Origin of the sequence: Mycetocola tolaasinivorans, assembly GCF_003667565.1 — a bacterium.
Lineage (GTDB): Bacteria > Actinomycetota > Actinomycetes > Actinomycetales > Microbacteriaceae > Mycetocola > Mycetocola tolaasinivorans.
The window spans coordinates 172794-230464 of sequence record NZ_RCUX01000004.1; the positions used below are offsets into that span (position 1 = coordinate 172794).

Here is a 57671-nt window from a genome sequence, read left to right on the forward strand (position 1 = left end):
GGGCGGGGGACTCCACCACCTCACTCTGCAGTTGGTGACGGAGCCCAAAGCGGGGAAGAACCGCGCCCACCTCGATGTTTTCACCGACGATCTCGATGCTGAAATTACTCGCCTTGTGAGCCTCGGAGCCTCGGTGTCTGCACGGCACGATGATGAGGGTGGATACCGCACCGCCGTGATGCTCGACCCCCTGGGCAATGAGTTCTGCATCGTGCAGGGGTGAGCCGGTGTGCGGGAGGAGTGAGTTCACTGCCGCGAGTACGAGAAGGCCGCTGTGAAGCCTGTGTGAAGTCGGAGCTGGTCCTTGCTGCCGAGTGGCGCTCGGCATATTCTTGAGACTATGTACGTGATGTACACACTGTACATATCGGAAGATTTGGAGTGCATCCCATGTCGATTGCTGCGGACTACCCCACCGTCTCCCAGGCACGCGCCCATCTCAAGGACGTGCTTGACTCTGTGGAAAACGGCCACACCGTCACGGTGAGCCGCGATGGCTTTATTTCCGCTGTCCTTCCCGCCGAGCGGCTGCGTGAGTATCTCTTCCGCATGGTGCAACCGAGGGTTCTCGTGACGAGCGAGGACGGCGTTGTCCTGGCATTGATGGAGGGTCGCCCATTTGTGTCAGATGGAGCGAGTGTTGACGAGGCTCTGAAAGACCTCATTCTCTCCCTTCGCGAATATGCCGAAGACTGGGAGGATCACCTCCAGGGGGCACCAAACCACGCCCAGAGTTGGGACCTTGTGCAGCTCACCAAGTTATCCACCGATGAGCAGCTTCGTGATTGGTTTGCACATGGCGGCGAATAGCGCGCACCCGCCTGCCGAGCGCCGCGACCACGCGCGATTTTGTGAGACCGAGGGGTGGGCGAAAACTCGCTCTGCCACGGGCAAACCCACTGGTCATCACGCCACCTTTGAGCTGGCGCTCTGGGACACCCGGATTCTGCGGACCCGGATATCGAGACCGGTCAATTCACAGCAGTACGCCCGCAGCATGTGGGCGCACATTCTGACCTCGCAACTTGACGTCACGGCGGCCGTGTTCTGGCGCTGTGTGCGAGAGGGGAAGCTCCCTGATCGCGGCGGTCCGTCGCCCGTGCTCGTGAAAAAAGCGGTCCCTCTCCACCTCGTTATCGCGCTGCGCGAGTTCGGTGTCGATGAAAACGACATCCTGGAACGTGACGCCGTGGGGGCCGCGGCACTCCTTGCCGCGAAATACCGCGAGCTGCACAACGAGTGAACTCCGTGCCCACGCCGAGCACCGTCGGGAGAGCCTCCCGCGCCGCGGCAATGTGTCCGCACACAAAGGCGGGGCGGGGATCACAACGTGATCCCCGCCCCTTCCTGTTGTGTATGAAACCTAGCCGACGAAACCGATGCGGCGGGTTTCCTCGGTGCCGAGCTCGACGTAGGCAACCGATGCGGTGGCGATGATGTAGCGCTTGCCCTTTTCGTCGGTCAGGGTGAAGTGCGGGGTGCCCGAGGCGATCGCGTCGCCGACGATCTTTTCGACGTCTGCGGCGGACTGGCCGGCCTCGAAGCCGAGCTCGCGGGGGCTGTTGATGATGCCGATACGGATATCCACGTTGGTGCCTTTCGGTTGCCGGGGAACGAATCCTGAAGTGATTCCAGCGTACGACACCGCCGGGCTCCGAATGCCTCATCCGCGCGTGCCCAGAGCGAACACGGTGCGGAAGCCCATGGGTGCACGGCCACGGGGTGAAACCGCGGGTGAGGATCGCGCGGGAGTACTCGTTCCGCGCGGTGTCTTCCCGGCACCATCGGTGGTTCGCGCTAGTTTGAGGGGGTGAGCGAAACCGAATCGGACCCCCGTGCCACCTCCGCCCGGCTGACCGCCGGGCTGGACGCCAGTCAGCGCGCAGTGCGCGACCTCGCCGATGGCGTGCACGGTGCCGTGCGCGGAGCCCCCGGCTCGGGTAAGACCCACACCCTCATCGAGGTGGTTGCCGATCGCATTCTCGAACGCGGCTACTCACCCGAAGACGTTGCCGTGCTGGCCTCCGATCGCCGCTCCGCGACCGCACTGCGCGACGTACTGGCACTGCGCATCGACCGCCCCACGCGGGGTCCGCTCGCCCGGACGCTCGGCTCGCTCGCATTCAGCATCGTGACCGAGGCGGCCGTGCTCGCCGGTGCCACCGTTCCGCGCCTGCTCACCGGTGCCGATCAGGACACCATCCTCGCCGACCTCCTTGCGGGCGAGATCGAAGACCCCGAATCCGCGGTCGGATGGCCCGAGAGCCTCACCCCCGATGTGCGGGCGCTCAGCGGCTTCCGCACCGAGCTACGCGAGCTGATGATGCGCCTTGTCGAGACCCGTACTCGGCCCGAGGAGCTCGCCCGGCTCGGTGAACAACACGGCCGCCCGGAGTGGGGCGCCGCGGCCACGTTCATCGCCCGATACGAGTACGTGATGGACCAGTACACCCAGCCCCGGCTGGATTCCGCCGAGGTTATCGCCGAGGCCACCACGCTGCTGCGTGAGGGGCGGGCGCGCGTACCTCGCCTCCTCATCGTTGATAACTTCCAGGAGCAGGGGCCCGGCACCCTCGGATTTCTTGCCGCCGCGGCCGCCGCAGGCAGCACCATCCTGGTGTTTGGCGACCCGGATGTCGCGAGCGCCACGTTCCGCGGATCGGATCCCGGCGCGATCTCCGCGCTGAGCACCGTGCTGGGTGCCCCGGTCGAGAGCTTCCGGCTCGACTACGTGCACCGGCACGGGCCCGAGCTGCGGGCGGTCATCGCCGAGCTGAGCGACCGCGTGGGAGCGGCCGGCCCCGTGGATCACCGTCGCGCGCGCTCCGTTCTCGCGGCGGCGAATGCGGCAAACGCCGACGGCGATACCGCTGACGCTGACGCCGGGCCCGCTGCCGATACCGGCTGGAGCATCCCGAGCACCGTGCCCGTGCTGCAGATCCGTGCCTCCTCGCCGGCGGCCGAACAGCAGGCGATCGCCCGGGTGCTGCGTGAGCGTCACGTGTATCACGGCGTCCCGTGGTCGCAGATGGCGATCGTGGTGCGCTCCTCCGCGTCGATTCCGGTGCTGGCGCGTGCCCTCGCGATGGCCGATGTTCCGACCTCCGCCGACACCGCGGGCGAGGCCCTGCGGGAGCGCTATGCGGCCCGCGCGATCATCCTGGCGCTGGCCGTGGCCCTCGGCCGGATCCCCATTACCGCCGCCCGCTACACCGAGCTTCTACTGGGCCCGCTCGGCGGATTCGACGGTATTGGCCTGCGCCGGCTGCGCCGCGCCCTGCGGCATGAAGAGCTCGTGGGTGGCGGCCACCGCGGCTCCGACGATCTGCTGATCGAGGCGCTCGCGGCACCGGGCCGCTTCGCGACCCTCGATACGCCGGGTGCACGTCGCGCCGATCGCTTCGCCGAAACCCTCGAACTGGTGCGGGTCGGCTACGCCGCCGGAAACAGCGCCGAGGAACTCGCCTGGATCGTCTGGGAACGCAGCCGCCTCGAGGCCATTTGGACCGAACAGCTCGGCAAGGGTGGCCTGCTCGCCGAGGAGGCCAACACCAACCTCGATGCCGCGGTCGCCCTCTTCACCGCCGCAAAGCGCGCCTCCGAGCGCGACCCCGACGCCGACGCGGGCGTCTTCATCGACACCCTGCTCGAGGCCGACCTCGGTGAAGACTCCCTCGCTCCGCGGGCCCGTGGAGAGGCCGTCTGGATCGGCACCCCCAGCGCCGTGGTGGGCCGCGAGTTCGACGTCGTGGTGGCCGCCCGGGTGCAGGGCGGTGCCTGGCCGAACCTCCAGCTGCGCGGCGCGCTGCTCTACCCACAGCTGTTCAGCCAGGTGGTTGCCGGGCTTCCCACCCAGCACCTGGACGCCCGGGCCGAGCTGCTCTCCGATGAGCTGCGCCTCTTTGTACTCGCCTGCTCACGGGCGCGCACCCAGCTGGTTATCTCGACCACCGACAGCGATGATGAGCAGCCCTCGCCGTTCCTGCGATTCCCCACCATCGATTCCGCCCCGCGTCGCTCCGGCACGGGCGAGTACCCGCTCACCCTGCGCGGCATGGTGGGGGACCTCCGCCGCCGCCTGGTGCGGGCGCACACGGCCGGCGATCCGACTGCCGCAGCCGAGGCCGCCGCCCTGCTCTCGCGGCTCTCCTCCGAGTGCATCTCGGGGGCAAACCCCGACACCTGGTACGGTCTTGCCGAGCCCTCGACCACCGCCCCGCTGGTAGACCTCTCCAACCCGGATGCTCGGGTTCGAGTCTCTCCCTCACGCATGGAGACCTTCGAAAAGTCGCCGCTGAACTGGTTCATTGAGGACGTCGCCCGGCCGCCGAGCACCGTCGCCGCGGGCATCGGCACGATCATTCACAAGGCGTTTGAACGTGCGGGAAAGATCCCGCACGACGATCTCACCGCGGCCGATATTACGCCGGAACGACTCTGGGAGCACGTGTCCGAACGCTGGGGAGAGCTGCGCTTTGAGGCACCCTGGCTCGGCGAACGTGAACGCGCCGGGGTAGACGAGGCGCTCACCGGTGTGGCCGCATACCTCGGCGATGCCCTCAGGTCGGGCAGCATCGTGCTTACCGCCGAGGGCGGCTTCAGCCTTGAAACCGGTCAGATCGTGATCGGCGGCTCGATCGACCGCATTGAACGCCGGCCGGCCCTCGGAGACGATCCCGAACCCTCGATCGTGATCATCGACCTCAAAACCGGGCGGACCATCCCCACCCAGAAGTCGATGCTCACCCACGCTCAGCTCTCCGCCTATCAGCTCGCGCTCTCCCGTGGCGCGGTGTTCACAAAGGTGTCGGATAGCGCGGAGTCGGGCACGGCGATTCCCGAGTCTGAACCGGCCACGGCCACGACCCCGACTGCCACAACCCCGGCCGAGCCCGCGGTGCGTCGGCACCCGATCACCGGGAAATCCGGCGGCGCGATGCTCCTCTACGTGCGCACCCCCACGGTGAAGGCCTACGTCGAACGCACCCAGGAGCCCGCGACCGAGGAGGAACTGGCGGCCTTCGAGGAGCGCGTCGAAACCGTGGGCACCGGCATGGCCGCGGCCACCTTCGTGGGCATCTTCGGTGAGGGCGACCACGACCCCCTCACCCGCCTGACCTACCGTATCCACCTCATCGCGGCAGTATCGGAGTAAGCGCAGATGACAGCATTCAGCACCCCTGCCACGTTCAGCGCGCTGGAGATCGCCGCGATCCTGGACCTGCCCACGCCCACCGCCGAGCAGATCGCCGTGATCGAGGCCCCGCTGGAGCCCGCGCTCGTGGTGGCCGGCGCCGGCAGTGGCAAGACCGAGACGATGGCGAACCGCATCGTCTGGTTGCTCGCCAATTCGCACGTGCGGGTCTCGGAGATTCTCGGCCTCACCTTCACCCGCAAGGCAGCCGGTGAGCTCGCCGAGCGCGTGCACGAGCGCATCACCGAGCTGCGTCAGGCCCTCGCCGAGCGCGGCGTGCAGGGCGTCGACATCGACGTCCTGGAGGCCCCCACCATCTCGACCTACAACGCCTTCGCGAGCGGCATCTTCCGCGAGTATGCGGCCCTGATCGGACGCGAGGCCGATGCCACCGTGATCGGTGAGGCTTCGGCCTGGGCGCTCGCCCGGCGGGTGCTGATCGAGAGCTCCGACCCCCGGCTGATCGAGTCCTCCCGCAGCCTGCCCGCCCTCGTCCAGGGTGTGCTGCGCATCTCGCGCGGCATGAGCGACAACGATGCCCGCGAGCATGCCGATCGCATCGTGAACCTCGCCCGCGACTTCGAAAAGCTCACCGAGCTGCCCATCAACGATGCGGCGATGGGCACCCGCAAGCGAGGCCCGAACAAGGACCTGGTGGCCGCGGCCACCGATATCGGCGAGCTGCCGATGCTGGTCGAGCTCGCCGAGGAGTATGCGGCGCGTAAGCGCAGCCGCGGCTTCATCGAGTTTTCCGATCAGGTGGCCCTCGCCCTCGAAATCGTGCGCACGCTGGAGCGCGTTCCCACCGAGTACTGCGCCCGCTACCGGGTCGTGATCCTCGATGAGTATCAGGACACCTCGGTGGTCCAGACCGAGCTGCTGTCGCGCCTGTTTGGTGGCCACGGGGTCATGGCGGTCGGCGATCCCAACCAGTCGATCTACGGTTGGCGCGGGGCCTCCGCGGCCAACCTCGCACGCTTCTCCCGAGACTTCTCGGTGGCGCGCACCGCGGGGTACAGGCCGGCCGATACTGCGGCCCGATACACGCTGTCTACCAGCTGGCGAAACCCGGGCCTGGTGCTCAAAGCCGCAAACACCCTGGTTGGCAAGCTGCCGGCTGCCGAGGGCGTCCCGGTGAAGACCCTCGTCCCGGCCTCCTTCGCCGGTGATGGTGCGGTCTCGATTGCGTTCGAGCAGACGGTGGAGGATGAGGCCGAACGGGTCGCCGAGTGGTTCGTCGCCGAGCTCGAGCGTCCGCGCGGCGATAAGCAGCGCTCGGCCGCGCTGCTCTGCCGCTCGCTTAAGAAGGTCGATCCGTTCCTGCGGGCCCTCGAGGCACGCGGGGTGCCGTACCACGTGCTGGGTCTCGCTGGCCTGCTGGATCAGCCCGTCATCGTGGACCTCGTGTGCGCCCTGCGGGTGCTGCACGATCCGAGCGCCGGATCCGAGCTGATCCGTCTCCTCGCCGGCGGGAGGTTCCGGATCGGGCCGCGCGACCTGCGCGCCCTCGGAAACCTCGCGAGCTGGCTGGGGGAGCGCGATCACCGCCTGAAGCGGGTCTCCAAGGAGGTACGCGAAAAGCGTTTCGGATCGGCCGATGCCGAGGACAACCCCTCGCTGGTCGACGCCCTCGACTTCCTCGACATCGCGGCGGATGATCACCCCGCCCTCGCGGACATCACCCCCGAGGGCCGTGCGCGAATGCGCAAGGCCGCACGCCTGTTCACGAGTCTGCGCCGCCGTGCGGGGCTCGGGCTGCACGAGTATGTGGGGCTCGTCTCGCGCGAGCTGGATCTCGATCTTGAGTCCGCCGCCAATGAGCATCAGGTGCTCGCCGGCCCGAGCCTCGAGGCTTTCGCCGAGCAGATCACCTCGTTCCTGCAGGTGGACGAAACCGGCACGATCGGCGCGTTCCTCGAGTGGCTCGAACAGGCCGAGCAGCACGAAAACCTCAGCCCCCGCGGTGAGGAGCCCGAACCGGGCACCGTGCAGGTCCTCACCATTCACGGTGCCAAGGGCCTCGAGTGGGACAGCGTGGCCGTGCCGCGCATGGTAGCCGGTGAGATGCCCGGCACCCCGCGGAGCCGGCGCGGCTGGACGGCCTTCGGCGAGCTGCCCTATGAGTTCCGTGGAGACTACGCCGAGCTGCCCGATCTTGCCTGGCGCGGGCTCGAAAGCCAGCCCGAGTTCGAAACCGCCTATGCGGCGTTCGGCGAGCAGATTGATACCCAGCACTCCGAGGAGCAGCGCCGCCTCGCCTACGTCGCCGTGACCCGTTCGAAAGACGCCCTGCTGCTCTCGGGCTCATTCTGGGCGGCCGCGGTCAAACCGCGCGAACCCGGGGTGTACCTGCGGGAGATCGCCGGCAAAGTAGACACCGCGTGGAGCGGCGACGACCGCTACTCGGAACCCGACCTCCCGACCGAACCACTCGAGAAAGAGAATCCGCGTACCGACCAGATCCGCAGCCTGGTCTGGCCACGAGACCCGCTGGGTACCCGGCGTACCGCGGTGACCGCCGCGGCCGCCGCCGTGCGCGCGGCCAGCCCCGTGCGGATCTCCCGCGCGAGCGAAAACGGTTCCGAACCCCTCAGCGAGGATGCCCGCAACGTCGATCTCCTCCTCGCCGAACGTGAACGTCTCCTGCGCGGCGAGGACTCCCGGGTGGAGCTGCCCGCGCGCATCCCCGCATCCCGGTTTAAGGACTTCGTGATCGACCCCATCGCGGTGGCCGGACGCATTGCCCGCCCCGTGCCTGAACGCCCCTACCGCCAGACCCGGCTGGGCACGCTGTTCCACGACTGGGTTGAACATCGCGCGGGTATCGTCGGATCGCAGGAGACGATCGACGCCGCCGCCTGGGAGCGCGATGATGAGGAGCTCGGCGGAACCCTCGCCCCGGTGGCCGAGGCCGAGCGCGAGCACCTGGAGCGCCTGCAGGAGACCTTCCTGCGCTCGGAGTGGGCAGACCTGGCACCGATCGCGGTCGAAATCGAGATCAACTATCGGCTCCGCGACAAACTCATCATCTGTAAGCTGGACGCCGTGTATGAGCGCGAGGGCCGCATTCAGATCGTCGACTGGAAAACCGGCAAGGCACCGCGATCGAACGACGAGCTGCGCGAGCGGCAGTATCAGCTCGCGCTCTACCGCGAGGGATACGCTCGTTTCACCGGTACCGACCCCCGACTGATCGACGCCGTGTTCTACTACGTGGCCGACGACCGTGTGATCCGGCCGGAATCCCTCTCGGACGCCATCGAACTGGAGTCCGCCTGGGAGAACGCGGTGGCCATCCACGAGGCAGCCGGACGCCCCTGATCCGCGGCGCGAGAGGGGCGACCCCTGCGTGGGTGACGTAGGTATGGCGACGATTCGTGACGGCTGGCCCCCGAATGGGGCTCTATCACCGGGCAGAGCGCGACCCTACCCTGATACCAGATGACCGGCGTGTCAGACGCTGGTCGCTAGGCAGTCCGGGGGGACACCGATGAATGAACAGCGTCGAGAAACAATAATAATATCCGCCAGTAAGATGATCGCAGCGTCGGGGCTTGCGGGAGTGAGTATCGCCGGGGTTGCCCGGGAAGCGGGGTTCGGGCCCGCTACCGTGTATGCCCTGTTCCCGGCCAAGAACAACCTGATCGCGGCCGTGGTCGAGCACGCATACGCGGGGCTCGCCCGGCGATTGCGGGAGGCCGTGGACGATGGCGATCCGCAGCGTCTGTCACGCTCCGCCGCCGAACGGTTGGACACCCTCGTACGGGTGTTCGCCGAGACGGTGCTGCGAAAGCGTGCGCTGGCCACCGCACTGCTGCAGGAGCTCGCCGGGCCCGAGGTGGTGATGCAGCGCGTGCAGTGCCGGCGTGACGCGGTGGGAATCGTGGAGCGCATCCTGTGGGACGGCATGGACTCGGGAGAGCTCCCCGAACAGCCAGCCTCCCTCGTGGCCGGGGCCATCGTGGGTGCCCTCATCGAGGGGCTGGTGGGGGCGAGCTCGCCCACCGCCGCGGAACTCGCGATCGATCCGGACGGGCACTACCCGTGCGTGGAGGCGCTGTCTCGCTTCGTATGCGGGGCGAGCGGGCTTCCCACCGAGCAGCTGGTGGCGCACTAGACAGACGGCGAACGGTACCGGCCCCGAGTGGGGCGGTACCGTTCGCCGGTGTGTGCCGCGCGATTCGAGCCGCTCAGGCGCTAGCGCTGGGTATCCGGGTTCGAGTCGACCGGCGTGATCTCGCGGGTCTCCTCGTCCTCGGGGCGAACCGGGGCATCCGTTTCGGCACCCGCGTCACCGTCGGTCTCGGATGCGGACTCGGGGTCGCTGAGCGTCGGGACCGGTCCGGTCTCCTCGCGCACGGGCTCCTCCTCGTCGAAGTCGTAGGTGTCGGTCTCCATCCCAATCTGGGCGTCCGACGGTACGGTCTTCGGGGTGCGCGTCAGCAGGGTTTCGACGTCCGCCACCGCGAGCACCGGGTCCGTGGCCGGGTTGATCGGCTCCGACAGGTTGCCCAGCACGCTGTCCACCAGGCCATCGAGGAGTCCCACGGCATCCTCGACGATCTCCTGATTTCGGGTGTCCAGGCCGTGCAGCAACCAGCGGGCCAGCTCGAGCTCGGCGTGCAGCAGGGCGCGCTGACGGATGAAGCGGTCGGGCGTGCGCGTGCAGGCCAGGCGATACGCGGCAAACACGTCATCCGCGGCCTCGGGGGCTGCGCTCAACCAGTGCAGATCGCGTGCGGGATCGCTCACGCGCAGCCCGCTCCAGCCGATCAGGCCACTCACCACGGGCCCCACCTCGTGGTCGGTGATGAGGAACGACTCGGCGCTCAGCGTGCCGTTGACCACCACGGGCTGGAACTGCCACAGCATGTCGTCATTGGCGGCGTCGCTCCAGCGCTGCCGGATGGCCGCGGGCAGACGCCGGGTCGATGCGGCACGCTCGATCACGTTCAGCGCCTCGTTTCGGCACTGCGCGGCGGTGAGCGCGGGCAGACCGATCTCGGTCACGAACGAGGCGGGCAGGGTGTGGATCGCGGCGATCGCCCCACCGATCGAGGTTGCGACGCCGTCTCCCGGCGGAATATAGGCGGCGGGCACCTGAAAGCCGGGCAGGTAGCGGGACACCACGATGCGTCCCGGGGCGTTGGCCGCCTGGCCCACCACGGTGGGTACCTCGAATGGCAGACGGCTGCGAATACCGGCGGTCATGGCCTGCAGCGCGATCAGCTCGATGGCCTGTTCGCCGGCGGCGCGCTCGGTGTTGGGGATGCGGATCACGAGGTCCTCATCGGTGGCGGTTCGCAGCAATGCGGAGTCAAAATCCCCGGTTCCATCAAGCTGCAGCGGTCCGCTTGCTCGCACCGCGAGTCCGGGCACGGCGGCGGTCGCCAACGCGGCTAGAGTTAAATGCGATCTGACCATGTTCTCTAGGGTAGATCGCGAAGGCCCACACCCGGTGCCGCCACGCCCGTTCCGAGAGGGAGCCCATGCCCAATAACACCCAGGCTGCAGCCGATCGTCCCGACTCCTTCGGGCTCCTCGCCGACCTTCCCCTCTCGCGCAGCGGCGTGGATCGGGACTATACGACCCGCGAGATCGAAACCCTGGCCGACGACCTGCGGGCCGATCCCGATGCGCGCTACCTGCTGATGCGCGGCGGCACCACCGCGGTTGAGCACGGCCGTCTGCGACTGTTTCGAGCGAGCGAGCTGCCCGCCGATGTTGCGGCGCTGGCCCCCACCTTCCTCGGGCGGGTGCAGGATGCCGAGGCCGGTATTCCGCCGCGGGCACGCGTGTCGAGCCTCGACCTGGACGCCCTGAACCCCGAGGGTCCGGCCGCCGATCCCGCGGTGCCGACCCCCGCCGACGACGCCGCCTCAGCGGCCCATGCCGAAGGGGAGTGGGGCAGCCTGCGCGACTACGGTGCCGTGTTTGGGGCGTTGGATGCGGGCCTGTTGACCGAGGCCCTCGCGCTCGCAAACTGGCACCGCTCCAGCACCTTCTGCTCGCGCTGCGGCCACCGCACCGCGCTGCGTCAGGCCGGATGGTCGCGCCACTGCCCGAACTGTGGTGCCGAGCACTTCCCGCGGACAGACCCGGCCATCATCGTGCTCGTGACCGATGCCGAGGATCGCGTCCTGCTGGGCTCCAACGCCCTCTGGCGTGCGGGCCAGTACTCGCTACTCGCCGGATTTGTGGAGGCCGGGGAGTCCCTCGAACAGGCCGTCGTTCGCGAAATCTTCGAGGAGGCCGGCGTGCGCGTGGTAAACCCCGTGTATCGCGGATCCCAGCCGTGGCCGCTGCCGCGCTCGCTGATGCTCGGCTACACCGCACGCGTGGCCCCGGATGCCGACCCGGCATCCGCCATTCCGGACGGTGAGGAGATCCTCGACCTGCGCTGGTTCTCCCGCGAGAGCCTGCGTGCCGAGGCGACGACCCTCACCCTGCCCGGAAAGACCTCCATTGCGCGCGCCCTGCTCGATGACTGGCTGATCGCGGATGGTGGCCCGGACATTCAGCGCGTCCAGGAGGGCGGGACCGGGGCCCCCTGGGCATGAGCGTGACGCCCTCCTCCACCGATCCCGAGGCGCTCCTCGCCGGTCTGGACCCCGAGCAGCGCGTGGTCGCCGAGGCCCTCGGTGGCCCCGTGTGTGTGCTCGCCGGTGCCGGCACCGGAAAGACCCGTGCCATCACCCATCGCATCGCCTACGGTGTGGCTACCGGCGCGTTCGCGGCCAACCGCGTGCTGGCGCTGACCTTCACGACCCGTGCGGCGGCCGAGCTGCGCTCGCGCCTCCGGGTGCTCGGCGCGCACGGGGTGTCCGCGCGAACGTTCCACTCCGCGGCGCTCAGCCAGCTCAACTACTTCTGGCCGCACACCGTGGGTGGCGCGTTCCCGACGCTGATCAGCGGTAAGGGTAAGCTCCTCGGGCAGCTGGCCGAGGCTCGACGGCTGCGCCTGGATACGGCGGCGCTGCGCGATCTGGCCGCCGAGATCGAGTGGCGAAAGGTCAGCGGGCTGAGCATCGAGCAGTATGCGGCCTCGGACCGCCCGGGAATCGGATCGATCTCTCTCGAGCAGGTCGCGGTCCTCCAGCAGGGATACGAAGACCTCAAGGACGAGCGACGGCAGCTCGACTTTGAAGACGTGCTGCTCGCCTGCGTGGGCATGATCCACTCCGAGGCCTCCGTCGCGATGCAGGTGCGCGAGCAGTTCCGACACTTCGTGGTGGATGAGTACCAGGACGTTTCCCCGCTCCAGCAGCAGCTCCTCGACGCCTGGCTCGGGCCGCGCAACGACCTGTGCGTCGTGGGCGATGCCAGCCAGACGATCTACACGTTCGCCGGGGCCCGCTCCTCCTATCTGCTCGATTTTGAACGCACCCACCACAACGCCACCATGGTGCGGTTGGAGCGCAACTATCGATCCACCGCCCCGATCATTCGCGATGCGAACGCGCTGATGCGCGGACGCCCGGGCGCACTGGAGCTGCGTGCCGCCGAGCCCGATGCGGCCGGTAGCGACCCGGTCGCCACCTCCGCGGGGCGGGGTGGAGCCTCGGCTTCTCCGGCTCGACTGGCGGCTCCCGCCCCCACGGCAGCGCGCTTCCGCGACGATATTTCCGAGGCTCGCGCCATTGTTACGCGCATTTTGGAGCTGCGCGAGGGAGGCATGGATCTCGCGGATATCGCGATCCTGTTCCGCGTGAACGTGCAGTCCTCGGCGTTTGAGCAGGCACTGACCGAGGCGGAGATTCCGTTCCGCATGCACGGAGCGACCCGCTTCTTCGAGCGCCCCGAGATTCGCCAGGCACTCATGGAGCTGCGCGGGGCCTCGGTGTCGATCATCGGTGAACCGCTGTTCAAATCGGTGAGTGACGTGCTGCGTGCTCACGGCTGGACCGTGGACGCCCCCGAGCAGCCGGGTGCCATGCGGGATCGCTGGGAGGCCCTCAACACGCTGATGAACCTCGTTGATCGCGCCGCGCCGGGCACCACGCTGCGCGCCTTCACCGACGAGCTCCTGGAGCGCCAGGCTGCCGGTGCGGAACCCACCCAGCAGGCGGTGACACTCGCGACCATCCACTCGGCGAAGGGTCTGGAATGGGAGACGGTGTTCCTCGTGGGCCTCAGTGAGGGGCTGATGCCCATCACCTATGCGACCACCGACGAGATGGTCGAGGAGGAACGCCGGCTGATGTACGTGGGAATCACGCGTGCACGCACCCGCCTCATGCTCTCCTGGGCCGAGGCGGCACCGCGGGGCGGCGGGCTGCGGGCACCCTCGCGCTTCCTTACCGAGATGGGGCACCCGCCCCGGTAGGAACCCCCAGGTTCTCGGCCGATCCGAGTGCCCCGCACCCGCACTCGGGGTGGGCAAGAACGGGCTCGCGCCTCCCGCTCACCGAGCTGCCATCAACGAGCAGCGTGGCCGCGCGCAGCTCGCGGGTGTGCGCCCGCAGCCGGCTGTGGATCGCGGCCAGGATGGGGCCGATCGCGAGTGTTGCGAGTATCGAGGTGGCGCTGGCCGCCGTGCGCCGATGGGCCTGGACCGCGAGCGCCGGCCATGCGGGGTCGGCACCGGCCGCATAGCGTTGCGCGCAGCCGATGCAGGGCCCGGTGCCGGGTTCAACCAGCGGACCGATGCGGATGTGGCGATCGTGGCAGACCACGGCGAGGTGCGGGATATCCCGCGCGAGCCAGGGCGCGTAGCGGTGCGGCGGGATCACATAATTATCAACCAGCAGCACGAGTGCCGGCGCGGCTGCGCGGGTGCCGCGCGACGAGGCGTCCGTTCCAGCGCCGGTGTCCGTGCCCACGCGGGTGCGTGGCGGATCGAGCCGTGCGGCATCGGCGATGCGGGCGATACTCAGGGCGAGCGGATGGGAGCCCGCAATGGCCCAGCTTCCCTGACCGACGGTGGGGTCTGCGCCCCCGAGGCCCGCGTCATCCGCTTCTGCGGACGCACCGGATGCGCCGATGGGCTCTCCGGCGGCAAGAGCATCCGTGGCCGGCATGCCCTCGAGTGCCGGGCGCAGCGAGTGCAGGAGCGCGTGCACCCCCGCCCGGCTCAGCCCGGCCTCGCTGCCGAGGCGTTCGAGTAGCGTGAGCGAGGCACCCGCCCGGAGCGCCCCCAACAGGTGCTCGCTTGCGGGCGTCACCAAATCGAGGCGCACCACGGGTGGGTCAAACCCCAGCTGAAGCGATGTCGGGGTGCGCCAGAGGAGCGGGAGGTGTGGATTGAGTCGAAGCGTCATGACCCTAGTGTGCGCGCAGAGACTCCGCACACCCGGGGAGACCCCTGAGCTTTCAGATAAAGCTCAGGGCCTATGCGGCGCCGGGGTTGGTGTCGGTCTCGGTATCGGGCTGATCCGGGGACGTTCCGCCCGTCTCCCCGCGCAGCAGGGCGTCGAGTGCCTCATCCATCTCATCGCGCTCGGGGACCTCACCGCGGGCGAGGGCACTCAGACGGTTGATGAACGCGGCGGGGTCGTCGATATCGGCGGCGGTGGGAACCAGGTCGGGGTGTGCCCAGAGGGCGTCGCGCGCCTCGGTACCGACGGCATCCGTGACGGCCTGCCACAGTGCGGCGGCCTCACGGAGACGACGCGGACGCAGTTCGAGTCCAACCAGGGCGGCGAATGCCGATTCGGCGGGGCCACCGGTTGCGCGGCGGCGACGCACGGTTTCGGCGATCGCCTGGGCGCGCGGCAGTCGCACGGTGGCCTGGGCGGTCACGATGTCCACCCAGCCTTCGATCAGCGCAAGCGTTGTCTCGAGTGACGCGAGGGAGGCGAGCTGAGCCTCGGTCTTCGGCGGAATCAGCGAACCGTTACTGAGGGCCGAGCGCAGCTGCTCGGGGTTGCCCGGATCGAAGTCCTCGGCGAGGGATTCCATCGCCTCGATGTCGATGCTGATACCGCGGGCGAACGAGGTGATCGCGGAGATCAGGTGCAGGCGCAGCCAGCGGGCATTACGGAACAGGCGCGCGTGGGCCAGTTCGCGTACCGCGAGGTAGAGCTGTACCTGATCGGCCGGGATGTCGAGGCCCTCGCCAAAGGCCGCGATGTTCTGCGGCACGAGCACGGCGTGGTTGTCTTCCATCAGCGGGATGCCGATGTCGCCACCGGAGACCACCTCGCTGGAGAGCTGCCCCACGACCTGGCCGAGCTGCATCGCAAAGAGGGCACCGCCCACGCTGCGCAGCATCTGGCTGGCGCCGGCGATCATTCCCTGAAGCTCCTCGGGAGCCTGCTCCTGCAGAACGCGGGCAAGGGCATCGGAGATGCTGGAGGCGACCGGCTCGGCAACCTCCGTCCAGACGGGCATGCTCAGGCGGGCCCATTCGGCACGGCTGACGAGTGAGGGTGCGGCGCTCAGCTCGGAAAACGTGGTGGCGTCGGCGAGCCAGAGTGAGGCGATGTTGAGCGCCTGCTCGAGTGCGTGACGCTGTTCGGGGGTGGTCTCTACTCCCTGAGCATTGGCGATCTGGCGCGCCTGATCTCCGGCGACCGACCAGTTGATACCGCCATCGCTGGCCCCGCGCATGGCATTCTGGAGTTGACCGAGCATCGCCGCGAGGGCGGCCGGATCAGAGGGCAGTCCGGCGGCACCGGCGAGCTGCGAGGGGTCAATTCCACCCTGGCCCGAAATGAATCGGTTAAGCATCTCGCGGAACTCGTCCTCGGGGTTGCCTGCGTTTTCGTCTGGCACGTGTGCCACCTTTCCGAATGCTCCAAGTAGCCCTTTCTACGCTACAGGGCGAGCCCGAGGCCGCGGCCGGTTTCGGGCGATTTATCGTCCGCCCGCCGCGAACACTCGCACGGCACGAGCGGTCGGATGCGCGGCCCAGCGAGCAGAATCATGGTTGGATGGAGGAAACGCTTGGCCGCAGCACCGATTGGATTCTCACCATTACCCCGCAAAACTCGGACACCCCGGACACTCACGAGCCCCGCTCGTCGCGCCCGTCCGAGGAATCGAGCGAGCACCGAGACGCCGGGACGGAAGCATCGGCGGGCACCGCGGCTGCTGTGCCCGATCCCGCCCTGGCGCTGCCCAGCTTTCCCGCCCCACCTGACTGGCAGGATCCAGACCCGGAACGCGCACTCCAGCAGCTGGTCGGCGAGCCCGAGCCACAGATCGCTCGGGCAAACATCGGTCTTGCGATCACGGGCGCGGTGCTGTTCCTCCCGGTCGGTGCGTTCGGCCTGTGGCAGAGCCTCGCCGCCTCCGGCAGCATCTCACGGGGGCAAACCGAGCGTGCTTTCACCCAGGTTGGGCGCGGGAGAACGCTCTCCATCGTCGCGGTGTGCGTCGGCGCGGTGGGATGGCTCCTGCTGTTCCCGCTCGTGCTGATCCTCGCGCTGGGCGCGGGAATCAACGGTAGCGGGATCATGGCAACGCACGTGGTCTCCGTCTCTCCGGCGCCGGGTGCCTCCCACGTGAGTGTCGAGATCACTGGGACTACCGCCACCCAGGCGACCTACTCGCTCCTGCTCGCAAACGGTGAGACCCGGGTGGTGGAGTTCCAGGATGAGTTTTCGACCACGATGGAGCTTCAGCCGGGGGAGTACGCGGAGATCCAGCTGTCGAGTGATGATCCCGATGCGAGCGTGGCCTGCAGCATCCGCACCCACGAGGGCCGCGTGGTGTCCGAGCAGGGCAGCACTTTTGCACTGTGCGGTGTCAACGCGGCGGAGTGATCGCGCCGTACCGGGTAAACACAGCATTCTTGGGGTTTGTAGACTCTAGGCTGGACGTCTATGCGGCCGCGATTGCGGGACGCATGGTTTTCGTGTTGAAGAAAGGCCACCGTGTCGCTATTTGAGCAGCCCCACATCGAGCAGACCTCCGCGGATCCGCAGTCGCGCCGTCGGCGGACCGGCTGGGTGTTTCTCCTCGTCGCGATGGTGCTGCTCCTCGTACTCGCGTTTGCTCCGAGCACCTACCTGGTGCAGCAGCCCGGACCGGTAGAGAACACCCTCGGCACGACCATGGTCAATAAGAAGGAACTGCCGATCATCGAGATCAACGGTGCCGAGACGCACCCCACGACCGGTAATCTCGACCTCCTGACCGTGCAGCTCCTTGGCGACCGCGAACGCCCGGCAAACTGGCTGAACGTCATCTCCGCCTGGTTTGATCGCACCCGCACGGTGGTGCCGGTGGATGCCGTCTACCCCGCCGGCGTGACCACCGATGAGCGCAACCAGCAGAACCAGCAGCTCATGGTCGGTTCCCAGCAGGACGCCATCGCCGCCGCGCTGAAGCACCAGGGGATTCCGGTGCAGTCGCACCTTCGGGTCACGCTGATTCAGGGCGGTTCCCCTGCCGACGGCCAGCTGAAGGTGGGCGATGAGGTCGTTTCGGTCAACGGCGTTGCGATGAGCACCCTGGACAGCGTGCAGAAGGCAGTCCAGGACAACGGGGTGGACAAAGCGCTCACAATCGACGTCCTTCGCGATGGCAAGCCGATCAGCGTGAGCGTCACCCCGGCGCTCGCCACGGCGCAGGACGGCTCTACCCACGCCCGCATCGGTATCGGCACCGGTGAGGTCTTCCAGTTCCCGTTCGAGGTGAAGATTAACCTCGAGGACATCGGTGGCCCCAGCGCGGGCATGATGTTTGCCCTCGGCATCATCGACAAGCTCTCGGGTGACGATCTCACCGGTGGCGCGCACGTCGCGGGTACCGGAACGATCGACGCCAACGGGACGGTGGGGCCGATCGGCGGAATCCGGCAGAAGCTCTTCGGGGCGAAGGGTGCCGGTGCCACCTACTTCCTGGCACCCGCCGAGAACTGCAACGAGGTCGTGGGGCACGTGCCCTCGGGCCTTCGGGTATTCAAGGTGTCGAAGCTGGATGATTCGCTCACGGTGCTCAAGACCATCCGCGAAAAGGCCAACCTCGACGCGCTGCCCACCTGTTCGTAGGTCACGGGGAAGCCCATCCGCGAACGCGAGACTCGCGAGAAGAGCGCTCTTCTCGCGGGTCTCGCGTTGTGAGGGGATGCCGCGCCTAGGCGGCCGGCAGCGGTCGACGCGAGACGTGGTAGTGGTTGATCAGCCACTCATCGTCGATACGCAGAATCTGAACCGTGAGGTGGGTTTCTACGAGGGGGCGGCCCGGCGCCGCAAAGTCCACCGCGAGGAAACCGAGGATCGAGTTTTCGCTCGTCTGGCGCACATCGATCGGCGTCACCGTCGGGGTGAGCCCGGCGGGCTGGTGCCCGTAGTAGTCCGCGACACCGGCGCGATCGCGTTCGGGGGTGGGCCGTAGGCCCTGGAAGAGCGGGTCTTCCGTGTAAAGTGCGGCGATCCGGGCGGTGTCGCCCGAGGCGACGGCGTCGCTCCAGCGCGTCATGACCGCGGAGAGGGTATCGCCGGCGGGGGAGGTGTGGGTGGTCAAAACTCGTGCCTGTCTCGAGGGAATGGGGGTTAGTGTCCGGCGCTCTGTCCGCCATCGACGTGCAGGATCTCGCCGGTGGCAAAAGTCGCATCCTCGAGGTACAGCACACCGCGCACGATGTCCTCGATGTCTCCCATGCGTCCCAGCGGGTGCATGGATGCATAGGTTGCGTGATACTCCTCGGGGTGCATCGGCGTGCGAATGATGCCGGGGGACACCACGTTGACGCGGACCCCGCGGTCGGCGTACTCAATTGCCAAACCTCGGCTGGCGGCGGTAATGCCGCCCTTGGTGAGGGTCGCAAGCGCCGCGGGAACCCGGGCATCCGCATGCTCAACCAGGGTGGTCGTGATGCTCACCACGTGCCCGGAACCACCGGCGATGAGTGCGGGCATCGCGGCCTGGGTGAGGTGGAAGAATCCGCCGAGGTTGGTCCCAACGGTGGTGGCGTAGTCCTCCGCGGTGAAATCGGTGAACGGCTTGGATGCGAAGACCCCGGCATTGTTGATGACGGTGTCGATGCGACCGAAGTGCTCGAGTGCGGCGGACACCGCTCGGGCCGCGGTCTGCGGGTCGGCGATATCGCCGGCGATGGTCACGATCTCGGGGTCGGTGCTCGGCGTGATGGAGCGTGAGATAGCCACGACTCCGAAACCGCGAGCGCGGTAAGCGGCGACGAGGGCCGAGCCCATTCCCTGTGATGCGCCCGAAATGATGACGACGCGGTGCTGATTTACCATGAATTTGTCTCCTGTAGACGAACGGTCAACTATTACATTTCCATTTATAGATGACCGGTCATAAAATGGCAACATGGGAAGAACATCGGATGGCCGCGAACGGCTTCTCGCCGGGGCGGCGAGACTCTTGGGGCAGCGGCCCTATAACGCAATCGGCGTGGCCGAGATCTGCGCCGCAGCCGGCGTGCACAAGGGCAGCTTTTACTACTACTTCGACTCCAAGCAGGCCCTCGCCCTGGCGGTCATAGATGCCCACTGGGAGGTGCAGGGTGCGCAGTGGACGGAGATCCTGAACGCTCCCGTGGGGGTGCGTGAGCGCCTGCACAACCTGTTTACGCTGACCGCGGAAGTGCAGACGGATTCACTGCGCGAAACCGGTGCCATCACCGGGTGCCTGTTCGGAAATCTGGCACTCGAAATGCGTGGGCAGGACGATGAGATTCGCGACCGGTTGCAGGAGATTTTTGAGCAGCAACTCGACCTCGTCGAGGCGGCACTGCTCGAAGCAACCGCGGCGGGCGAGCTCCCCGTAACCCTGGTCCCGGCCCGGGATTCCGCGCGCGCACTCGTTGCGCAGCTCGAGGGTCTGGTGCTCTTTGCCAAGGTGTTTAACGATCCCGCTCAGCTGGATCGGCTCTGGATGACCAGTATGAACATCCTGGGAACCATCGATGCATCCTCGATGACATCCGCGCCGACTGACGGAGTGTCGGCTTCCCACTAGGCGCGTCGGTCGAGGCAACTTTGCCCGCCTCGACCCGACCCGCCGGGCGTTTCCCGCGTAGACTGGGGGGACGACCCCGAATTCCAACGAAGGCCTACTGTGACGTCAGCATCAAATACTGCATCAACTTCAGCCCCCAAAAAGAGGTCTCCCCTTGCCCTGACCGTGATCATCGTCGGCGTGCTTGTCGTCGCGTTCTTCTCGTTCTCGGGCTTCTACACAGACTTCCTCTGGTACAACCAGCTCGGTTTCACCGAGGTGCTCACCACCCAGTGGATCGGCACCATCGCGATGTTCCTGGTTGGCTTCATCGCCATGGCCGTGCCGGTCTGGCTCAGCATTCACCTGGCATACCGACTTCGCCCCGTTTACGCGAAGCTTTCGAGCCAGCTGGATCGCTATCAGGAACTGATCGAGCCGCTGCGCCGCCTCGCGACCTATGGAATCCCCGTGGTTCTGGGGCTGTTCGCCGGTCTCAGCATCGCCGGCCGCTGGCGCGAGGTTCTGCTCTGGTTCAACTCGAGCCCGACCGGAACCCTTGACCCCCAGTTCGGTCTCGACGCCTCGTTCTACATGTTCGACCTCCCGTTCTACCGCGGCGTGGTCGCGTTTGCCTCGGCCGTGATCCTGCTGAGCCTGCTGCTCACCGCCGCCGTGTGCTACCTGTACGGTTCGATCCACCTGAGCGGCCGCGAGCTGCGCATCTCCAAGCACGCGCGCATCCAGATCGCCGTGCTCGCCGGGGTGTACCTCCTGCTGCAGGCCGTGTCGATCTGGTTCGACCAGTACGCGACCCTGACGTCATCGTCCCCGCTGTTTACCGGTGTGAACTTCACCGACGCCAACGCGACGATCCCCGGCAAGATGATCCTCGCCGGCATCGCCGCCCTGGTGGCCATCCTGTTCTTCGTGACCGCATTCGTCGGGCGCTGGCGCCTGCCGATCGTCGGTACCGCGCTGCTGCTGGTATCCGCGCTCGTCGTAGGCCTCGCCTACCCGGCGCTCGTGCAGCGCTTCCAGGTTGACCCGAACGCGAAGACCCTGGAGGCCCCGTACCTCCAGCACAACATCGACCTCACCCGTGAGGCGTTTGGCCTGAGCGACGTGCGGGAGATCCCGTACGCTGCCACCACCGACGCCGAGCCGGGCGCACTGCGCAGCGACGCCGAAACCACCGCCAACATCCGGATCATTGACCCGGCCGTGGTGACGAAGTCGTTCCAGCAGCTCGAGCAGTTCAAGCAGTACTACAGCTTCCCGAAGGTCATGGACGTCGACCGCTACGAGATCGATGGCCGCAGCCAGGACGCCGTGGTCGCCGTGCGTGAGCTCAACCAGAGCGGAATTGACGCCAGCAAGTGGGTCAACACCGCCCTGGTCTACACCCACGGTTACGGCCTGGTTGCCGCCTACGGTAACAAGCGCTCCTCGGATGGCCAGCCGGTCTTCATGCAGTCCGGTATTCCCTCCACGGGAAAGCTCGGCGACTTTGAGCCGCGCATCTACTTCGGCGAGACCTCGCCGTCGTACTCGATCGTTGGCGCGAAGAAGGGTGCCGACCCCATCGAGCTCGACTACCCGGCCAGCCGCGAGGGTGATCAGCAGACCTACTACACCTTCACCGGTGATGGTGGCCCGAAGCTCGACAACGTCTTCAACAAGCTCGTTTACGCGCTGAAGTTCCAGTCCGAGCAGATCTTCCTCTCCTCGGATGTGACGAACAACTCGCAGATCCTCTACGATCGCAGCCCGCTGCAGCGCGTCAAGAAGGCCGCACCGTACCTCGACCTCGACTCCGACCCCTACCCCTCGGTGGTAGACGGCCGTATCGTCTGGATCGTTGACGGATACACCACCTCGGCGGACTTCCCGTACTCGAAGACCGTGAGCCTCTCGAACTCCATCCGTGACCAGGAGGGCCGCCCGAGCTACGCACTCGATGACATCAACTACATGCGTAACTCGGTCAAGGCCACCGTGGACGCCTATGACGGTTCGGTCAAGCTCTACGCCTGGGACACCGATGACGCGATTCTGAAGACCTGGCAGAAGGTCTACCCGAACACGCTCCACCCGATCTCCGAGATGAGCGCCGACCTCATGAGCCACGTGCGCTACCCGAACGACATGTTCAAGGTTCAGCGCAAGATCCTGGGTGACTACCACGTGACCAACGCGGGCCAGTTCTTCTCCGACTCCGACAAGTGGATCACCCCGAACGACCCGCAGTCGAAGAAGGACGATCCCCGCCTGCAGCCGCCGTACTACCTGACCATGCAGATGCCGGGTCAGGAAAAGCCGAGCTTCTCGCTGTACTCCTCCTTCATCCCGCCGGGCAAGGGTGAGGACAGCCGAAACGTGCTCACCGGCTATCTGGCGGCCGACGCGAATGCGGGCAACGAGAAGGGCAAGAAGGCCGAGGACTACGGCAAGCTTCGCCTGCTCACCCTGACCTCCGGGGACGCAATCCCCGGCCCGGGTCAGGTGCAGAACACGTTCAACGCGAACCAGGAGGTCTCGAAGGAGATCAACCTGCTGAAGCAGGGCCAGACGGAGGTTATTAACGGTAACCTGCTGACCCTGCCGGTGGGTGGCGGTCTGCTGTACGTGCAGCCGGTCTACGTGCAGTCCAGCGGAACGACCAAGTTCCCGCTGCTGCAGCGCGTGCTGGTGGCGTTCGGTGACAAGATCGCGTTCAAGTCCACGCTGGACGAGGCTCTCGATGACCTCTTCGGTGGAGACTCGGGTGCGAGTGCGGGTGATGGCGGAATCGTTCCGGATCCGGGCACCACTCCGGACCCGGGTACCACCCCGGATCCCGGTACCGAGAATCCGGGCACCGAAAACCCCGGCACCGGCACCCCGGTTGATCCCGCCCAGGCCGAGGCCCTGCGTACCGCCCTGAATGATGCCGCTCAGGCAATGAAGGACAAGCAGAAGGCTCTCGAGTCCGGTGACTGGACCGCATACGGTGCCGCCGATAAGGCACTGAGTGACGCGGTTGACCGCGCGAACGCGGCGCTCAAGTAGCCAGCCGGGTTCGCACTCGCGACGAATGGCGTCGCCCCTCGGGGCGGCGTCATTCGCCGTTTTCACGGCGGTACACCGTCCGTTCCGCCGCGCCGAGAATGGGCCCGATTCGCAGTTTGGGCAGGGGCTGGGTAAGCTAATAAACGTAACGCGGGATGGAGCAGCTCGGTAGCTCGCTGGGCTCATAACCCAGAGGTCGTAGGTTCAAATCCTGCTCCCGCAACCATGGTGCCAGGCACCAAAAACTCCCCGGATCTCAGATCTGGGGAGTTTTTTGTTTTGGTCTACCCCTTCGGGAACCCTACTTTGGTGAGCACCCTACTTCTGTGAGCGCCCTACTTTTGTGAACACAGGGTGCCGAGCGAACCCACCTCGGTTGCCAGATTGCCGGTGCCCACCGCGATGCGCTTCGATATCTCCGCGGCCTCCGCGAGAAGCGCGGGAATATCGGCCGGGTTCTTTGCGACGCCGGAATCCGGGTTAGCGAGTTCTGCGGCGCGGGCCGAATCCGTCACGAGTTCCTGACTGATGCCCTGGATCTTACCGAGCTTCTCGGTGAGTTCGGGGTTGGAGATTCGCGAGATGAGACCGGTGACCGTGGACTGCACTCGCTCGATGTAGTCCGGAGCGGACGCGCTTCCGGTGGGGGAGAGCTGCGCAAGCTCGTCGCCAATGCTGGCGCAGGCTTCGCTGAGGCTCTGCGTGTTGCCGGAGCTCGCGCCGTTCTGACCGGACGGTGGCTGAACCGCCTGCGGCTTCGAGCCACCGGGCGCAGCCGACTCGTTCCCGCCGAGGCCGGGGAGGTCGGGCAGCGCCGAACAGCCCGAGAGCGCGAGGAGAAGCGCGCCCGCGGCCACCGTGGGCCAGAGTAGGCGGCGCAGGGGTCTGGTGGGGGTCATTGTGCTCCCTGGTGTTGATCCGTCACGCCGCGAGTGCGGCCGATTCCTCAACGCTAGCAGCACCCCATGAGCGTGCCCTGGGGCGAGAGGAGGGTATACCGACGCGCCGGTCACGGTGGCCGGTTGGCACCCTTCCGGGGAGCGTGGTAAGCTAATAAACGTAACGCGGGATGGAGCAGCTCGGTAGCTCGCTGGGCTCATAACCCAGAGGTCGTAGGTTCAAATCCTGCTCCCGCAACCATCGCGACACGGTCGCAAGAAAAGGCCCTCAGATCCTGAGGGCCTTTTGCTTTTGCGGGGCAGGGGTCTGGGCGGCGTGCACTTTGCGACAGTGCAGCGCACGGTTTGCGACAGTGGAGCCGGTGCCGCCGAGTGCGCGCAATAGTGTTTACGTAGTGGTTCAGCCGGTACGAAGATTCGGGTTCGACGTAACGGCATCACCCTCGGGTGGTGGGGTGGCTACGGTCGGGGGACCGCAGCCACCGTGAATCATCTGGGCCGGTCATTGCCTGGGGGGTAAATGATCGGCCCCATACAACATCATGATCCACACCAGCATCGCTTGCACGCTCAGATCCTGGTGTGGATCTTGTGATTTCCGGCCCGGTTTTCCTGCGGGCGACTGCACATTTGCCGCCACATCGCGCGCCAACGGGTGAACGTCTGTGCACCACGCCGAACTCCCCGCTCACGGGCCTCGAGTCCCGCTAGGGTTGACTCATGACCGTCGAGACCAAGAGCTCAAGCATTGTCCGGGTGGCCGTAGGGCAGTTCGCGCCCGATCAGCAGCCAGACCGCAACCACGGCGAAATTAGCAGGCTCGCGCGAGCCGCTCGCGACCGCGGTGCCGAGCTCATCGTATTCCCCGAATACTCCGCGTGGTTTGAAACCCCGTTTAGCCCCGCCACCCACGAAAACGCCGAATCGCTCGAGGGTCCCTTCGTGCAGCGCGTTGCCGCTACTGCCCGCGAGATCGGTATCTGGATCGTCTTCGGCCTGCTTGAGACCGTCGGCACCGACCACGTCTCCAACACCCTCGTTGCGCTCGACCCCAGCGGCCGCATTCAGGCTCGCTATCGCAAGCGCCACCTGTATGACGCCTTCGGTACCCGGGAAAGCGACTGGATCGCCCCGGGTGATACCGCTGTGCCCGATGAGCTCTTCCGCATTGGCGGGCTGACCTTCGGAATGCAGACCTGCTATGACCTGCGCTTCCCCGAGTCTTCGCGCGTCCTGGTGGACGCCGGAGCGGACGTTATCCTCGTTCCCTCACAGTGGGTACCCGGAAGCAATAAGGATCACCACTGGGCCACGCTGAGCGCCGCCCGTGCGATCGAAAACACCGCCTACCTCGTTGCGGCCGATCAGAGTGCCCCCGGCGGCATCGGAGCGAGCGTCATTTACGATCCCGCGGGCCTCGTGCTGGCCTCGCTCGGAGCCGAAACCGGTCTCGCGCTCGCCGATGTCGACCCCGCGCGGATCGAATCCGTGCGCGAAACCAACCCCGCCCTCTCGCTGCGTCGGTATCGGGTCATTCCCCGCGCTACATCGCGCTAATTCGGGGTAGTTGCTCGGTATTTTGTGTGCGTGGTGTGCCTCCCTACGCCCGGATTTACGCGGGAGTGCCCCCTAACTGGGGCCTCATTATCACGCCTAATCTGGATAAAAAACCGCTCAAGCAACGCAATATACGGTAGCGTCGTGGGCACATGAGCAGCAGAAAACACTGCCTTGGGGAGGGCAACGTGCGAGTATACGGAGCAACCGTGGATGAGGAAACCCGGTGCGTTCACTTTTTAAGTGAGCGTGACGCGGTAGCCATCCTCCTCCCGTGTTGTGATCGTTTTTACCCGTGCTTTCGCTGCCATGATGAAGACGCTGATCACCGCCTCGAGCGTTGGCCTCGCTCGGCCTGGGGCGAATCAGCGATTCTGTGTGGGGCGTGCTCCGTCACGCTGACGATCGCGACGTACCTGGAGGTGGACCGCTGCCCCGCTTGTGCGGCAGGGTTCAACCCGGCGTTCGCGATGCACGCCCCACACTACTTCGAACTCGACGTACCCACCTCGGCTGTCGCTTCGGCCGGAGAGCGCGCTGACGGCCGGAACGCGCTCGCTCGTTTCGCCGCGTAGATCTCGACCGGCCGGCAGAACCGTGCCCGGCCGCTAGCCGCGGAGCGTACCCAGTCGGGCGAGCGCCTCGGTCAGGACATCATCACGCTTGCAGAATGCGAATCTGAGCAGACTTGCGGTGCGCTCGCGATGCTCGGGCAGCATGAACGCACCCACCGGGATCGCCGCGATCCCGATGCGCTCGGGAAGCTCGCGCGCGAGAGTCTCGGCATCGCCGAGTCCGAGCGGTGCGGCATCGGCCACGATGAAGTACCCCGCCGCCGGCAGCGAAACCCCAAACCCCGCTGCGCGCAGGCCGTCGGCGAGCCGGCCACGTCGTCCCCGGAGCGTCGCCGCGATCCCGCGGAAATACTCATCCGTAAGGCGCAGGCCCACGGCGATCGCGGGCTGGAACGGAGCACCGTTCACGTACGAGAGAAACTGCTTGACGGTGGTGACGCGGGTGATGAGATCCGCGGGGCCCGTGACCCAGCCAATCTTCCATCCCGTCGTCGCGAACGTCTTGCCACCCGAGGAGACCGTGAGGGTGCGCTCGGCGGCTCCCGGACGCGTGGTGACCGAAACGTGCGGGCGATCATAGGTGAGGTGCTCGTAGACCTCATCGGTCAGGATGATCGCATCGTGGCGGTTGGCGAGGTCAACAATGAGATCAAGAATCTCGGTCGAGAGCATCGAACCGGTGGGATTGTGCGGCGTATTCACCAGGATGATGCGGGTGTTGTCGGTGATGGCTCGGCGGATCTCGTCGGGATCCGGCTCAAACAGGGGCGCGTGCAGGGGAACCGTGACGTGCCGGGCACCCGCGAGCGCGATGAGGCCGCCATAGGCGTCGTAGAACGGCTCGAAGGTCACGACCTCATCTCCGGGTTCGGTCAGCCCCAGAATGGCCGCGGCCAGGGCCTCGGTGGCACCCGCGGTGACCAGCACCTCGGTATCCGGATCACGGTGATCGCCCCAGAAGCGCGCGCGATGCTCGGCGATCGCGAGTCGGAGATCCGCGGTGCCTCGCCCCGGCGGGTACTGGTTGGCCCCGGCGGAGATCGCGGATCGGGCCGCCTCGAGCACCTCGGCGGGACCATCCTCATCGGGGAAGCCCTGGCCGAGGTTGATCGCCCCGGTTCTGGTAGCCAGTGCACTCATCTCGGTGAAGATCGAGGGCGCGGGGGCTCCGGCGGGGGAAAGCAGCCCCGCACCCTGTGCGGCGCGATACCAGCCAGCCGATGAAGTCATCTTGAGTCCTATCAACCTAAAAGTTTCATAAAGATCCGCGTCATAACGGGTCCGTGCCAGCCTAATGGCGGCTACGATGAGGGAACGAACCGAGGCAAAACCCGCGGAAACTCAAGGTAATACTGGGCGCTGGATTCTCCACAGCTGGCGCTTAACAAACGTTCAGGTTCACACGCCAAGCTGGCTGTGCTTGGAAGGAGCAATCATGACTCACAACCCCCACGAGGCTGACCCCACCGTCGGAGCCACTCCCGAGGTGAATGCCGCCGCTACCGGAGCCACTCCCGAGGTGAATCCCGAGACCGCCGAGACCGCGGCCGCACACGCCGCTGAGACCGCGGCCACAACCAGCGCCGATGCCACGGAAACCGCCGTCATCGCGCCGGCCGAAACCGCAGTGCCGGCCGAAACCGCAGTGCCAGCCGAAACCGCAGTGCCGGCCGAAACCGCAGTGTCGGCAGCAGCGGCACCGGCTGCGGACGCAGCGACCCGGGTCACCGAGGTGATCACCGAGGCACCCGCCGCCCCGGCAGCACCCGTCTCGCACTACACCTCGGCACCCGCAGCTCCGGCGGCACCCACCGCCGCTGCACCCACCGAGGTGCCGGCGGCCACTGTCGCCACCGAGCGACTCGCTCAGCACGCCGAGCCCCGCCCGGCACCCCCGCTGCCCACGCACAGCGGTTACACCGCCGCCGGGCCGGCACCGACCGCGGCCGCACCGACCACCGGCGCTCACGGCGCACAGCCCGCCGCACCGCAGCACACCACCCAGGCTTACCCGGCCGCCGCGGCACACGCCGCCGCCCCCGGCACCGCCGCACAGCCCACCCAGGCCTACCCGGCCGCCCACGCGGCACAGGCACAGACCCAGGCACACGCTGGACAGCCTCAGACCGCGCAGACGCAGGCTCAGGTGCACGCCGGACAGCCGCAGGCCGGTCAGCCCGCCGTGGGCGCGCAGAGCGGCCCCTACGCCTCCGCCTACCCCGGCGCCGCGGCCTATGCCGCCGACGGGAGCCACACGGGCGCACACGCCGGTGGCGCAGGCTTCGGCGGTACCCCGCCGAACTCCGGCAACGCCTTTGCTGCCCCGGGCCCGAAGAAGCGTCGTGCCCCGCTGCTCGTCATCGGTGGTTTCGCCGTGGGTGCGCTCCTTGGTGGTGGCGTGGGTGCCGCAACCTACGCGCTCATCTCGCCCAACCAGACCCAGATCTCATCCTCGGGGAACGTCGGCGCCGGCACCGTTTCGGTCAACGACGTGACCAAGGTCGACGAGATCGCGGCGGCCGCACACCGCGCCCTGCAGAGCACCGTGACCATCACCGCGCAGTCCGCGGACGGGACCGCAACCGGCTCCGGTGCCGTGCTGACAAAGGACGGCTACATCGTCACCAACAACCACGTTGTGACCCTCGATGGTGCCACCAACAAGGTGACGCTCAAGGTTCAGGACAGCAACGGCCGTCGCTATGACGCCAAGGTTGTGGGTGGAGACCCGCTGAACGACCTCGCGGTCATCAAGGTGGACGGCGTGAGTGACTTCACCCCGATCGACTTCGCCGACTCCGACAAGCTCAACGTTGGCCAGGCCGCCATCGCCGTGGGCGCACCGCTGGATCTGCCAAACTCCGTCACGAACGGTATCGTCAGCGCGCTGAACCGCTCGCTGAGCCTGCCCTCCACCGCCGTACCGGACGGGGACAACCCCAACGACGGTAGCAACTCCGACGGCAAGAACTGGGGCTTTGACCTGCGCGGCCAGACCAACCAGAACCAGCAGAACAAGGCCCAGGTTGCGATCGGTGTGCTGCAGACCGACGCCCCGATCAACCCGGGTAACTCGGGTGGTCCGCTGGTGAACTCCTCGGGTGCCCTGATCGGCATCAACGTCGCGATCGTCGATCCGAGCAAGAGCGACAACAGCTCTCAGGGCGCGAGCGCGGGCCTCGGCTTCGCGATCCCGTCGAACACCGTGAAGCGCGTCACCGACGAGATCATCAAGACCGGTACGGCAACCCACGGCCTGCTGGGTGCCTCGGTGCAGGATGCCTCGACCCAGGCCGACGCCACCACCGCCGGTGCCCTGATCAAGGACGTCTCGGCGGGCGGACCGGCCGAGGCCGGCGGGCTGCGTGCCGGTGACATCGTGACCGCGGTCAACGGCAAGCCCGTGACCAGCGCAAACGACCTGACCGCTCAGGTGCGCTCCTACGCCCCGGACACCAAGGTGGAACTCACCTACCTCCGTGGCACCGCCCAGGGCACCGTCAACGTGACCCTCGCAACCCTCGTGGTCAAGTAGGCCATTCCCCGGCTTCCTTCCACGGCCGATCAATGCCCGTCGTGTTTTTGAACACGGCGGGCATTGCCGTGTCCACAGCCAAACACGGCGGAGTCGGCGCTCCCGGAGGGTGTTTGCAGCGCGGGCTGGTACTCTCTAATTCGGACAACACCGCGAGCGGAGACCATGTCGGAGCACACTTCTGCCCCTTCCGAGACCACGTTACCTGGCGTCTCATATGTAATGCCGGTCCTCAACGACGTCACACACGTCCGCGCGGCCGTCGACTCCCTACTCGCGCAAGACTATGCCGGCCCCTTCGAGGTCGCGATTGCGGTGGGCCCCAGCATCGATGGCACCAATGAACTCGTGGCCGCACTCTCGGCCGAGGATTCCCGGATCCGCGTCATCGACAACCCCGTCGGATCAACCCCGGCCGGCCTGAACATCGCGATTCGCGCCACCACCCTGCCCATCGTCGTACGCGTGGACGCCCACTCGGTTCTCCCGCCGAACTACACCTCGGTCGCGGTCGAAACCATCCTGCGCACCGGTGCCGCCAACGTCGGCGGCATCATGGATGCCCGCGGCACCACTCCGTTTGAACAGGCGGTGGCCCGCGCCTACGGCAGCCGCGTGGGTCTCGGCGGTAGCCCGCACCACGTGGGTGGCACCCAGGGGCCCGCCGAAACCGTGTACCTCGGCGTCTTCCGCCGCGACGCGCTCGAGACAGCCGGGCTCTTCGACGAACGGATCAAGCGTGGTCAGGACTGGGAACTCAACCACCGCCTCGCCCGCGGGGGCGAGACCGTCTGGTTTACCCCGGAGCTGCGCGTGGTGTATCGCCCGCGGCCCAGCCTGAACCGCCTCACCCGCCAGTTCTTCTCGACCGGCCTGTGGCGCGGCGAGCTCAGCCGGACGTTCCCGAGCCGCGGCATCCTGCGCTACTTTGCGCCGCCGCTGATGGTGCTGGCCGTGAGCATCGGCATCATCCTGGGCCTGATCGGCACCATCGAAGCCCTCGCCGGGATGCCCAACCCACTCGTCTGGGGCTGGATCCTCCCCGCCGGATACCTCGCACTCGTCCTCCTGGCCACGCTCACCGTGGGCAGCAAGGATTCCCCGCGCGCGATGGGCTGGTTCCTGATCGTGATTCCCTGCATTCACTTCTGCTGGGGCATCGGGTTTATTCTGGGATATCTCTCCCTCGCCGGTTCCACCTCGGCGCTCAAGAACGAAGGTAAGAACCGCCGATGACCCACGATGCACAGCCTCGCTACACCCGCCCGGCCTCGCTGGCCGAGCTGCGTGCCGTCGCCCAGCCGCCCGAGGTGCGCTCGCGTCGCAACGCCGAACACTGGGTCGCATCGCTGTACCTGCGGGATGTCTCGCCGTACCTGACCATGGCGCTGCTGCGCACCCGAATCAGCGCCAACGGCGTGACCGGCATCATGATCCTCACCGGCTGGTGTGTGGCCGGCGTGCTCCTCATTCCGGGGATCTGGGGTGCCGTTCTCGGCCTCATCTTCGGCCAGCTGCAGATGCTCGTGGACTGCTCCGATGGCGAGGTGGCGCGCTGGCGCAAGACGTCCTCGCCCGCGGGCACATTCCTCGACTCGGTGGGGCACTACAGCACCGAGACGCTGATCCCGATCGCCCTGGCCATCCGTGCCGCCGGCTATCCGTTCGAGGCTCCGGACGACTACCTGTGGACCACCCTCGGGGCGGGGCTTGCGATCCTCATCATCCTGAACAAGGCGCTGAACGACATGGTGCGCAATGCCCGTGCCGCCTATGGCGCGCCCAAGCTGACCTACAGCGAGAGCGAATCGGCGCCGCGCCCCGGTCTGCTGCAGGCCGCCCGTCGCATCGCCCGGTTCCTGCCGTTCCACCGCCTGTTCCACTCGGTTGAGCTCACCATGGTGATCTTCGTGGGAGCCGTGCTCGGCCTCTTTATCGGCTCCGAGCTGGCGATGCGCGGCACCCTGGTGTTCCTCTGCGTCTTCGGCGTGATCACCCTCTTCGGTCACTTCGTTGCGATCATGACCTCGAGTAGGCTGCGTGCCTAGCGTGAGCACCCCCACCATCGGGGTGGTTGTCCTGACCCAGGGCCGCCGTCCCGAGGAGCTGCGCCGTGCACTGGAAAGCGTGCTCGCGCAGGAGGGCGTGACCCTGGACGCCGTGGTGGTGGGCAACGGCTATCAGCCGGTAGACCTCCCCGCGGGGTTCCGCGCACACGCGCTGCCCACCAACGAGGGCATTCCCGCGGGGAGAAACCGCGGTGCCGCCGAGGTGAGCGGGGAGTACATTTACTTCCTCGACGATGACGCCTGGCTGCCGGACACCACCTACCTGGCCGAGGCCGTCGCGCTGCTGCGCGCCGATCCAAGCCTGGGACTGATTCAGCCGCGAATGAGCGACCCCGACACGGGTACGACCCTGCGCCACTGGGTGCCGCGGGCGGGCAGCCCGGATCCGGGGGAGCCCGGCCCCGCGTTCTCCTGTATGGAGGCGTCGATCCTGCTCCCGCGCGCGGTGTTTGACCGCACGGGCGGCTGGGCCGAATCGTTTTTCTACGCCCACGAGGGTATCGAGCTTGCCTGGCGCGTCTGGGATCAGGACCTCCGCGCCTGGTACGCGGGAAACCTCCGTGCGTTCCACCCCGTGGTGCAACAAACGCGACACAGCCAGTACTACCGCCTAAACGCACGCAATAGAGTGTGGATTGCGCGCCGAAACCTCCCCCTGCCGCTGGGAATCGTCTATGTGGGCGTCTGGACGCTCGCGACGATTGCCCGCTGGTGGCGAAAGCCCGAGGCCCTGCGCCCCTGGTTCGCCGGCTGGTGGGAGGGCCTTACCCACGCCCCGGGCGGACGCAAACGTCTGCGCTGGCGCACGATCTGGCGAATGACGCGGGCCGGCCGGCCGCCGCTCTACTAGCCACTGCTTTGAACACAACGGAACGACTGGATACGAAACTCAATGGGTGTGATCTCCGACGGGCGTAAGGCCCTCCGACTCCTGGGCGAGGCGATGGCCAATCGCCGTGCCCGGGCCGACCTCGCGCACCGCCTCGCGGCGCTGACCCCGCTCACCCCGGGGCACTTCAAGATCGCCGTGTACTTTGCGGACAGCAAGGTGAACATGTACCAGCTGCGGCAGTGGTATCAGCCGCTCGCGGGCCTCGCCGAGCGCTGGCCCGTCGTGGTACTCGCCCGCACGCCCACCGCGGCCGCGCAGCTGTTCGAGGAATCTCCGCTGGATGTCGCCTACGTGCGCACGGTCAAGCAGCTCGAGGACACCCTGGAATCCCAGGACATCCGCATCGTTTTCTACGTCAACCAGAACACCAAGAACTTCCAGATGTTCCGGTATGGCCGCCGCTGGCACGTGTTTATCAATCACGGTGAGAGCGACAAGATGTACATGACCACCAACCAGTTCAAGGCCTACGACTACGCCTTCATTGCCGGTGACGCGGCGCGCGAGCGGCTGACCCACGCCCTCTGGGACTACAACCTCGACGAGCGGACGTTCGCGATCGGGCGGCCCCAGGCCGACCACTATGCCGGACGCCTGCCCTATCTGCCCGATGAGCGCACCGTGGTGCTCTATGCGCCCACCTGGGAGGGCGATCGAGCCTCGGCCTCCTACGGCTCGATTGCGACCCACGGCGTGACCCTGGTTCGCCAGCTCCTCGCGACCGGAACGCACCGGGTGATCTACCGCCCGCACCCGCGATCCGGCGTCATGGATCACGCATACGCGCAGGCAAACCGCGAGATTATCTCGATGATCAACGCGGCCAATCACGCCGACTCCTCGGCCGGGCACGTCTACGATCACGGGATCGAGCTGGGCTGGCAGCTCGCGGCGGCCGACGTCGCGATCGTCGACATCTCGGCGATGGTGTACGACCGCCTCGCGGTGGGAAAGCCGCTCATGGTGACCCGGCCGAAGAACCCCGATGCCGAAATCGATGCCGGCGGCTACCTGCAGGTGTGTGAGTGGCTCACCGCGGATGCCGCGGCAAACATCGTGAGCGAAGTCGACCGAGTGAGTGCCGACTCCGAGGCCACCGCGCGGCTCGAACACTGGTCGCGGCACTACTTTGGCGACACGACTCCGGGTGCCACCACGCGGCGCTTCCACGCCGCGGTAGAGACCCTGATGCAGCGCTGGGAAGAAAACGCCGCGCAGGAACGGCAGAGCGCCGCCGAGTAGCGCCCTAGGCGAGCGAGTCGGGCTTCGGCTCCTCGGGGGCGTCGCGCGGTCCCGGGGCTTCGGGAGCGCCCAGCCGGGGCCGTTTTTTCGGCAGTGGGATCTTCGAGCCCAGTTCGCGCAGACCGGAGCGGACACGACCACCGAGCTCGAGGGTGGCACCAACGGTAGCGCCCACCGCGCCCGCGGCCGCTTCCTGCACCGTGCCCTGCCGGGTGCGCTCGATCGGCTCGAGCTCGCGGGGGAGCCGAATCGGCGCCGGGCCGAAGGCCGTGCGCGCGCTGGTGACCACACCGCGGCCGGCCACGTGGTTGCCCACGCCACCGATTGCGGCTCCGATCCCAAACGGCACCGCCTTGCCCACGAGGGTGGTGCCCTGGGTGGTAACGAGGTGCTTCATGAAGCGTGAGCGCACCTGATCGGCGAATGGGCCCATCACCATCTGCGGCATCGAGGAGGCGATGGTGCGGCCCCAGTGGGCGCGGCGGCTGTTGCCCTGGCCGAGGACGTCCCCGGTGAAGTTTTTGACGAGATCGCTGCCGGTATTGCCCAGCATGAGCGTCATCACGAGCGCGCGGGCGCGCAGCGGATCGGTCACGGCGATACCGTGTACCTCGGCCACCGACTGCGCAAAGAGCGCCGTGGTCTCGAGAAAACCGGCGGTTTCGAGGCCGGAGAGGGCGATAGTGATGCCGGTACCGATGGCGGGCACCATCGCGGTGGCACCCACGGCCGCGCCACCCGAGGTGACGGCGGTGAGGTAGCGGCGCTCAAGAATGCGCACCATCTGATCGCCGGTGGCGTGCGGATGACGCTTCCGGATCGAGCGGATGTGGGCGAGCACCAGAGGGCGCTGTACCGAGAGGACGCGATCGATACCGCGCACCCACGCGGGATCATCCGCGCCGCTGACCGGCCGAGAACCCGGCTGGGTGGGCAGCACGCGGGCGTCCGCACCCTCGCTCGGCAGTGATCCATCCACGGCCCCCGAAACCTCGGTGACCACGTAGACCGGTGGCTTTTTCGCCATACGTCCCCCTTCCGTCTGGCCGGGGAAACCCCGGACTAGGGCGTGGGATTATTATAATCCGCGTTATAGCGGTCAAGCACGTCTGCGATGGGGCCATCGAGCACGAGCTTCCCCTTATCGAGGTAGATTCCGCGGCTGCAGAATCGGCGCAGATCGCGCTCGTTGTGCGACACGAAAAAGAGGGTGCGACCTGCGGAAAGAAGCTCATCGATGCGGCCGTAGCACTTCTCTCGGAAGGCCTTATCACCCACCGCTAACACCTCGTCAACGAGGATCACCGGTTCGTCAAGCTGTGCAATCACCGAGAATGCGATTCGCACCTTCATTCCGCTGGAGAGGTGCTTATACGGGGTGTCTACAAAATCTTCGATTTCGGCAAACGCGATGATCTCGTCGAAGCGCGCCGCCACCTCGGCCTTGGTCATCCCGTGCAGACCGGCGGTGAGGTACACGTTGTCACGCACCGAGAGATCGCTCACGAAGCCGCCGGTGATCTCGATCAGCGGGGCCACCCCGGCGTTGACGCGCACCCGGCCCTCATCGGGCAGGATCACGCCGGCCACGAGCTTCAGCAGGGTTGACTTGCCCTGGCCGTTGCGGCCCACAACACCGATGGCCTCACCCGGAGCCACATCGAAGCTGAGGTTCCGAAACGCCCAGAACTCACCCGGCCGTGAGCGCCGCGCGCTGCCCGCGAAGAGGTCCTTGAAGCTGCGACGGCGGGCCTTGTTGCGGCGAAAGTGGATGCCCAGGTCGGTCACGGAGATGATCGGTTCGGTCATTAGATTTCCTTGAGTACCGCGCGCTCGTAGCGGCGGAAGACGAGCAGGCCGATGCCCAGAACGAGCACGGAGATCACGGCCGACATGACGATCGGGAACACCATCAGCTGCTCGGGGTAGAGGCCCGAGCGGTAGAGCGCAAAGATGCCGGTGAGCGGGTTGAGTGCCGCCCAGGGCTGGATCGCCGCCGGAATGTCGAGGGTCGAGTAGACGATCGGGGACGCGTAGAAGAGGAAGCGCAGAATGAGCTTCACCGCGCGCTCCAGGTCGCGGAAGAACACCACGAGCGGTGCCACGATGAGACCGAGGCCGAGTACCAGGATCGCCTGCAGGATGATGGCCAGCGGGTAGGTCCAGACCAGGTTCCAGTTTGCCTGTGCCCCGAAGATTACCGCGAAGATGATGAGTACGGGGATCGAGGCGAGAAACTCTAGACCCTTGGAAAGCACCAGCCGGGCCACCCAGATGGTGCGGGGAATCGAGGTAGAGCGCACGAGTTTTGCCTCGCGCAGGAAGGCGCGAGTGCTGTCCGAAATGGTGCCGGTGAACCACATCCAGGGCAGCAGGGCCGCGATGAGGAAGACGATGTAGGGCTTTTCGCCGATGTCTCCGCCCTTATCGAGCACCACCACGAAGACGAACCAGTAGATGCCGGACATCACCAGTGGGTCGAGGATCGACCAGAAATAGCCGAGCGCACTCGTGGAATAACGCACCCGCAGATCGCGCTTCGTCAGCAGCCAGAGGGCGCTGCGGTAGCGTTCTGCCCGGGAACGGCGCGGCCGGGGAGGGGTGGTCGTACTCATCACAGCATCAATCTACCCGGAAATGGCAAACACCCCGTGACGACGACCCGCCAAGGGTCGAAGACACGGGGTGTTTTCGGTTATCGCGTAAGCCGGATGGTGGCTACACGAAAAGGTTTGCGCGCTCGAGATCCTCGGCGAAGTCGACCTCTACGGCGTAGAAATCGGAGATGTTCAGCGGCTCGATGAGCATGCCGTCCTGTTCGATGGCGAGCTCAATGCCGCGCTCGAAGTAGTCCTGGTCGTCGACGCGGCCGAGCTGACGCAGCAGTGCTGCCTTGTCGGCGGAGGAGACGTAGTTGATGCCCACGGCCTCACCCAGGCCGCCGGTGACGGTCTTGGAGAGGTGCTTGATGTAGCCCTCGGCACCCACGGTGTACTTGACCTCTTCGTCGGAGACCTTGTCGGTGTTGACGGTGACAAACGAGGAGTCTGCGGCCACAACCTTGGCGGCGCGGACGAGAACGGCGGGGTCGAACACGACGTCACCGTTCATCCACAACACGCCACCGTTGGAGGAGGCGGCCAGGGCGCGCATGAGCGACTTGGAGGTGTTGGTCTGGTCGTACTGCTCGTTGAAGACGAAATCGGCATCCGGGAATGCCTCGATGATGTGCTCAAGCTTGTAGCCGACAACCACGGTGATCTTGACGTTCTTGCCAAATGCGTGGTGGATGTTGTCGAACTGCTGCTGCATGATGGTGCGGCCGTCGTTCAGCTCGGTGAGCGACTTGGGCAGCGAGCGCCCGAGACGCGTGCCCATGCCCGCGGCGAGGATTACTACCTGAGTGGTCAATTTAACTCCTTATCAGAGCGGTGTTGCATCCGGAGTGGGCGGGTTTGCCAGTTGTTCACCGGAAAGATGTTGAAAGCGCACTCCGTCATGCACACGGTTACTACGTTAGCCGGGTCATTCCCCGAGTGGGGCGCGGGGCGGAAGGTCGTTGCCGTTTTGTAACACGACGCTCGGAATTCTCTCAGGTTTGCGTCGAGCCACGCGGTAACACGTCCGACATAGTTGGATAACGGTTGATAGCTTTTAAGGGCCGGGCCGCGTGCAGACTACCCGTGGCGCTCGCGAAAGCGAGTTTGCGGGGAGCAACGGTGGCGAACACAAACGGGGGAGTGCGCGGTGGGAACTGCACAATCAGGTAAACGGCCGGAATCGGACGGGGCGACCGAGGTGACCCCGGACGAGACCGCGGATAACGGCGCGTCGTCGGCCTCGCGTGCCGCCGCGGTGAAGGCACCGGCGATCAAGACCGCGGCCCCGCGCCGCCCGGCCGCGCGAAAGCCCGCGGCGAAGACTCCCGCGGCGAAGTCTGCTGCAGCGACGGCTGCTGCGACGGACGCACCCGGAGACGAAACCCCGGCCGACAGGGCTCCGACCGGCAAGACGTCTGCGGCCAAGGCTTCGGCCGCGAAGACTCCTGCCGCGAAGACTCCTGCCGCGAAGACTCCTGCCGCGAAGACTCCTGCGGCTAAGGTTCCCGCGGCCAAGGAACCGGCCGCCAAAAACACCGCGGCAAAAACATCGGTCACGGCGTCCGCAACAAAGGCACCGGCAGCCAAGGCACCGGCAGCCAAAACCCCCGCATCTAAGACTCCGGCGGCCAAGACCCCGGTCAGGAAGGCACCGGTCCGAAAGGCTCCGGCGGCGAGGAAGCCCGCGGCGAAGAAGCCCGCGGCGAAGAAGCCCGTCGACAAGCCGGCTGCGGAAAACCCGACCGTAGAAACTCCGGTTGTCGTACCGCCCGCGTCGGATGCGCCCGGAGACGTGGAGCGGAGCGCTGAGCGGTCCCGCGCCGAAAAGCTTGCGTCGGCCACCTCGATCACGGTTATTTCCGCGGCACCAACCGAAGCCGACGCTCCCGATCTCCAGCCCACCGAGCCCGAGACCGACGCGGCGATCACCGAGCGTGCGGCCTCGGACGCCGAGCGCGCGCTGCGGACCCCGGTCGGGAAGGCCGCGGCCACCGCCAAGAAAAAGGCGGCACGGACCACATCCGCGCCGGCGCCGGCGGCCGCAGAATCGCTCAGCACCGCCGCCGAAGACTCCGCCGACGACGACGTGCTCGTGGTGCGCGGGCTTACCCGCCACTTCGGTGGAACACTCGCGGTGGACGGTCTCGACCTGCGCGTGCCCACCGGCACGTTCTCGGCGATCGTGGGTCCCAACGGTGCCGGTAAAACCACCGCGCTCTCGATGATCTCGGGCCTGTTGCGTCCGGATGCCGGGGAGATCCTGGTGAACGGCATCGACGTCTGGCAGGATCCGGCGCGGGCAAAACGCAAGATCGGCGCGCTGCCCGATCGCCTGCGCCTGTTTGACCGCCTCACCGGTGCGCAGCTCCTGCACTACTCGGGCACCCTGCGCGGGCTGCCCGCGGCCACCGTGCGCGGCCGCATCACGGACCTCGCCGCGGCGATGGACCTCGGGGATTCCCTCGGTCGGCTCGTGGCCGACTACTCGGTGGGCATGCGAAAGAAGATTGCGCTCGCGTCCGCACTGATTCACTCTCCGCGCCTGCTGGTGCTTGACGAACCCTTCGAGTCCGTCGATCCGGTGTCGGTCGAGCGGCTGCTCGCCCTGCTCCGAAACTACGTGGAGCACGGCGGTACCGTGGTGCTGTCGAGCCACGGTATGGACCTCATTGAGCGGGTGTGCGACCACGTCTCCATCATCGTGAGTGGCACGGTTCTCGCCCAGGGCACCGTGGACGAGGTGCGCGGAGACGGCACCCTGGCCGAACGCTTTGCCGAGCTCGCGACCCCGACCGATCCTGCGGAGGGCCTCGAATGGCTGCACAGCTTCTCCGACTGAGGCTCCACACGATCCTGAACGCCCTGCGCGGTGATCCGCGCGCGGTCGCCCGCCGAGTACTGCTCGTGTGTGTGCTCGCGGTGGCCTGTGCGCTCGTCGCCTGGGCGGCGTTTGGGAACGGTACCGCGGATCCGCTGCTGGTGCGCGGCGTGGTGGGTGCCGGCGGCGCGCTGATCCTGCTCGGCTGCTTCCTCGTTCCGCTGGTTTCCACCCCCGAATCCACGCTCGATCCGCGTACCTACGCCGGGTTTGGAATCGCGCCCTGGCCCCTCGCCGGCGCGCTTGCACTCGCGAGTCTGCTCGGTCTGCCCGCGCTGGCGCTGCTGATCCTCGGCGGCATCGTCTCCTTCGGCCTGGCCGGCGAGACGGGCGGCGGAACGGCGGCGGCGGTGCTCGGCACGGTGCTGGTTCCGATCACCGGCGTCCTGCAGGTTCGGCTTGGCCGCGCCCTCGGTGCCGGGCTGGGGGATTCGTCTCGGCGCGCACTGCGGACGCTGACCGGTGCGATTCTCGGTGCCGGGACGCTCGCTATTGTCTGCCTCGAACTGCTCGCGCCCGCGCGCCTCGAAACAATCGCCGACGTGGCGGCCTGGACCCCGCTCGGCGCGGCCTGGCTGCTGGCAGATCCGGCCCCCGCCGTGCCGTTCGGTGCCCGCCTCGCGATCACGCTGGCCTCGATCGTGATTCTGGCCGCGGCATGGGGTGTGGCCTGCGTCCGGTTGACGTCCTCGATCGGGCGGCCCGAGCACGCCGGCGGGCTGAGGCTCGGCTGGTTCGCCCGCGTTCCCGCCGGGGCCACCGCCGCGGTGGCTGCGCGTTCGCTGACCTACTGGATTCGCGATCCGCGCTACCTCACCTCCCTGCTGATCGTGCCCGTCGTGCCGATCGTGGCGGTGAGCGCCCTCAGCATCGCCGGGGTGAGCTGGTCGGTGCTGAGCCTGCTTCCACTGCCCATCATCCTGCTGTTTGTAGCCTGGGCACCGCATAACGACCTGGCGCTTGACTCGTCGGCGCTGTGGCTGCACATCACCTCCGGGGTCTCCGGTCTGGCCGATCGCGTCGGCCGGATTCTGCCGGTGCTCGCACTCGGCGTGATCCTGATCGCGATCGGGGCACCGCTGAGCGTCTCGCTGGGCGGGGTGCCCGAGATGCTTCCTGCCCTGATCGGCGTGGCCGGTGGACTCCTGCTCACCGGCCTCGGCCTCGCGAGCTACTTCTCGGCCCGTACCCCGTATCCCGCGGTGCAGCCGGGGGACAGCCCGTTCCTGCAGCCCCAGGCCGGCGGTGGCTACTCAGCCCGGGTGCAGTCGGTCAGCCTGATCGGAACCCTCGTACTGAGTGCACCGGCGATCACCCTCGGCGTGCTGGCCGCGCTGGGCTCCAGCCAGGCGGCCCTCTGGGCGCTCGCCGCGGGACTCGGTGTGGGTGTCATCGTGCTGATCCTTGGGATCCTCGCGGGTGCACGCTACTACGACCGCCATACGGCCGAGCTCATGGAGTTTGCCACCACTCACTAGGCCACTCGTGTCCGAGTTCGGCGGCGATTGAGGTTCACCGCGCATCCGCAGCTCTCACGCAGTAAACTGGCGGTATGACCGACGTGAATCTCAGCATCGCCGACCCCACCGGAACGCCGGATGGCGGGGGCACCGCCCTGCTCGACCGCGAACTTGAAAAGCTCCTCAACGAGGAGGCCATCGAACCCGGTGATCACGAGCGGTTCTCGCACTACGTGAAGAAGGAAAAGATCCTCGAGTCGGCCATGACCGGCAAGCCCGTGCGCGCACTGTGCGGCAAGAAGTGGACCCCGGGCCGCGACCCGGAAAAGTTCCCGGTGTGCCCCTCCTGCAAGGAAGTGTACGAGCGCCTGCGCGATAAGTAAGTGCTGCGCGCTCGAGGAGCGCTGACACTCGAAGGCCCCGATCCCGCCTCAGCGGAATCGGGGCCTTCGTGTGTGCGGCGAACCCTAGTTACCGATAAACACGGTGGGTACCGCGGCATCGCCACGCGCCAGACGGAACGCGGCGGCCGGCAGTTCGCTCACCGCGGCGACGCGGTGCTCGCGGGCCAGGGCGGTGCCCGCGGCACCGAGGTAGAGCTCCTCGATCTCGCCGTTCACCACGAGCGGCACGTTGAGGGCGCGCTCGGTAACGTCTTGCGCCGGGGTGGTTTCGCCCAGGTAGATGCGCTCCTGGTTAGCCCGGCCGGAGGCGCTGAGGCGACGCATCGGCGTCTTCTTGCCGCCGATGGAGGCCTTACCCTCGGAGTTCTTGGCCAGCGGCACCCAGGCACCGTCGGCACCACGGCGAGCCACGAGCTTATAAACCATGCTCGCGGCGGGGGAGCCCGAGCCGGTCACGACCGAGGTACCCACGCCATAGCTGTCGACCGGGGAGTTTGCGAGGCCCGCGATGGCGTGCTCATCGAGGTCGTTCGTGACGGTGATCTTGGTGCCGGTCGCGCCGAGCGCGTCCAGCTGCTCGCGCACCTCGGTCACGAGGGTTGGGAGATCGCCCGAGTCGAGGCGAATGGCGCCCAGCTCGGTGCCGGCCACGCGGATCGCGGTCTCGACGCCGGCACGCACGTCATAGGTATCAACCAGCAGGGTGGTGTTGGTGCCGAGCTTTTCAATCTGTGCGCGGAAGGCCTCCTCCTCGCTCGCGTGCAGGAGGGTGAAGGCGTGGGCGGCGGTGCCCATCGTGGGGATACCCCAGCGGCGACCAGCCTCGAGGTTACTGGTGGCGCCGAACCCGGCGATGTACGCGGCGCGGGCGGCGGCCACGGCGGCCTCCTCGTTGGCGCGGCGCGAGCCCATCTCGGCGAGCGGGCGGCCAATGGCCGCGGTGACCATGCGGGTCGCGGCGTTGGCGACGGCGCTGTCATAGTTGAGCACGCTCAGCACCAGGGTCTCCAGGATGACACCCTCGGCAAAGCTCGACTCGACCGTGAGGATGGGGGAGTTCGGGAAGTACACCTCTCCCTCGCGGTAGCCCCAGATGTTTCCACGGAAGCGGTAGTTTGCGAGCCAGTCCAGGGTGTCCTGCCCCACGACATCGTGGGTGCGCAGCCACTCAAGCTCGGCATCACCGAAGCGGAAGTCACGAATCAGCTCCAGCAGGCGGCCCGTTCCGGCGACGACACCGTAGCGGCGAGCCCCGGGGAGGCGGCGGGCGAAAACCTCGAACAGGCAGTGCTCCTCGGCGGTGCCGCGCGCCATGGCGGCATCGATCATGGTGAGCTCGTAGCGGTCCGTGTGAAGTGCGGTTGAAGTGTTCACCCCGCCAGCCTAGCCACTTCGCGGGGCGTTTCGCAGCACGGAGGAGGCGTAATTGGTCCGCGACCGCGTGGACCCGGGCGCGGATGTGCAACAAATGTTGAATATCGGGCGTTTGCGACACCAGCCTCATACTGGGGGCGCCATATCCCGGACACACAGGACATTACCTGGTTAACATGCAAGTACTCGCACCGTGAGCATCGCCCACCCGTGCAGTTATACGGGGGCGAATGTTGGCCGTCAGGTCAAGGTCAGGATCACGTCACGAGCGCGATCAACCAAAAAATGAGGAGCAGTTATGTCCGAAAGCACCGCACCCGTCACCCTGAGCATCACCCCCGGCAAGGCCACCGCGCTGCGCTGGGCGGGCATCATCGCCCTACTCGCCGGTGTCCTGATGATCGTTGCCGGCGGCACGGTCTGGGGCGTCGTGACCACCCAGCTGAAGGCCGAAAACATCACCGTAAGCGAGGATGCGGCATTCCTCGGTGGGGCCGATGTCGCCGGTCCCTTCTCCGCGCTCGCCCAGGCGGACATCATCAGCACCCACGCGAAGGCCATGTCCGATGGCAAGACCTACGCAGAGCTTGAAAAGGACGACCCTCGTCGCGCCACCGTGATGAACGCCTCCTTCCTGCGCACCTCCCTCTTCACCTCCGTCGTGTCCTACGGCGTCTCTGCCTTCGCCATCGGCGCCGGCATCCTGTTTGGCATCGTGGGCTGGGTCGTTCTGACCATCGCTCCGCGTCGGCGCCCCGCGGTTGCCGCGGTCCAGGCCCCGCGCGCCGAATAGCGACGTAGTCGCGACGCCCGCGCCCACGAGGCCCGCCGGCATCGCCATCACGAGGCAACAGCCCAGGCACCCCCGCCCGCCCACCCGGCGGGTGGGGGTCTCTTGTTTAGCCCGCGGTAGTAGGCTGTCAGTCGTGAATGATGCACCAATTGGGATCTTTGACTCCGGGGTTGGGGGACTCACCGTCGCCCGCGCCATCCAGGACCAGCTGCCGCGGGAGGAGATCCTCTACGTCGGGGACACCGCGCACTCGCCCTACGGACCGAAGCCGATCGCCGATGTGCGTCGATACTCCCTCGAGGTGATGGACGACCTGGTTGCAAAGGGCGTCAAGATGCTCGTTATCGCCTGCAATACGGCCTCCTCTGCGGTGCTGCGCGATGCCCGCGAACGCTACTCGGTGCCGGTTATCGAGGTGATCCAGCCCGCGGTGCGCAGCGCCGTCCGGGTGACCCGCAATAACCGGGTGGGTGTGATCGGCACCGCCGGCACCATCCGCTCCCGCGCCTATCAGGACGCCTTCGCCGCGGCTCCCGAACTCAGCCTGTTCACCCAGGCCTGCCCGAAGTTTGTCGAGTTCGTCGAGAGCGGCATCACGACCGGACCCGAGGTTCTCGCGGTGGCCGAGGAATATCTGGGGCCGCTTCGTGACGCCGGGGTCGACACCCTGGTGCTCGGCTGCACGCACTATCCCTTCCTCAAGGGTGCGATCAGCTATGTGATGGGCCCCGATGTCACGCTCGTCTCGAGCGACTCCGAAACTGCCAACGATGTCTACCGTCAGCTGGTTTCGATGGGGCAGGAGCGCACCGCGATCACCCCGCCCCAGCACCACTACGAGGCCACCGGGCAGAGCGAGAGCGAGTTTCTTGAGCTCGCCACCCGTCTGGTGGGCCGCGAAATCAACCACGTGGATCTCGTCCAGACCGGCGTGATCGACCTCAGTGAACTGCGCGCCCTGAAGGGCGAAGCCTCGAACCCCGCCTAGTTTCTCGGCGCACCCGCGCCCACCCGAACACCCCACCGTTTGATCCGGCAAATTCCTTGCCCCAACCCAAAGGAGCTCCGCGTGAGCAACACCACCCGCGCCGATGGCCGCACCCCCGATCAGCTGCGCACCATCACCATTGAGCCCGGCTGGAGCCCCCAGGCCGAGGGATCCGCGCTGATCAGCTACGGCAACACGCGGGTGCTGTGCACCGCCTCCTTCACCCCCGGTGTGCCGCGCTGGCTCACCGGTAAGGGCAAGGGCTGGGTGACCGCCGAGTACGCGATGCTGCCGCGCGCCACGAACTCCCGCAACGACCGCGAGGCCGTCCGCGGCAAGGTGGGTGGCCGCACCCACGAGATCTCCCGCCTGATCGGCCGCAGCCTGCGCGCCGTGATCGACACCAAGGCGCTCGGCGAAAACACCATCGTGATCGACTGCGATGTGCTGCAGGCCGACGGTGGCACCCGTACCGCCGCGATCACCGGTGCCTATGTGGCACTGGCGCAGGCCATCGAGTGGGCGCGCGAGCGCAAGCACATCGCCGCCAAGGCGCAGCCGCTGACCGACTCGGTCGCCGCCGTCTCGGTGGGTATCATCGATGGTGTTCCGATGCTCGATCTCGCCTACGTCGAGGACGTGCGTGCCGAGACCGACATGAATGTCGTGCTGACCGGCGACGGCCGCTTCGTCGAGGTGCAGGGCACCGCCGAGGGCGCACCGTTTGACCGCGACGAGCTGAACGCGCTGCTGGATCTCGCGGTTGGTGCCTCCGCCGATCTCAAGGAGTTCCAGTTCACCGCGCTCGAAGGCGGCACTCGATGAGCCTCGAGGTTGTTCTTGCGACCCACAACCAGCACAAGGTAGACGAGTTTCAGAAGGTCATCGGCGGAGCCCTGCCCGGGCTCAACATCGTCGCCTATGACGGCCCGGATCCGGTCGAGGACGGCACGAGCTTCGCCGCCAACGCGCTGATCAAGGCCCGCGCGGCCGCCGCCCACACCGGCAAGATCGCGCTCGCCGATGACAGTGGCATCGCCGTTGACCTCCTGGGTGGCTCGCCTGGTATCTTCTCGGCCCGCTGGGCGGGGCCGGGCAAAAACGACCGCGCAAACCTCGAGCTCCTGCTGGCCCAGCTCTCGGACATCGCGCCCGAGCACCGAGCCGCACAGTTCGTCTGTAACATCGCGATCGTGAACCCGGGGGTGGACGGCTCCGAGCCCAGCGAGGACGTGGTGGTGGGCATCTGGACCGGAGCCCTCGCGACCGAGCCCCGCGGCGAGCACGGCTTCGGATACGACCCGATCTTCCTGCCCGCCGAGTTTGAGGTTTCCGCCGCCGAGCTCACCCCGGAACAGAAGAACCAGGCGAGCCACCGTGCGCGCGCCTTCGAGCGTGCAATTCCGGTCCTGATGGCGCTCACCGGACCCTAGAAAGTCCCGGTCAGGGGGATATTGATAACTGCTATCATTCCTATCTAGGGTGTCCCCCTGGCCCTTTCTTGCGGGGCTTTGTACCGTGGAGTTATGGCACACGATCACGCTCCCGCACACACGTCCAGGAAACGCCTCCTGGCGGCCATCACGATCATCGGCACGGTGTTCATCGCCGAGGTGATCGGTGGCATTATTAGCGGCTCGCTCGCGCTGCTGGCGGACGCCGGCCACATGCTGAGCGACCTCATCGGCCTCATCATCGCCCTGAGCGCGATGATCCTCGCGACGCGTCCGGCCACGGCCAAGGCGACCTACGGGTACCGGCGCACCGAGGTATTTGGTGCGCTGATCAATGGCCTCATCCTCTGCGGCGTTTCGGTGTTCATTACAATCGAGGCGATCAAGCGGCTGACCGACCCCGGCGAGGCAGAGATCCTGCCGATCCCGATGCTGATCGTCGCGATCGTGGGCCTCGGCGCCAATGTCGCGGCGATGCTGCTGCTGCGCTCGGGCGCGAAGACGTCGATCAACATGCGCGGCGCGTACCTCGAGGTGTTTGGGGACATGCTGGGCTCGGTCGCGGTCATCGTGGCCGCCATCATCATCCTGTTTACCCAGTGGGCACCGGCCGATGCCATCGTCTCGCTCGCTATTGCCGCGTTCATCATCCCGCGCGCATTCCTGCTGCTGCGCGACGTGTGGCGGGTGCTCAACGAGTCCACCCCCACCGAAATGTCGGTCGAGGAGGTGCGCGTACACATCGCCAAGACCGAGGGGGTTGTGGAGGTGCACGACGTGCACCTGTGGTCGATCACCTCGGGGGAGCACGTCTTTACCGCCCACGTGGTGGTGGAGGACGCCGTGTTCGATCGCGGAGACGCCGGAAAGATGCTCGATCACCTCTCCGACTGCCTGCACGATCACTTCGATGTCGAGCACTCCACCTTCCAGCTCGAACCCGTGCGTCACGCCGAGCACGAGCGCGAGGTGCACGTGTAGCGGGGCGTGCGCCCCGCCTACTGGGGCCACATACGTACGGAGGTCACCGCGATTACTGCACCCTTTGGGGGCACGTAATCAGTAGACTGGGAATGAGCAGAGAATCTTCTTAGCGCTCACCCATGACACTCCCCAGGTTCTGGGTGTACCCCGAAAGTACCTCCCCCAATGCCCAAGCATGCCGCGCGCCCGCGTCCGTCCCGTACCCGACCCCGACGCGTTCTCGGACGACTCGTCCTGGGGCTCGGGCTCCTCTCGTTTGCCGCTCTCGCGATCGGCCTCTCTGCCCTCGCACCGGACGGTGCTTCCGCCGAACAGCGGCCGGCAGAGGTTTTGGCCGCAGACGTTTCGGGCGCAGAGTCTCGGAGCGCGGGGATTCAGAGCGCAGCGGCCGAGGCGGCGACCCCGCAGGTTCGCGCGCTCCAGACGATGATGCTCGCAACCATGGCGCTGCCGGGGGACTGGGATCTCGGGGTCGGGATCACCACCGCGAAGACGCCCAACCCGGCCGGCCCGCTGCGCCCGGGCGACACCATCACCTATACGGTGACGGTGAGCAACCCGGGCAAGAACGCCTGGACAAAGACCAGCCCCGCGCGCGTGAGCGTGGACCTCGGCGACCTCCTCGATGACGCCCGCCTGGTATCAAAGGGTGCCTTCTCCCAGCAGGGCTCCGAGCCGACCCTCACCTGGTCTGGGGAGCTCGCCGTGGGAAAATCCCAGGTGCTGACCTTCACCGCGCAGGCCGACGACTTTCACCGCGGAAACGATCGTCTGCGCCTCTCGGCCTGCGCGAGCGCCGTGCCGGGGGATCCGAGCGCCGAGGCCGTGTCTCGCTGCACCACCAACGGCCTCGAACTGACCCGCGGCACCGCCGACCTCAGCGTTACCCACCGCTGGGCGAAGGTGAGCGGGAGCAGCGGCACGCAGATCATGCCCGGAGACGTGCTGCAGCTGCACGTGGCCGTCAAGAACACCGGTGACTTCGCCTACGTGGGTGCGAGTACCTGGTCGCCCGATCGTCGGGTGAACCTCGGCCTCGATCTGGCCGGGGTGCTGGACGATGCGGAGTTCACCGCGGCCCAGTCCGGTGCCAGCGTGTACTGTTCGGCCCCCACCTCCTGGGACTCCTTCTACTGCCCGCCCGTGCCGAAGCCCGCCGCGGGCAGCACGGTGAGCGTTTCGCTTGCCCTCGCCCCGGGGGCCACCCAGTACCTCAGCGTGCGGGTTACCGCCTCGAACCGCTTCACCGGGGATCAGCGTCTCGACTCCCTCGCACGCGCGAGCGTGAATACCGGCGTCTCGAATGATTCCGGCGACGCGGATGATTCCACGATCACCCGGGAGCAGGGCCTGTCGCTCACCCTCGAGCGGGTGTTCCCCGAGGCCGAGCTCTCGCAGACGATCACGAAGGTGGGCGGTGCCTCCGGCTCCGACCTGCGGCCCGGCGACACCGTGCAGATGGCGGTGCGGGTCAAGAACACCGGAAAAACCGCGTGGACGGCCCCGAGCGCCTGGTCAGCCGATAAGCGGCTGACCATCTCCCAGGACATTACCGGCTTCCTCGATGACGTCGTGTGGGGTGGCGCGCAGCATGGCACCAGCATTTACTGCCAGGCGGCCAACGCCTGGGACAGCTTCTACTGCCCGATGGTGAGCCAGCCCACCTCCGGAGTGATGAGCGCCACGGTCTCGCTGGAGCCCGGGGCGACGTATGCGTTCAATGTGCGCGGCACGATTCGCAACGATTTTCCCGGCGATCAGAAGCTCGTATCGGCGGCCCGGGTAACGGGGGATCCCGGCAACGCCGACCTGCCTGATAGCGGCCGCATCCTGCGCGAGGATACCCGTTCGGTGAGTATTGAGCGAGTGTATCCGGAGGCGAAGCTGACCCAGGCCATCACCAAGGTGGCCGGTGCGTCCGGTACCGCCCTGCGACCCGGCGACACGGTTCAGATCGCCGTTCGGGTCACGAACACCGGTAAGACGGGCTGGACGGCGGCTAATGCCTGGTACGTCGATAAGCGCCTGACCCTCACTCAGGATCTCTCCGGGTTCCTCGACGACGTGGTCTGGAGCGGTGGGCAGCAGGGTGTCAGCATCTACTGCCAGGCACCGAACGCCTGGGACAGCTTCTACTGCCCCGCCCTCTCCGTCCCCGCCGCGGGCCAGGGGCTGTCGACCACCTTCGCGCTGGATGCCGGAGCCACCCAGGCGTTCAACGTGCGCGGAAAGATTCGCAACGATTACACGGGAGATCAGGACCTCACCTCGGTCGTGAGCCTCACCGGCAACCCGCTCGATCCCAGCCGCGAAAACGGCGGGGCAATCTCGATGCCCGATCGCACCTCCGTGTCGTTTGAGCGGGTATATCCCGAGGCGGAGCTCACTCAGGTGATCACCAAGATCGCGGGTTCCCCCGGTACGGATATGCGCCCCGGCGACACCGTGCAGCTCGCGGTGCGGGTCAAGAACACCGGCAAGACCGGGTGGACGGCCGGATCCGACTGGGCGGTGGATCGCCGGCTCACCTGGAAGCAGGACGTCTCGGGGTTCCTCGACGATCTCGTCTGGAGCGGTGCCCAGCAGGGCGTGAGCGTCTACTGCCAGCCCACCAACGGCTGGGACACCACGTATTGCCCCGCCCTCGCGATGCCCGGGCCGGACGGTGCGCTCACCGCAACGTTCCCACTGGAGGCCGGGGCGACTCAGGCGTTCAACGTGCGCGGTGTGATCCGCAATAGCTACCCCGGTGATCAGAAGCTGACCGCGCTGGCCAGCGTGAGCGGCGAATCGGCCAACCCCGCGCTGCCCGACGGCGGGCGGATCACCCTCAGCCGCGACACGACCGTGCCGTTCGAGCGGATCTACCCTCGCCTCGAGGTCACCCAGACCATCAGTAAGGATCCCCAGGGGGGATCGCCCGGTGCCGAGATTCGCCCGGGTGATGCGGTGCAGATCGCCGTGCGCGTCAAAAACCCGGGCTCGACCCCGTGGACCGCGCCGCAACCCTGGGCGGAGGATCGCCAGCTCACCCTGACCCAGGACATCTCCGACTTCCTCGATGACGTGTCCTACTCCGGTTCCCAGTCGGGATCCTCGCAGTACTGCCTCTCGACCACCTCCTTCGGCGATGGCAACTACTGTCGCGACCTCGGCCCCGTCTCCGCACAGGGCACACTCACCACCCGGTTTGCCCTCGATCCGGGGGCAACCCAGTCGATCAACCTGCGCGGCACCGTCAAAAACACCTATCCGGGAAACCGGAACCTGCTGAGCACGGTGACGGTGAGCGGAAATTCCGGCGAGCGGGACGCCCCCGAGAACGGGATCATCACCCGCAAAGTCACGACCGAGCGCCCGATCACCCCCGTGTATCCGACCCTCTCGATGACGCAGGCCATCAACAAGGCCGGTGGATCCACCGGCACCCAGCTACGCTCGGGCGACACCGTGCAGATCGCGGTGCGGGTCACCAACACGAGCGCGACGCCGTGGACCGACCCGTCGGCCTGGGCCGAGGATCGACGGCTGACCCTCAGCCAGGACCTCTCCGGATTCCTCGATGACGTCGCCTACCTGGGATCCCAGGGTGGGACCGGCAACATGTGTCAATCGACCACCGCCTTTGGCGACCAGAACTACTGCCGGGACTACGGTCCGCTCACCGATGCGGGCACCCTCGGCGCGACGTTCTCGCTCCCGCCGGGCGCCACCTACGCGTTCAACGTGCGTGGCACCATCCGCAACGATGTGCCGGGCGACCAGATCCTCCGCAGCATCGTGCGGATCACCGGTGCCTCCGGAGACCCCGCTCTGCCCGGTGGCGGCCGCATCGACCAGAGCATCACCACCGAGGTGCCCTTCATCGCGGTGTATCCGGAGATGACGGTCGCCAAGCAGTGGAGCAAGGTGTCCGGCAGCACCGGGAGCGAGATTCGCCCGGGAGATGTGCTGCAGTACGGCCTGACCATCACGAATCCCTCGACCGCGGCCTGGACGGCCCCGAGTAACTGGGCGGCCGATCGCCGCCTCACCCTGCGCGAGGATCTCGGCGGGGTGCTCGACGATGCGAACCTGCTGGGCATGCGCGGCGGTGCCACCACCGTGTGTGCGGAACTCAGCCAGAGGGGTTCCACCTGGGAGAACAGCCCCTGCCCGCAGATCGGTGGGCCCGGAACCGACGGAAAGTTTGAGCACACGTTTACCCTCGCCGCGAAGGCCACGATGTACGTCGTGGCGCGCGTGCAGGTGACCGACCACTTCACCGGGGATCAGAAGCTTACCGCCGACGCCTGCGTCAGCGGCGACTCGGGAAACATCGCGCTGCCCGCGGGGTCGATCATCCGCGGATGCGTGGACTGGTCGCACGATCTGTCGAAGGTATATCCCGAGGTCACCATCAAGCAGGGCTTCACCAAGACCCCGAATCCCACCCGTCCGCTGCGTGCGGGGGAAACCGGGGAGTTCACCATCACGGTGAAGAACCCGGGCGGCGGCGGCTGGAACGCCCCCTCCTCCTGGGCGGCCGGAAACCCGCTCACCGTCAGCGAGGATCTCCGCGACATCCTCGACGACGCGGTGCTCGTGGGCGTTCCCTCGGGCGGCGCAACGATCAGCGGCTCGACCCTGAACTGGACCGGTGCGCTCCCGGCCGGTGGCACCCAGACCATCACCCTACGGGTGCGCGCAGGTCAGGGCACCGACGCGGCCGGAACAACCCCGCGGATGCTCATCGGCGAGGCCTGTGCGAGCGGCGACAGCCGAAACCCCGCGCTCGCCGAGTCGACCCTCCGGGCCTGCGACGCGGTGCGCATCGGCATCGGCGAAAACTGGCGGATGAGCCTCAGCGTGACCGACCAGCACGGCACCGAGCTGGAAAGTGGCACCGCCGTCCATCCGGGCGATGAGCTCACCTACGCGGTGCGCGCCGAGGCGATCGGTGGCTGGCCGGTGGAGGGCGTTCAGATCGCCGCCGACCCCTCGAAAACCCTCGGTATCGCCGAGCTCGAGGGCACACCGGAGCTGCGCATCGGCACGGACCCCGCCACCGAGCTCGACCTCACCGACGGCCGCGTCGTCACGCCCCGGTTTGAGCTGCCCGGCAACCGCCCGGCCGTGCTCAGCTACTCCGTCGTGGTGCCCCGAGACCTGCGTCACGGGACCCTGCGCGACCTCGCCGTGGGTACCGCTCAGGTGCCCGGCATCGGCGATATCGCGCCGATCACCTGCGGCCCGAGCACGCATCCGTGCGCGGTTGAGCTGAACCTTGCCCCGGCCGGCCCGCGGGTCACCACCACGGTGAGCCGGGGCGGCGTCCCGGTTACCGGCAGCGCCGTACGGGGAGAAACCCTGGACTACCGGGTGGTTGTCGAAAACCCGGGCCCCGGTTCGTGGTCCGACCGCGCGCCGATCGCCGTGACGAACGATCTGCGCGGCATCCTCGATGACGCCGCCGACATCACCTCCGCCCAGCTGCGGGTGGGCGATGCCGCCGCGGTGACCGTGCCGGTGGAGGGCGGCCAGATCCGCTGGACGGGAGCGCTGCCCGCGGGGGAGCACGTCACCATCGAATACTCGGCCGTGGTCGCGCACACCGCGGGTGCCGGCGATCTCACGCTGCACGGAACCGCCTGCGCGGGGGAGCCCGCCGAAAACGGCGACCTCGGTGAGGGCCGCGCGTGCGCCGACGTGTCCACGCCGATCCTGAGCTCCTGGACCCTCAGCAAGACCGCCCTCGATGCCGACGGTGAACCCCTCGCCGCAAACGCCGAGGTAACCGGCGGCGACACCATTCACTACCGGATTACCGCGCGCTGGCTCGCCGACAACACCGCCGAGCGGATTGTGCTTTCGGATCGCCTCGCCGGTATTCAGGGCGCGACCGAGCTGAGTGGAACGCCCGAGCTGCGCGTCGCCGGAGGTGCCGCCCAGGCCGTACCCGTGCGGGACGGCGTGATCATGGCGCCGGTGTTTGATCTGGCGCGGGACCAGAGCGCGACCCTCGACTACGCGGTCATCGTGCGCGAGGGCCAGCACGGGGCCACGATCCGAAACGAAATCCGCGGCACGGGCATTCACCCGCCCGCCCGCTGCGACGTTCATACATCCCCGTGGAACCTCGAATCCGAGTGCGTCACCGTGCAGCACGTGGTGGACGAGCGAATCACGCTCGCACACCCCGAGGTAACCGCCGCGGTCTGCCTGCCCGAGGGCGGGTTCTCCGTTCCCGAGGTGCGTCTGCCGGCCACCACCGGAGTGAGCTACGAGATGACCGGTGAACCGGTGGCGGGCGGCAGCGTCACCATCACCGCCACCTCGCTCGAGGGGCATCCGTTCCGTCCGGCAACGGGCTGGACGCTCAGCGCCGACCGCCTGAGCGCGACCCTCAGCATCGCCCTCGCCGAACCACACTGCGGTGAGGAACCCGGAACCCCGGGCACCGATACCCCGGTTACCCCGGAATTCCCCGACTGGTCGCACGACCCCGTCTGCACCGACGGCGTCCCCGCGCCACCCTGGATCAACCTGCCGGTCACCCCCGGCGCGTACTACACGATCACCGGTCAGGTGGCGGCGGGTAAAACCATCACGATCACCGTGCGGATGATCCCCGGATACTCCCTGGTGACCGTACCCGGATGGACGATGGCCGCCGACGGCCAGAGCGCCAGCTACTCGCTGACGTTCCCCGAGGCCCCCGACTGCTCGGGAGGGCCCACCACCCCGACCACCCCCGGAGGCGATGGCGGCGCGGGCCTGCCTACGAGCAACTGGAACATCACCAAGACCGCGCTGGATGCCGATCGGGTGCCGCTGCCGGGCAAGACCGCGGTGACGGAGGGCGACCTCGTCACCTATGAGGTGTGGGCCCGTGTCGCGGAGTCCTCCGCACCGATCACCGGAATCGTGCTCAGCGACGATCTGCGCCGCGTGCTGGGATCCGCGCGCCTCGAGGGCAACATCACCCTGCAGATCGGCACGGCCGCCCCGATTCGGGTGGATCCGCCCGCCGCAGGCTCCACCATTCTCGCCACCCCCGCGTTCACCCTGCAGCCGGGCGAGAGCGCCGTGCTGCGCTATCGGGTGCGGATCACCGCGGTGGATCAGCAGGCGCAGCGCGACGGCCTGATCAACCACGTGTGGGGCTCCGGCTCCGCCGCCCCGAACGCATGCACCACCGCCGACGATGCTGCGCCGGGCTGCGGCACCAGCACCCCGGTAACCCCGCGGAACCCGGGCGGTCCCGGTACCCCCGGCGACGGCGGTACCGGCCCGGGCGATGGCGGCACGGGCGGCCCCGGGGACGGCGGCACGGACCCCGGAACCGGCCCGGGGACGGGGATCCCCGTGACACCGCGTGACCCGATTATCACCGAGCCGGGCTGTGTCGCCGGAGTCTACGTCAAGCCCACCCTCACGGTGCTCCTGACCCCCGGGGTTTGGTACGACGTGACCGGTGAGTTTGCGCCCGGAAAATCTATCGTCATCACGGCCCACGCGGAGGCGGGATACCTCATCTCTCCGCAGTTCGGATGGGTCACCGCGGCCGATCGGAAGATCGCCACGAAGACCGTATCGTTCCCCGCGAGCGACTGCCCGATCATTCCGGGGGAACCCGGCGAGCCGGGTAAGCCGACCGAACCGACTACGCCGACTGAGCCGGGTAAGCCGACCGAGCCGGGTAAGCCGACCGAACCGACTACGCCGACCGAGCCGACTACGCCGACTGAGCCGGGTAAGCCGACTGAGCCGACTACGCCGACTGAGCCGACTACGCCGACTGAGCCGACTACGCCGGGCACTCCCGGAAAGCCGGGTCTTCCCGGCATCCCGGTCAGCCCCGGCACCCCGGGCGCACCCGGTGCTGGGCCCCAGACTCCCGGGCTGAGCGCGACCGGCGTCGTCCCCGGCACGGATACCGCGGCGGTCCTCGCGATGGTCCTGTTCGCCGCCGGGTTCATCCTGCTGCGGGCGAACCGCCGAGGCCGTCGCGACGAAAGCCGGTAGGGCGGGCACTGCGTCGCGGACTCCCGCCCGGAGCGGGCAGCAACACAAAAGGGTGTGGCCCCGGATCCGAAGATCCGGGGCCACACCCGTGGGACCAGCCTAGGCGGCGGGGGTGTCGTTCTCGGGTGCCTGTGCGGCTTCCGGGGCCTGCGCGGCCTCGGCAGCCAGACGCTTGCTCTTGCGGAAAGCCATGAAGTAGTGGATGGCGGCCGGGCCGACCGACAGCGCCACGGCGCAGAGCAGGATGATGTCGATGTACGAGCTCACAAAGTTTGCCACCGGCGGGATATACCCGATCAGGTAGCCGAAGTAGGTGAGACCGGTACCCCAGATGAGAGCACCGATGAGGTTATACAGCGAGTACTTGCGGTAGTTCATGTGTGAGACACCCGCGGCTACCGGCGCGAACGTACGCACGACCGGCACAAAGCGCGCAATGATGATCGCGAGGGCGCCCCAGCGCTCGAAGAACTTGTTGGTGCGCTTCACGTTTTCGACGCTGAACAGCCCGGATTCCTTGCGCTCAAAGATCTTTGGCCCGAACCGATGGCCGATGAGATAACCCACCTCACCACCGACAAAGGCGGCGACTCCAATCAGGAGGGCAACCCACCAGATGTGCATGCCGAGACCATTGCTGGTGCCGTTGTTGCTGAAGAGTCCGGTGATCACGAGCAGGGTGTCGCCGGGGAGCATGAAGCCCACCAGCAGTCCGGTCTCGGCAAACACGATCAGGCAGACAACGAGCACGGCCCAGGGGCCGGCGGCTTCGAGGATCGAGTTGGCGTCAAGCCAGGGAATAAGGGCGGTATGCATGAATGAATCGCTCCGATAATTGATGGCACACCCGCAGACGCACCGAGAGGGGACACGACAGAGTCTAACGCGAGGTGGTACCCCTCCGGGTCGGTGTGCCGCAAGATCATTCCAGCGGATGACTGACGATAACGATTGAATTGCGATGCCATTGCGGACAGAAAGTGGACCCGCGACACGCCCTCCGGTGTGTCCCCAGCGGCGGGGCTTAGGATACTGATCGGAAGGGAACTCTGCCGAAATGAAGCACAGGTTTGGTATTGCCGCGATTGTGGTCGCCGTCGTCGCCCTCAGCGGGTGCGCCTCCGGGCCCACCGCGATTAACAACGGCGAGTTTTCCGCCCGCGCCCAGGCGCTCAAGAGCTATTCCACCATTCCCACTGGCCGCCTCATCGAGTTCGCCCGTGACTTCTGCTCCCGGCTGGAGGCCGGCGGCGACAGCGAGGCCAAGCTTCGCGAGATTTCGGATGAGTATCGCCGGGTATCCATCGCCGACGGTCGCACCGCCGATGACGCCGACTCCTTCATGAGCACGGCCACCGCGCGCTACTGCCCGGACCTCGGCGAAAAGCTGAAGTAGCCAAACACCTCAGATTAATCACCCGTGTTCGGGTGACACCCCCTGATTGCCGCGCGGCCGTGCGGTTTTTGACCGTTGGTCATATGAATCATGACTCCTATGATTATGAGCATCGCACGGTCATCACCACGACGACAGGGGAGTTTTGTGGCGTTAGCACGGGGTTGGAAGCGTAATCGTCGACGAGGGGTTGCACTGGGGCTAGGGGCGCTGTTAGCGCTCGGCTTCGTCTGGGCACCACAGGCATCGTTTGCGGCGGACCCAACGGCGGTACTCGGCATCGAAAAGAAGGCCTCCGCGGCCGAGGTGAAGCCGGGAGAAACCCTCACCTACACCGTCGAGGTGTCGTGTTCCACGATCAGCGATGTGGGCTGTGTGGGAGCATCGTTTACCGATGCCGTTCCGCCGGAGTTCATCATCGAATCGGTGAATGTCACTAACGCCCCGCACCTGGACCCTCAGGTAAACGGGCAAAACGTCACGGTTATCTTCAACGAGGAGCTCGACGAGGAGCGGATCGGCCTGGTCGCCAACGCCATCGGAACCGTCACGATCACCGTGCGCCTTCGCGACGATGTCGCATATGAGAAGAACGGCGTGAAGCTCCCGAACACCGCAAAGGTCACCGCGGATAACGCCGAGCCGAAGTCGTCCACGGCCTCCGTCACGCCGATCGTTGAGAAGAAGCTCAGCACCGAGGCCACCAAGTCCTTCAGCCCGAAGATCGGGCAGGCAAAGCCCGGTGCCCCCACCCAGCTGACCATCGGCGGGGCCAACAAGAGCAATGGCGGGGTCGATTCGATTCAGCTGACCGACCCCACCGACCCGAACGCCCCCGGTAACCCGTTTGAGCACCTCGCCATCACGGGCGTCTCCTCGGTGAACTGGCCGGAGGGGGCCAACACGGTGCTGGTTGAGTACTGGAACGGATCGGCCTGGGTATCCACCGGTTCGGCCGCGACCAAGCCCGGTGCGCCGAACGCGCCGCCGGAGAGCGCCACCGGCATCCGCGTGACCTTCACCGACTCCGCGGGTAAGCCCCTGCCCGCGGGCGCGACCGGCGGGCTCGTTCTGGATCTCGAGCAGCGCGATTCGGTCGCGGATCTCGAGGAGTCCCTCGTCGTGCGAAACACCGTCGAATCGGTGGTGACCAGCGGTACTGAGTCCTCGAAGCCGAGCACCGCTACCGATGACTATAAGATCGTGACCGAACCGATCACGGTGAAGGCCAGCAAGTCCTTCTCCCCGGACGTTGTCCTGCCCGGGGGAGCATCCACCGTGAAGCTCGGTGCTTCAAACGCAGGCGAGACCCCGTTGGGCACCCTGGTGATCCGCGAGCCCGCCGAAGGACCGTTTGATTCAAACCTGACGTTCACCGGCTTCACCGGTGACGTTGAGTTCCCGCAGGGCGCCGATAAGGGTGCCATCGTGATCGAGTACATTGACACCAACGGTGACCCGCA

The 57671-nt window shown here is 67.0% G+C and carries 44 protein-coding genes and 2 tRNA genes (2 of these 46 cut by a window edge); 32 read left to right on the forward strand and 14 right to left on the reverse strand.

Annotation, left to right across the window (positions count from 1 at the left end):
* The 3 genes from D9V32_RS06245 to D9V32_RS16025 form a co-directional block, all read left to right on the forward strand.
* Positions 1 to 223, forward strand: the 3' portion of a protein-coding gene (locus D9V32_RS06245) for a VOC family protein (RefSeq protein ID WP_121648039.1). It extends 137 nt beyond the left edge of the window; only the last 223 of its 360 coding nucleotides appear in the window; its start codon lies beyond the left edge, outside the window; the stop codon is at positions 221 to 223.
* Positions 224 to 390: 167 nt separating this feature from the next.
* On the forward strand, positions 391 to 810 hold the full coding sequence (locus D9V32_RS06250; protein WP_121648040.1) for a type II toxin-antitoxin system prevent-host-death family antitoxin: 420 nt from the start codon (positions 391 to 393) through the stop codon (positions 808 to 810).
* The gene (locus D9V32_RS16025) at positions 770 to 1243 is read left to right on the forward strand and encodes a cytotoxic translational repressor of toxin-antitoxin stability system (protein WP_147440414.1); all 474 of its coding nucleotides are present in this window, start codon (positions 770 to 772) and stop codon (positions 1241 to 1243) included. The genes D9V32_RS06250 and D9V32_RS16025 overlap by 41 nt, the downstream gene beginning before the upstream one ends.
* Before the next feature lie 120 nt (positions 1244 to 1363).
* Here the strand turns inward: D9V32_RS16025 and D9V32_RS06260 are convergent, their stop codons facing one another.
* Positions 1364 to 1588: a DUF3107 domain-containing protein gene (locus tag D9V32_RS06260; protein ID WP_121648042.1), complete on the reverse strand. Its 225-nt coding sequence runs from the start codon at positions 1586 to 1588 to the stop codon at positions 1364 to 1366.
* A gap of 222 nt (positions 1589 to 1810) precedes the next feature.
* Between D9V32_RS06260 and D9V32_RS06265 the strand changes: the two genes are divergently transcribed.
* The 3 genes from D9V32_RS06265 to D9V32_RS06275 all read left to right on the forward strand — a co-directional run bounded on the left by D9V32_RS06265 (position 1811) and on the right by D9V32_RS06275 (position 9311).
* A complete protein-coding gene (locus tag D9V32_RS06265) occupies positions 1811 to 5155 on the forward strand; it encodes a UrvD/REP family ATP-dependent DNA helicase (protein WP_121648043.1) in 3345 nt (1114 codons plus the stop codon).
* Positions 5156 to 5161: 6 nt separating this feature from the next.
* The gene (locus D9V32_RS06270) at positions 5162 to 8515 is read left to right on the forward strand and encodes an ATP-dependent helicase (RefSeq protein ID WP_121648044.1); all 3354 of its coding nucleotides are present in this window, start codon (positions 5162 to 5164) and stop codon (positions 8513 to 8515) included.
* Positions 8516 to 8684: 169 nt separating this feature from the next.
* The gene (locus D9V32_RS06275; RefSeq protein WP_121648045.1) at positions 8685 to 9311 is read left to right on the forward strand and encodes a TetR/AcrR family transcriptional regulator; all 627 of its coding nucleotides are present in this window, start codon (positions 8685 to 8687) and stop codon (positions 9309 to 9311) included.
* Positions 9312 to 9391: 80 nt separating this feature from the next.
* On the opposite strand, the gene D9V32_RS06280 is transcribed toward D9V32_RS06275, so the two are convergent.
* Positions 9392 to 10588 carry a phosphotransferase gene (locus tag D9V32_RS06280; RefSeq protein WP_121648046.1) on the reverse strand — a complete coding sequence of 399 codons (1197 nt, stop codon included), beginning with the start codon at positions 10586 to 10588 and terminating at the stop codon, positions 9392 to 9394.
* Between the two features lie 95 nt (positions 10589 to 10683).
* On the opposite strand from D9V32_RS06280, the gene nudC reads away from it, so the two are divergent.
* A complete protein-coding gene (nudC, locus tag D9V32_RS06285) occupies positions 10684 to 11754 on the forward strand; it encodes an NAD(+) diphosphatase (RefSeq protein ID WP_121648047.1) in 1071 nt (356 codons plus the stop codon).
* On the forward strand, positions 11751 to 13520 hold the full coding sequence (locus D9V32_RS06290) for an ATP-dependent helicase (protein WP_183086203.1): 1770 nt from the start codon (positions 11751 to 11753) through the stop codon (positions 13518 to 13520). Before nudC ends, D9V32_RS06290 begins: the two co-directional genes overlap by 4 nt.
* Here D9V32_RS06290 and D9V32_RS06295 read toward each other — a convergent pair.
* Together D9V32_RS06295 and D9V32_RS06300 are read right to left on the reverse strand one after the other, a co-directional pair.
* Complete coding sequence (locus D9V32_RS06295; protein ID WP_121648048.1) at positions 13492 to 14454, reverse strand: TOMM precursor leader peptide-binding protein; 963 nt, start codon at positions 14452 to 14454, stop codon at positions 13492 to 13494. The genes D9V32_RS06290 and D9V32_RS06295 overlap by 29 nt on opposite strands.
* Before the next feature lie 70 nt (positions 14455 to 14524).
* On the reverse strand, positions 14525 to 15910 hold the full coding sequence (locus D9V32_RS06300) for a zinc-dependent metalloprotease (RefSeq protein WP_425462000.1): 1386 nt from the start codon (positions 15908 to 15910) through the stop codon (positions 14525 to 14527).
* A 158-nt stretch (positions 15911 to 16068) separates the two neighbouring features.
* On the opposite strand from D9V32_RS06300, the gene D9V32_RS06305 reads away from it, so the two are divergent.
* On the forward strand, positions 16069 to 16902 hold the full coding sequence (locus tag D9V32_RS06305; protein WP_121648049.1) for a hypothetical protein: 834 nt from the start codon (positions 16069 to 16071) through the stop codon (positions 16900 to 16902).
* A 111-nt stretch (positions 16903 to 17013) separates the two neighbouring features.
* Positions 17014 to 18132 (forward strand): YlbL family protein, encoded by a 1119-nt coding sequence (locus tag D9V32_RS06310; RefSeq protein WP_245982115.1) that lies wholly within the window; start codon positions 17014 to 17016, stop codon positions 18130 to 18132.
* A gap of 85 nt (positions 18133 to 18217) precedes the next feature.
* Here D9V32_RS06310 and D9V32_RS06315 read toward each other — a convergent pair whose 3' ends face one another.
* Positions 18218 to 18607 (reverse strand): nuclear transport factor 2 family protein, encoded by a 390-nt coding sequence (locus D9V32_RS06315; RefSeq protein ID WP_121648050.1) that lies wholly within the window; start codon positions 18605 to 18607, stop codon positions 18218 to 18220.
* Positions 18608 to 18636: 29 nt separating this feature from the next.
* A complete protein-coding gene (locus D9V32_RS06320) occupies positions 18637 to 19347 on the reverse strand; it encodes an SDR family NAD(P)-dependent oxidoreductase (RefSeq protein ID WP_121648051.1) in 711 nt (236 codons plus the stop codon).
* A 73-nt stretch (positions 19348 to 19420) separates the two neighbouring features.
* On the opposite strand from D9V32_RS06320, the gene D9V32_RS06325 reads away from it, so the two are divergent.
* The 3 genes from D9V32_RS06325 to D9V32_RS06335 all read left to right on the forward strand — a co-directional run bounded on the left by D9V32_RS06325 (position 19421) and on the right by D9V32_RS06335 (position 23327).
* Entirely contained in the window at positions 19421 to 20071 is a 651-nt protein-coding gene (locus D9V32_RS06325) for a TetR/AcrR family transcriptional regulator (protein ID WP_121648052.1), read from the forward strand.
* Between the two features lie 99 nt (positions 20072 to 20170).
* Entirely contained in the window at positions 20171 to 23101 is a 2931-nt protein-coding gene (locus tag D9V32_RS06330; protein WP_281272126.1) for a UPF0182 family membrane protein, read from the forward strand.
* Positions 23102 to 23250: 149 nt separating this feature from the next.
* A tRNA-Met gene (locus D9V32_RS06335) sits at positions 23251 to 23327 on the forward strand.
* 109 nt (positions 23328 to 23436) lie between these two features.
* On the opposite strand, the gene D9V32_RS06340 is transcribed toward D9V32_RS06335, so the two are convergent.
* Complete coding sequence (locus tag D9V32_RS06340; RefSeq protein ID WP_121648053.1) at positions 23437 to 24000, reverse strand: hypothetical protein; 564 nt, start codon at positions 23998 to 24000, stop codon at positions 23437 to 23439.
* Between the two features lie 164 nt (positions 24001 to 24164).
* Between D9V32_RS06340 and D9V32_RS06345 the strand changes: the two genes are divergently transcribed.
* The 3 genes from D9V32_RS06345 (at position 24165) to D9V32_RS06355 (ending at position 26132) form a co-directional block, all read left to right on the forward strand.
* Positions 24165 to 24241, forward strand: a tRNA-Met gene (locus D9V32_RS06345).
* Between the two features lie 479 nt (positions 24242 to 24720).
* Positions 24721 to 25557, forward strand: a complete 837-nt coding sequence (locus tag D9V32_RS06350) for a carbon-nitrogen hydrolase family protein (protein WP_121648054.1) — start codon at positions 24721 to 24723, stop codon at positions 25555 to 25557.
* Positions 25558 to 25709: 152 nt separating this feature from the next.
* On the forward strand, positions 25710 to 26132 hold the full coding sequence (locus D9V32_RS06355; RefSeq protein ID WP_121648055.1) for a CHY zinc finger protein: 423 nt from the start codon (positions 25710 to 25712) through the stop codon (positions 26130 to 26132).
* 33 nt (positions 26133 to 26165) lie between these two features.
* On the opposite strand, the gene D9V32_RS06360 is transcribed toward D9V32_RS06355, so the two are convergent.
* Positions 26166 to 27362, reverse strand: a complete 1197-nt coding sequence (locus D9V32_RS06360; protein ID WP_121648056.1) for an aminotransferase class I/II-fold pyridoxal phosphate-dependent enzyme — start codon at positions 27360 to 27362, stop codon at positions 26166 to 26168.
* A 205-nt stretch (positions 27363 to 27567) separates the two neighbouring features.
* On the opposite strand from D9V32_RS06360, the gene D9V32_RS06365 reads away from it, so the two are divergent.
* The 5 genes from D9V32_RS06365 (at position 27568) to D9V32_RS06385 (ending at position 33870) form a co-directional block, all read left to right on the forward strand.
* Complete coding sequence (locus D9V32_RS06365; protein ID WP_121648057.1) at positions 27568 to 29667, forward strand: S1C family serine protease; 2100 nt, start codon at positions 27568 to 27570, stop codon at positions 29665 to 29667.
* A 165-nt stretch (positions 29668 to 29832) separates the two neighbouring features.
* Positions 29833 to 30903 (forward strand): glycosyltransferase family 2 protein, encoded by a 1071-nt coding sequence (locus D9V32_RS06370; protein WP_121648058.1) that lies wholly within the window; start codon positions 29833 to 29835, stop codon positions 30901 to 30903.
* Positions 30900 to 31715, forward strand: coding sequence for a CDP-alcohol phosphatidyltransferase family protein (locus tag D9V32_RS06375; protein WP_121648059.1), 816 nt, complete (start codon positions 30900 to 30902; stop codon positions 31713 to 31715). The genes D9V32_RS06370 and D9V32_RS06375 overlap by 4 nt, the downstream gene beginning before the upstream one ends.
* A 1-nt stretch (position 31716) precedes the next feature.
* Positions 31717 to 32586: a glycosyltransferase family 2 protein gene (locus tag D9V32_RS06380; RefSeq protein WP_121648060.1), complete on the forward strand. Its 870-nt coding sequence runs from the start codon at positions 31717 to 31719 to the stop codon at positions 32584 to 32586.
* Positions 32587 to 32628: 42 nt separating this feature from the next.
* A complete protein-coding gene (locus D9V32_RS06385) occupies positions 32629 to 33870 on the forward strand; it encodes a CDP-glycerol glycerophosphotransferase family protein (protein ID WP_121648061.1) in 1242 nt (413 codons plus the stop codon).
* Between the two features lie 4 nt (positions 33871 to 33874).
* Here D9V32_RS06385 and D9V32_RS06390 read toward each other — a convergent pair whose 3' ends face one another.
* The 4 genes from D9V32_RS06390 to D9V32_RS06405 all read right to left on the reverse strand — a co-directional run bounded on the left by D9V32_RS06390 (position 33875) and on the right by D9V32_RS06405 (position 37281).
* Positions 33875 to 34897: a hypothetical protein gene (locus D9V32_RS06390; RefSeq protein ID WP_121648062.1), complete on the reverse strand. Its 1023-nt coding sequence runs from the start codon at positions 34895 to 34897 to the stop codon at positions 33875 to 33877.
* A 35-nt stretch (positions 34898 to 34932) separates the two neighbouring features.
* Positions 34933 to 35679 (reverse strand): ABC transporter ATP-binding protein, encoded by a 747-nt coding sequence (locus D9V32_RS06395; protein ID WP_121648063.1) that lies wholly within the window; start codon positions 35677 to 35679, stop codon positions 34933 to 34935.
* Positions 35679 to 36485 (reverse strand): ABC transporter permease, encoded by an 807-nt coding sequence (locus D9V32_RS06400; protein WP_121648064.1) that lies wholly within the window; start codon positions 36483 to 36485, stop codon positions 35679 to 35681. Before D9V32_RS06400 ends, D9V32_RS06395 begins: the two co-directional genes overlap by 1 nt.
* Before the next feature lie 103 nt (positions 36486 to 36588).
* On the reverse strand, positions 36589 to 37281 hold the full coding sequence (locus tag D9V32_RS06405; RefSeq protein WP_121648065.1) for a phosphocholine cytidylyltransferase family protein: 693 nt from the start codon (positions 37279 to 37281) through the stop codon (positions 36589 to 36591).
* Between the two features lie 336 nt (positions 37282 to 37617).
* Between D9V32_RS06405 and D9V32_RS16570 the strand changes: the two genes are divergently transcribed.
* The 3 genes from D9V32_RS16570 (at position 37618) to D9V32_RS06425 (ending at position 41191) form a co-directional block, all read left to right on the forward strand.
* A complete protein-coding gene (locus D9V32_RS16570; protein ID WP_281272127.1) occupies positions 37618 to 39309 on the forward strand; it encodes an ATP-binding cassette domain-containing protein in 1692 nt (563 codons plus the stop codon).
* Positions 39285 to 40826, forward strand: coding sequence for an ABC transporter permease (locus tag D9V32_RS06420; protein ID WP_121648067.1), 1542 nt, complete (start codon positions 39285 to 39287; stop codon positions 40824 to 40826). The genes D9V32_RS16570 and D9V32_RS06420 overlap by 25 nt, the downstream gene beginning before the upstream one ends.
* 74 nt (positions 40827 to 40900) lie before the next feature.
* On the forward strand, positions 40901 to 41191 hold the full coding sequence (locus D9V32_RS06425; RefSeq protein WP_121648068.1) for a DUF3039 domain-containing protein: 291 nt from the start codon (positions 40901 to 40903) through the stop codon (positions 41189 to 41191).
* An 84-nt stretch (positions 41192 to 41275) separates the two neighbouring features.
* On the opposite strand, the gene D9V32_RS06430 is transcribed toward D9V32_RS06425, so the two are convergent.
* A complete protein-coding gene (locus tag D9V32_RS06430) occupies positions 41276 to 42586 on the reverse strand; it encodes a nicotinate phosphoribosyltransferase (protein ID WP_121648069.1) in 1311 nt (436 codons plus the stop codon).
* A gap of 298 nt (positions 42587 to 42884) precedes the next feature.
* On the opposite strand from D9V32_RS06430, the gene D9V32_RS06435 reads away from it, so the two are divergent.
* The 6 genes from D9V32_RS06435 to D9V32_RS06460 all read left to right on the forward strand — a co-directional run bounded on the left by D9V32_RS06435 (position 42885) and on the right by D9V32_RS06460 (position 54812).
* Positions 42885 to 43379, forward strand: a complete 495-nt coding sequence (locus tag D9V32_RS06435; protein WP_121648070.1) for an aromatic ring-opening dioxygenase LigA — start codon at positions 42885 to 42887, stop codon at positions 43377 to 43379.
* Between the two features lie 133 nt (positions 43380 to 43512).
* Positions 43513 to 44367, forward strand: coding sequence for a glutamate racemase (murI, locus tag D9V32_RS06440; RefSeq protein WP_121648071.1), 855 nt, complete (start codon positions 43513 to 43515; stop codon positions 44365 to 44367).
* An 81-nt stretch (positions 44368 to 44448) separates the two neighbouring features.
* Positions 44449 to 45192, forward strand: a complete 744-nt coding sequence (rph, locus tag D9V32_RS06445; protein WP_121648072.1) for a ribonuclease PH — start codon at positions 44449 to 44451, stop codon at positions 45190 to 45192.
* Positions 45189 to 45800, forward strand: coding sequence for an RdgB/HAM1 family non-canonical purine NTP pyrophosphatase (rdgB, locus tag D9V32_RS06450; protein WP_121648073.1), 612 nt, complete (start codon positions 45189 to 45191; stop codon positions 45798 to 45800). Before rph ends, rdgB begins: the two co-directional genes overlap by 4 nt.
* Positions 45801 to 45893: 93 nt before the next feature.
* Positions 45894 to 46802 carry a cation diffusion facilitator family transporter gene (locus D9V32_RS06455; RefSeq protein WP_121648074.1) on the forward strand — a complete coding sequence of 303 codons (909 nt, stop codon included), beginning with the start codon at positions 45894 to 45896 and terminating at the stop codon, positions 46800 to 46802.
* A gap of 168 nt (positions 46803 to 46970) precedes the next feature.
* A complete protein-coding gene (locus tag D9V32_RS06460; protein ID WP_121648075.1) occupies positions 46971 to 54812 on the forward strand; it encodes a DUF7927 domain-containing protein in 7842 nt (2613 codons plus the stop codon).
* A 99-nt stretch (positions 54813 to 54911) separates the two neighbouring features.
* Here the strand turns inward: D9V32_RS06460 and D9V32_RS06465 are convergent, their stop codons facing one another.
* Positions 54912 to 55628, reverse strand: coding sequence for a DedA family protein (locus D9V32_RS06465; RefSeq protein WP_121648076.1), 717 nt, complete (start codon positions 55626 to 55628; stop codon positions 54912 to 54914).
* A 241-nt stretch (positions 55629 to 55869) separates the two neighbouring features.
* On the opposite strand from D9V32_RS06465, the gene D9V32_RS06470 reads away from it, so the two are divergent.
* Both D9V32_RS06470 and D9V32_RS06475 read left to right on the forward strand, forming a co-directional pair.
* The gene (locus tag D9V32_RS06470; protein WP_121648077.1) at positions 55870 to 56208 is read left to right on the forward strand and encodes a DUF732 domain-containing protein; all 339 of its coding nucleotides are present in this window, start codon (positions 55870 to 55872) and stop codon (positions 56206 to 56208) included.
* A gap of 147 nt (positions 56209 to 56355) precedes the next feature.
* Positions 56356 to 57671, forward strand: partial view of a DUF5979 domain-containing protein gene (locus D9V32_RS06475; protein ID WP_183086204.1) — the beginning only. It continues 6013 nt past the right edge of the window; 1316 of the gene's 7329 nt are visible here — the first part of the coding sequence; its start codon is at positions 56356 to 56358; its stop codon lies off the right edge, out of view.

What these genes read in the sequence shown, in the direction of transcription:
- D9V32_RS06360 (WP_121648056.1), bottom strand. Translation starts at nt 27,362, where the DNA reads ATGACTTCATCGGCTGGCTGGTATCGCGCCGCACAGGGTGCGGGGCTG.
- D9V32_RS06470 (WP_121648077.1), top strand. Translation starts at nt 55,870, where the DNA reads ATGAAGCACAGGTTTGGTATTGCCGCGATTGTGGTCGCCGTCGTCGCC.
- D9V32_RS06350 (WP_121648054.1), top strand. Translation starts at nt 24,721, where the DNA reads ATGACCGTCGAGACCAAGAGCTCAAGCATTGTCCGGGTGGCCGTAGGG.
- D9V32_RS06290 (WP_183086203.1), top strand. Translation starts at nt 11,751, where the DNA reads ATGAGCGTGACGCCCTCCTCCACCGATCCCGAGGCGCTCCTCGCCGGT.
- D9V32_RS06420 (WP_121648067.1), top strand. Translation starts at nt 39,285, where the DNA reads ATGGCTGCACAGCTTCTCCGACTGAGGCTCCACACGATCCTGAACGCC.
- D9V32_RS06250 (WP_121648040.1), top strand. Translation starts at nt 391, where the DNA reads ATGTCGATTGCTGCGGACTACCCCACCGTCTCCCAGGCACGCGCCCAT.
- D9V32_RS06390 (WP_121648062.1), bottom strand. Translation starts at nt 34,897, where the DNA reads ATGGCGAAAAAGCCACCGGTCTACGTGGTCACCGAGGTTTCGGGGGCC.
- D9V32_RS06460 (WP_121648075.1), top strand. Translation starts at nt 46,971, where the DNA reads ATGCCCAAGCATGCCGCGCGCCCGCGTCCGTCCCGTACCCGACCCCGA.
- D9V32_RS06340 (WP_121648053.1), bottom strand. Translation starts at nt 24,000, where the DNA reads ATGACCCCCACCAGACCCCTGCGCCGCCTACTCTGGCCCACGGTGGCC.
- D9V32_RS06365 (WP_121648057.1), top strand. Translation starts at nt 27,568, where the DNA reads ATGACTCACAACCCCCACGAGGCTGACCCCACCGTCGGAGCCACTCCC.
- D9V32_RS06270 (WP_121648044.1), top strand. Translation starts at nt 5,162, where the DNA reads ATGACAGCATTCAGCACCCCTGCCACGTTCAGCGCGCTGGAGATCGCC.
- D9V32_RS16025 (WP_147440414.1), top strand. Translation starts at nt 770, where the DNA reads ATGAGCAGCTTCGTGATTGGTTTGCACATGGCGGCGAATAGCGCGCAC.
- D9V32_RS06320 (WP_121648051.1), bottom strand. Translation starts at nt 19,347, where the DNA reads ATGGTAAATCAGCACCGCGTCGTCATCATTTCGGGCGCATCACAGGGA.
- D9V32_RS06305 (WP_121648049.1), top strand. Translation starts at nt 16,069, where the DNA reads ATGGAGGAAACGCTTGGCCGCAGCACCGATTGGATTCTCACCATTACC.
- D9V32_RS06425 (WP_121648068.1), top strand. Translation starts at nt 40,901, where the DNA reads ATGACCGACGTGAATCTCAGCATCGCCGACCCCACCGGAACGCCGGAT.
- D9V32_RS06465 (WP_121648076.1), bottom strand. Translation starts at nt 55,628, where the DNA reads ATGCATACCGCCCTTATTCCCTGGCTTGACGCCAACTCGATCCTCGAA.
- D9V32_RS06395 (WP_121648063.1), bottom strand. Translation starts at nt 35,679, where the DNA reads ATGACCGAACCGATCATCTCCGTGACCGACCTGGGCATCCACTTTCGC.
- D9V32_RS06375 (WP_121648059.1), top strand. Translation starts at nt 30,900, where the DNA reads ATGACCCACGATGCACAGCCTCGCTACACCCGCCCGGCCTCGCTGGCC.
- D9V32_RS06325 (WP_121648052.1), top strand. Translation starts at nt 19,421, where the DNA reads ATGGGAAGAACATCGGATGGCCGCGAACGGCTTCTCGCCGGGGCGGCG.
- rdgB (WP_121648073.1), top strand. Translation starts at nt 45,189, where the DNA reads ATGAGCCTCGAGGTTGTTCTTGCGACCCACAACCAGCACAAGGTAGAC.
- D9V32_RS06400 (WP_121648064.1), bottom strand. Translation starts at nt 36,485, where the DNA reads ATGAGTACGACCACCCCTCCCCGGCCGCGCCGTTCCCGGGCAGAACGC.
- D9V32_RS06435 (WP_121648070.1), top strand. Translation starts at nt 42,885, where the DNA reads ATGTCCGAAAGCACCGCACCCGTCACCCTGAGCATCACCCCCGGCAAG.
- nudC (WP_121648047.1), top strand. Translation starts at nt 10,684, where the DNA reads ATGCCCAATAACACCCAGGCTGCAGCCGATCGTCCCGACTCCTTCGGG.
- D9V32_RS06455 (WP_121648074.1), top strand. Translation starts at nt 45,894, where the DNA reads ATGGCACACGATCACGCTCCCGCACACACGTCCAGGAAACGCCTCCTG.
- D9V32_RS06355 (WP_121648055.1), top strand. Translation starts at nt 25,710, where the DNA reads ATGAGCAGCAGAAAACACTGCCTTGGGGAGGGCAACGTGCGAGTATAC.
- D9V32_RS06275 (WP_121648045.1), top strand. Translation starts at nt 8,685, where the DNA reads ATGAATGAACAGCGTCGAGAAACAATAATAATATCCGCCAGTAAGATG.
- D9V32_RS06295 (WP_121648048.1), bottom strand. Translation starts at nt 14,454, where the DNA reads ATGACGCTTCGACTCAATCCACACCTCCCGCTCCTCTGGCGCACCCCG.
- D9V32_RS06385 (WP_121648061.1), top strand. Translation starts at nt 32,629, where the DNA reads ATGGGTGTGATCTCCGACGGGCGTAAGGCCCTCCGACTCCTGGGCGAG.
- D9V32_RS06370 (WP_121648058.1), top strand. Translation starts at nt 29,833, where the DNA reads ATGTCGGAGCACACTTCTGCCCCTTCCGAGACCACGTTACCTGGCGTC.